The sequence below is a fragment of the Caballeronia arvi genome (assembly GCF_001544695.2).
GTDB lineage: Bacteria > Pseudomonadota > Gammaproteobacteria > Burkholderiales > Burkholderiaceae > Caballeronia > Caballeronia arvi.
On record NZ_FCOM02000021.1, the window covers coordinates 57177 to 114847 of the forward strand.

Here is a 57671-nt window from a genome sequence, read left to right on the forward strand (position 1 = left end):
CGCAAAATCGTTTCGATTTCCTCGAGCATCAGTTCGAGGCCCGTGAAGTCCATCACCATGTGATGACCGAGGAGCTGCATGAGCCAGCGGCCGTTGGGCGCGTCGCGAGCCACGATCATCCGCATGATCGGCGCCCGCCGCACGTCCAGCCGATGACGCCGCGAGTCGAAACGCCGGGCCAGTTGCGCCTCGATTTCGCCCTCCTGCGGCGACAGCGTGACTTCCTCGACGATCAGCCGCGCCTCGCGCCACACCACCTGCACCGGCTCGGGCAGGCCTTCCCAGAGCATGGCGGTGCGCAGAATGTCGTGGCGCGCGATCACCGTTTGCAAGGCGTCGACAAAGCGGTCGACCGGCATCCGCTCGGGCATGGCGAGCATCATGCTTTGCAGATACGGATCGCCCTCGCCGCCCGCCATATGGTGAAAGAGCATCCCTTCGTGCAGCGGGGCAAGTGGATAGATATCCTGAACATTGCGCGCCCCGCCTTCGACTTGCGCCACCACAGCGGCGATGTGCGTCTCGGTGAGCGTCACGAGCGGCAGCATGTCGGGCGTGATCGCTTCGCATCCGGCGGGAATGCCGTTCGGCGGCACTGCCACCGTGCTGCGCGCGCTTTGTACCGCGGCCGCCAGCGCCGCGACGCTCGGCTGGCTGAACAACACGCGCACATCGGCCTGCACGCCTGCTTCGCGCATCCGTTCGATCAGCGTCACCGCCAGCAGCGAATGGCCGCCCAGCTCGAAGAAGTTGTCCTGCCTGCCGATGCGCTCGCGGCCCAGCACGTCGGCCCAGATCGCGGCGATGCGCGTTTCCGTTTCGTCCACCGGCGCTTCATAGTCGCGGCGGATGAACGCGCTGTCGTCCGGCGCCGGCAGCGCGCGCCGGTCCAGCTTGCCGTTCGGCGTGAGCGGCAGCGCCTTGAGCATCACGTAGGCCGCCGGGACCATGTACTCCGGCAGCCCTTGCAGCATATGCGCGCGCAAGGACTGGCCCTGCGGCGCATCCTTCCCTGCGTCCGGCGTGTAATAGGCCACCAGTTGCCTGTCGCCGCCGCTGCCCTCGCGTGCCAGCACCACCGCCTCGCGGACGCCCTCATGCGCCGCCAGCCGCGCCTCGATCTCGCCGAGTTCGATGCGATAACCCCGGATCTTGACCTGATGATCGTTGCGGCCGAGGAACTCCAGATTGCCGTCGGGCAGCCAGCGGGCAAGATCGCCCGTGCGGTACATGCGCGCGCCGGGGGCGTCGCTGAAGGGATCGTCGAGGAAGCGTTCCGCGGTCAGCTCCGCGCGGTTCAGATAGCCGCGCGCGACGCCCGCACCGCCGATATGCACTTCTCCGACGGCGCCGGGAGGCATCGGCTGGCCGTGCGCGTCGAGCAGGTAGATTTTCGTGTTGGCGAGCGGCCGGCCGATCGGCACGTGATCGCCGGCGAATCCGTGCGGCCTGCGCCATGCCGTTGCGCAGACTGTGGTTTCGGTCGGGCCATAGGCATTGAAGAGCTCGACATCGGATTGCACTGCGCGCATCAGCGACACGCCCGGCGACTCGCCACCGACGACCAGCACCCTGAGGCTCGCCAGTTGCGCGAGCGACTTCTGTCCCTGCAGCAGCGCCGGCGCAAGTTGCGCATGTGTGATGGCGTGCCGGCGCATATATTCCAGCAGCGACGTGGCCGCGAGGCAGTCGTCACGCACCGGAAGATAGAGCGCGGCGCCCGCGGCCAGCGTCATGAATAGGTCGGCGACGCTGACATCGAAGCCGGGTGAAACGAACTGAATGACGCGACTGTCCGGGTCCACGCCATAGAGCCCGATCTGCGCCACGGCAAGATTGACGATGTTGCGATGCTCGACCATGACGCCCTTGGGCGTGCCCGTCGATCCGGATGTGTAGATCACATAGGCGAGGTTGCGAGGGCCGAGGCCCGGCACATGCGGATCGTGATCGATCAGCGTGTCGTCGAAGAATGCGGGATCGACGACGCGAAGATCGCCGGTGTGACCTAGCGCTTCGCGTCCGGCGGCATCGGCGATGAGCAGCGCGGGCGCTGCGTCGCGGAGCATGTGCGCGAGCCGCTCGCCGGGATAAGCCGGATCGAGCGGCACGTAAGCAGCGCCCGCCTTGAGAATGGCCAGCACCGCGACCACCAGTTCCGGGCGACGTTCCATGCATAGCGCCACGCGCGCTTCGACACCGACGCCCGATGCAATCAACTGATGCGCGAGGCGGTTGGCGCGTGCATTGAATTGCGCGTAAGTGAGGGACTGGTCTTTGAAAACGAGGGCGATCGCGTCGGGCGTGCGCGCGGCCTGCTGTTCGCACAACTGGTGCACGCATTGTGCGTCGGGGAAAGAAGCAGCCGTGTCGTTCCATGTATCCAGCAGCGCGCGCTCACCGTGCAACAGCAGTGCAAGCGCATGCAATGGCCCGTCAGGCTGCGCAATCGCCTGCTCCAGAAACTGCGTGAACCGTCGTAAATGCGTCGACACCGCTTCGGCGCTATAGAGCGCCGCGCTGGCATCGAATACGAGCTTGATCCCGGCTTTCTCGCCTTCGTCGTGCACGTGCAATGACAAATCGTCGGGCGTGACCGAAAACGTGCGATTCGACGCCACCTGACAGTCCGTGAAGGCGATTGCGCTATTGAAGCCGGGCATCATGTTCACGATCGGCCCGAACAATCGCTGACCTATTTCCAGGCGTTCCAGATCGCGCCGGATATCCTTGATCCGATAACGCTGGTGACGCAATACGCGCAGCGTCTGAGTGGAAACCTGTTTGGCCAGGTCGATCATGCTCGATCGCGGATCGACAGGAATCCGCAGCGGCAGAACATTGGAGGTCATGCCGGGCACGTTCTTCGCTATCCTTCCGACCCGCGCAGTGACGGGCATGCCCAGAATCACTTCATCCGGTTGACCGCTGACGCGCGCCAGAAAAGCCACCATCGTAGCCGTGATGAATTGCGACCACGAGGTGCCGTTCTGTTGCGCGATCTGACGCAGAGAAGCCACCGTTTCCGGCGATAGGCGAGCCGCGGCCTTGACCGTCCTCGCTTCGGGCGATGCGTTCTGCACGTCGCCGGCGAGAATGGGCGGCTCGGCGCAATCCGCCAGATACCCGCTCCAGAATTCCCGGTCCTTCTGAAAAGCGCTGGATGCGCGATACGCTTCGTCGTCTGCGAACAAATCGGTCAACCGGCTCCAGTTACTTGGACCGGGTTCCGACCCGCCTTTCAACGCTGAATAAACTTCCGCGAGTCGCTCGATGAAAAGCAGAAAGGAATAGCCGTCGAATATGAGGTGATGAAACCGTTCGAATAAAAAGAACCGCGCCGGAGCCGTTCGCAGAAGCGTAATGTTGAATAAGGGCCACTGATTGAGATCGATCGCGGTAGCGAGTTCACCTTTGACGAAATCTTCGACCGACTGGAGCGGATCAGCGACGTCGCTAAGATCGATCACGGGAAGCCTGAAATCGACCGTCTCCAATACCTGATACGGCAATCCCTCCGTGCCGCGCAGCCGGACCTGCACGGCATCGGCCTCTCCGATGATCCGCCGCAAAGCCGTCTCCAGCAGTTCGATATCGAGTGGCCCAATGATTTCGGTCAGTTGCGACAGGTTGAAGCGGGGGTCCTTCAAATCGACTTGCTGCCGAAAGAAGATGCCTAACTGGGCGGGCGTGAGGGGAAGTCTGAGCATGGCTTTTACTCGATGAGAAGTATCGACCGGGTGGCGAAACAGACGTTCTTTTAATGAAATACTGCGTGCGAGGGTTATCCAATGGATTCAACCCAGAATAGTGCACTTTCGTGACTTTTTCGGGCCAGGCGCGCGGTTGCAGCATTCGCTGCGGTGTCGAATGGATTCCTAACTATCCATCGCCAGCGATATGCTCTCTTATTCACTCATAGATTTCGCTAGAGCTTCTGCCTGTCTCCCCGATAGACGATTTCGACGTTCTCCGGAGACGGCGTCAGCAACAGCAGCCCCACAAACACGATGATCGGCGTCAGGAACAGGCTCAGAAGGAAACTGCCGAGATAGCCGATATGCGTGCGCCGGCCGCGATAAGCGACAAGCAAACAAAGCACGATATAGACGAAGGTAGGAATGGCTATCATGACAAGCTCCCTTGATCGTCGCTGCAAAGCATCGGCAGCGCGATACCACACCATGAATCAGGGCTTCTTCGCGTCCGGCTGCGCAGCCTGAGTCGACGTCCTGTCGCTGCTCGCGCCGCTGGCGCCAACAGCGCTTGCGGCGCCGGACATGCCCTCGTCGCCCGCCTTCGGGAAAAGCTTCGGAAGATTGCGAAATGGCGGCAGCCGGTTGGACTGAGGATCGATCACCGCGGGCGGCGGAAGATCCGGCTGCTTCGCGATATCGCTTCCGAGAATCAACGGAAGCTGTTCTTTTCCGCTCCCGACCACGACGATCTTCGAGTTATTGGATCGGGATAACTCGACGGTCGCTTCTATGCCGCGCCATGTCAAAAGCTGCGGTGTCAACGCATTGGCCACAATGGCATAGAAAGTCTGAATGCCGATAGCTTCGATTCGCTTGCGCTCCGCTTCGTCTTTCGCCTGCTCGATGAGGAATTGATACGCCAGCGCGTTTTGCTCTTCCGTCAGTTTCCGGTTGATCGAGTCGTTCAGCGTAGCGGGCAGGTCGAGATCACGCACGACGACGCGCTCGAAAATAATGAGCCCGTGTGCAGAGGGCGATCGGCGCATCTTGTCGAGTATGCGCCCTTCGAGATCTTCCACGTTGATGCGATACAGATCATGTGGATCGGATTTGCCGATGATATCGCGCACGGCGCCGAGCGAAATCGGACGCACGACCCGGTCGACGTATTCATAACCCACCTCTTGATGCAGCCGGCCCGCGCTATCGGCCACCGGACGATAGAGCACGGAAATCTGTACCTGAACGCTCAGGCCATCTGTAGCGAGTGCGTGAACGCTTTCGTTGAGCGTCTTGGTTCTGACTTCGTAGGTATAGATCCGATCGAATGGCCATTTGATGTTGAGGCCTTCGTGATAGACGAATTGCGTTTCGGTGCCGTGTCTCAGCAAGCGATAGAGCACGCCGACATGGCCGGCCGGAATGATGATGAAAACAAAGGGGATGAGTGCGAGAACGATTACGCCGACGATCAGCGACACCGCGATGAATCTTTCGCTACGGCTCATCCGGTACCGGACGTGTCTCACCACGCGGCGTTTCGGATGCTCGGAAGGCTCGCCATCGATGGGATCCACTGTGCTCATCTGGCATCAACTCTTGCGGAGAACGATGAATTCCAAAGAGATTTCCACGCCGAAATATGTCTCCGCATAGTAACATCAAGCGCACGACCGGACGACATGAGCATAGAGAAATGCTGGCTACCGCATCCGTTCCCATCCCTCTCGTCGATGCCGCCGCAACGCCCGCACAACTGCGGCGCTTCTTCTCCGCGGCGTATTGCGACACACCGGCGCCGTTGCGCTGGCTCAGCGCCATTCGTCCTTACGTCTGTCCCTACGACAAGCTGCTTCAGTTCATCCCCGATGGCGGAGATGCGCTCGATGTCGGCTGCGGCGCGGGTTCCCTGCTTGCGCTTCTTGCCGCGACGAAGAAGATCCGCCGCGGCGTGGGCTGCGATGTCGCCGAACCGCCGCTCGCATCGGCGCGTGCGGCGGCGCGGCGTCTCGGCGCGGAAGACGTGCTGAGCTTCCAGCATGTCCGGTCCATCGCGCAAGCGCCCGAAGGCCCGTTCGACATCGTCGCGATGGTGGACGTGCTGCATCACGTTGCTCCGCGCGAGCGCGCCGACGTGTTCGCTGCCGCGGCGCGACGCGTCGGGCCGGGCGGCGTTTTCATCTACAAGGATATGACCGCGCGGCCGGGCGGACGACGCCTGGCGCATAACATCGACGACTATGTGTTCACGCGTGAATGGGTGCAGCAGGTGCCCGAAGGCGCGGTCGAAGCATGGGCCATCGATCAACGTCTCGCACTCGTGCATGGGGAATTCATACCGCGTCTGATCTACGGACACGAGCTTCGCGTGTTTCGAAGACTCGATGGCTGAAAACGGGACGCGCGTTCGTTACGAACGCGCGCCAGTGTGCGAGCTATCGCGCGTATCTGGACTACTCTGCGTCCGTAGTTACGATCGGGCTTTCAGCCTTGCGGGTCTTCCTGGCTTCCCGGGTGTCCTTCGCCTTTGAAACCAGATCGCCGACGTGATCCCACAAGTACTTGTCAGTGACCGATTTCGAATAGGAATCGGCCGCCGCGAGCAAGAGCCCTGCGGGTCCAAACAGCATCTTGATGCCGATTCCCGCGGCGACGTGCGCGGCGCCATTGACGACCTTCCCGTCCATCAACAGGCTTGCGCCAGGAACGAAAGCTTCTCCCACGAGCTTGACGCCATTGGTCACGGGACTGCGGCTGCTGACCACGGTGCCCTGTCTGCTTTCGACCGTTTCCGTCTGAGGAGTTGAAGCGACTGCGAGGTTGTCCTTCATGTCTTTGCCCCCAAGGGAACTTAATTGACAACTTCAACAAGACTAGAACAATATACGCAGAAAAATCGGTGACTACCAGCAAAATACCAGCAAAAAGGTGGTGTCGCATGTTCGTGAAAAACTCCGGCGGAATGCATTCCATCGAGGCGTTACAAACGTGTGACATGCCGACAGGGCTAGCGCCGTGACGCGCCCGCGCATGCTTTTATCCGCCTATATCCTCGTGCCTGGCAGTCATTTTGGCGCCATGTGGCGGCATCCCTATAGCGAAACCGACTTTTGCGATCGAGCGCTCTATGAAGGCGTCGCGCGCAGCCTGGATCGCTATGGTTATGACTATGCGTTCGTGCCGGAATCGCTTGCCGCTCCCATGAGCGACGACGGCATCTGGCAAACGATGACGCGCCGCGGAGCGAGCGGCGCGATTCGTCACGATCCCGCTCTGCTCGTCTCGCCGATGATCGGCGTGACACGTCGGCTGAGGTTCACCGTCACCTTGTCGACGACCTTCATGGAGCCCTATCATATCGCCAGAATACTTAGTACACTGAATCATTTCAGCAATGGCCGCATGGCGTGGAATGTCGTGACTTCCGCCGGGGCGAGCAATGCCGTCAACTTTGCGCATCTGGCCGCGTTCGATCACGGCGATCTCTACGAGCGGGCGGAAGAAGTGCTGAGCGTGTGTCACGATCTCTGGCGTTCGTGGGACGAAGACGCGCTCGTCGCCGACAAGCAGTCGGGCATCTACGCGCGGGATGAGAAGATCCGTCAGATCGACCACAAAGGCCGTTACTTCGATGTGCGCGGCCCGCTCACCTTGCCCCGCGGTCCCACGCCCACGCTGATGGCCGCGGGTGTCTCGCCGAAAGGCCGGGATTTCGCGGCGCGCTGGGCGGAAGTCATCTTCGCCATTCAAAGCGAGCCTGCCGCGCTGCGCGAGCTGCGGGACGACGTTCGCGCGCGTGCCGAACGCATGGGACGCTCGCCGCATGACATCCGGCTGATGGCCGCCGTGCAGCCCGTCATCGGCGAGACGCGCGAGATCGCGCAAGCCCGCGCCGCGCATCTCGATACGCTGGTCGCGGCGGATTCCGCCCGAAGTTATCTGACCGCACTGCTGGGCCTCGACCTGTCCGGCGTTCCCGGCGACGCTCCCTTGGTCCCGCTGCTCGAAAGCCAGCGCAAGCGGCCCGCCGTCGATGCCGGCGGCATGGTGGCGTGGCTCGCGAAGCTGCTCGATTCCCGACCGGACGTGCAGGTCGACGAAGCCGCCATCGCGCTGTCCGGAAGCACCGGCACGCCGCGGCTCGTCGGCACGGCAACGGATATCGCGGATCAGTTGCAGGCATTGTTCGAAGACTGCTGCGACGGCTTCGTCATCACGCCGACGCACTTTCCGGGCACCTTCGAGGAATTCGGCCGAGCCGTGATCCCCGAATTGCGCGCGCGTGGACTGGTCGCAGAACATCATCAAGAAAGCTGACTGCATGGACGCGTTGACCGATTCCCTCGGAGACGGCCACGGTGAAGCGCACTGGTCAGCAGACGAGCTGACGACGCTGACCGTATGCGATCTCCTCGAACGTCAGGCGGCGCGCACGCCCGCGACGGCGGCGCTCGTCCAGGGCGCACGGCAGATGACTTATGCCGAACTGAACGTCCGCGCGAACCGCCTGGCGGACCAGCTCGCGTCGCGCGGCCTCGGTCCGGGCGATCTCGTCGCAATCGCGTTGCCGCGTTCGTTCGACATGGTGCAGGCCATTCTCGGCGTGCTCGGTTGCGGGGCTGCGTATCTGCCGCTCGATCCGGCTTATCCGCAAGACCGGCTCGCCTTCATGGCCCGCGATGCCCGGCCCGCGTGCCTCGTCACGAACAGCGCGCTCGTCGCCGAACTTGCAGAGACGGCGCAAGGCATTCCGATCCTGCATCTCGTCGATCTGCCCGGCGACGATCACGTCACGCACGGTGCGGCGCGCGCTCGCATCAGGCCGCGTCCGCAGCCGCTCGATGCGGCCTACGTCATCTACACATCGGGCTCGACGGGCCGGCCCAAAGGCGTGATCGGGCTGCATGCCGGGCTGGTCAACCGCCTTTGCTGGGCCGCCGAAACCTACGCGTTCGCGCCTGGCGAGACGGTACTCGCCAAGAGTTCGATGAGCTTCATCGACGGCGCCACGGAGTTGCTCGCCCCGCTGATCGCGGGCGCGACCGTCGCGCTCACGGATGCCACAGCCGCAAAAGACCCGTCGCTGCTCGCCGCCGATATCGCCCGTTTCGGCATCGGCCGCATCACGGTGGTGCCGAGCCTGCTCGCGGCGCTCATCGATCAGCCCGATCACGAAGCGCTGAACCGCTGTCCGCTATGGATATGCAGCGGCGAAACGCTGCCGCCCGCGCTGGCCCAGCGCTTTGCGGCCGCCGCGCCGCGCGCGCGCCTGGTGAACTTCTATGGATCGTCGGAAGCCAGTGGCGACAGCCTGCATGCCGTCGCGACCATCGGCAACGATGCGCCGATCGGCCAGCCGATCTGGAACACGTCGGCTTACGTGCTCGATGAACGCTTGCGCCGCTGTGCCGCCGGAGAGCCCGGCGAACTTTATATCGCGGGTATGGGGCTGGCGCGGGGCTATCTGGATCAGCCCGGTCTGACGGCAGAGCGCTTTCTCGCCGATCCGTTCGGGCCATCGGGTTCGCGGATGTATCGAACCGGCGACCGGGCGCGGCTGCGCGACGACGGCCACATCGAATATCTCGGCCGCGCGGACAGGCAGGTCAAGCTACGCGGCTTTCGCGTCGAGCCCGGCGAGATCGAAGCGGCGCTGTTCGCGCAGAAAGAGGTCGCGGCGGCCGCCGTGATGCCGCATGAGGATGCACCGGGCGATGCGCGGCTCATCGCCTATATCGTGCCCGCGCCGGGCTATGACGAGGCCGCCCTGCGCGCGGCGCTGGCGCGGCGGATGCCGGACTACATGCTGCCTTCTGCATTCGTCGCCGTGTCCGCGCTGCCGCTCTTGCCCAACGGCAAGCTCGACCGCGCCGCGTTGCCCGAAGCACGGCGCGAAACATTGGGCGGCCGCGCGGGCCGCACGCCGCTCGAGATCGAACTCGCGCGACTGTTCGCCGCCGTCTTGCGGATGGGGAACATCGGCGTGCGCGATGACTTCTTCGCACGCGGCGGCCATTCGCTGCTCGCCGCGCGGCTGGCGAACCAGATACGCTCGGCTTTGCAGATCGATGTCAGCGTCGGCGATGTGTTTCAGGCGCCGACGATCGAACAACTCGCCGCATTGCTCGCAGGCCGCGGCGCGCGGCGTCCGCGACTGTTGGCGGACGCTTCGCCCGAGCGCGATGCCTTATCGGCCGGTCAACAGGGCTTGTGGTTCCTGGCGCGGCTCGGGACGGGCGCGGCCGCCGCCGCATACAACCTGCCCTTTGCCTTCGATCTGACGGGACCGTGCAACGAGTCCGCACTGCGGCTCGCGCTTCGCGATGTCATCGAGAGACACGAGAGCCTGCGCACGCTCTTCCTGTATGGGGAACGCGGCTTGCACACGCATGTGCTCGCGCCCGATGAACTCGATGCACCGCTCGTCATCAGCGACGTGAGCGATGTGACGTCGACCGATCTCGAACGCCATGTCGCCCGCGAAATCCAGACGCCGTTCGATCTCGAACGCGAGATTCCCTTCAGGGCGCGCCTGCTGCGCCGGGCGCCCGATCATGCGGTCCTGGTGTTCGACTTTCATCACATCGCGTTCGACGGGGCTTCGCTCGCGCCGTTCCTGCGCGACGTGTCCGCGGCATATTCCGCCCGCGTGGCCGGCAACGCGCCGCGCTGGACACCGCTGCCGGTGCAGTACGCCGATTATGTGAACTGGCAGCGCGATCTCCTCGGTCACGCCGACGAGACCAACAGCGTCGCGCGGCGCCAGCTCGCCTACTGGCGCGACGCGCTCGCCGGGCTGCCCGACGAAATGCCCTTGCCGCGCGTGCGTGCGCGCACGGCCGATGCGATGAGCCATGCCGAACGCATCGGCGTGCACTTCGACGCGTCGTTTCACCGGCGCGCGGCGCGCTTCGCGCAGGCGCATCACGTCACGCTCTTCATGGTCTTGCAGACCGGCCTCGTGGCCGTGCTGCGGCGCTTCGGCGCGGGCGCGGACGTGGTCATCGGCACGCCGGGAGAAGGCCGTTTCGACGAGCAGCTCAAGGATCTCGTCGGCTACTTCGCGAACAGTCTGGTGCTGCGCGTCGATGCCAGCGGCGATCCGACTTTCCGCGATCTGCTGCATCGGGTGCGCGAGACCGATCTGGCTGCCTATGCCAATCAGGATGTGCCGTTCGCGAGCATCGTCGAAGCGCTGAATCCGGAGCGCTGCGACGCGCGTCATCCGCTTTTTCAGGTGGCGCTCACGCTCGAATACCGCGACGACGCGACGCTCGCGCTCGACGGCGTGACGGTCATGCCCAGAGCCGTCGCGAACGCGGCGGCGAAGTTCGATCTCGCGTTCGAGCTCACCGCGCACGGCGGCGACGATGACGATTACGGCGTCATCGAAGGCAGTCTGGAATTCGCCGCCGACCTGTTCGCGCCGGCGACGGCCCGTCGCATGGCGGCGGCGTTGCAGCGCCTGCTCGATGAGGCCATCGCCGATCCGGATATGGGCGTCGGACGTTATGCCGTGCTCGCGCCAGACGAGCAGGCCGCGATGCTCGCCTTGGGCGTGCCATCGAGACAAGGACACCGCGCGGCGCAGTCGATTCCGCAACGATTCGCCGAGATCGTCGCGCGGCAGCCGCACGCCATCGCGTTGCGTGCGGGCGATCGCGCGCTGACTTATCGCGAGCTCGATCTGATGTCGAATCGCCTCGCCCGCTGCCTCGCGAAACACGGCGTGGCGCGCGAAACGCCCGTCGCGGTCGATATGGCGCGCTCGATGGAACTGATCGTCGCGACGCTTGCCATCGTCAAGGCGGGCGGATGCTATCTGCCGCTTTATCGCGGGCAATCGATGGAGCGCCGGCAACGCATGCTCGCCGACACGCGCACCGTGCTCGTGCTGCACGACGCGAACGCCGCCGAAGACTGGCCCGTGCCCGCGTTGCGTATCGAAAGCGCGCTGCTGGACGAAGGCAACGACAGCGCAGTCGACATCGATATCGCGCCTCAGGCGCTCTTCAACGTGATGTACACGTCGGGTTCGTCGGGACAGCCGAAGGGCATCGAGCTGACGCACACCGGTCTGGTCGATATGGCGCTGGATCTGCCGCACTTCGCTTCGCAGCGCGTGCTGTTCCAGTCGGCGTATGCGTTCGATGCCAGCAGCTACGAAATCTGGGGCGCGCTGCTGCGCGGCGACGAACTCGTGGTCGCCACCTGCGAGCAATTGACGCCGGCCGATCTGCGCCGCGAAATCGCCGACCATGGCGTGCATAACATGCTCCTGACGACGAGCCTCTTCAATCTGCTCGTCACGGAAGATCTGGAATGCCTGAACGGGCTGCGCGTCATCCTCACCGGCGGCGATACGGCATCGGTCGCGAGTTTTCACCGGGTCTTGCAGCGCTTCCCCGACATGATCCTGATGAACTGCTACGGCCCGACCGAAACCAGCGTGTTCGTCTCGGGTTTCCGCGCGACGCTGGAGCGGCGCTTGCAGCATCCCGTGCCGATCGGCAGGCCGCGCGAGACGGCACCGGTCCGCGTGCTCGACGACTTCCTGAACCCGTGCCCGATCGGCGTCGCGGGCGATCTGTACATCGCCGGCAATGCGCTCGCGCGCGGTTACGTCGGACAGGCGGGCCTCACGGCGGAACGCTTCGTCGCCGATCCCTACGGTGCGCCCGGCGCGCGCATGTACCGCACCGGCGATCTGGCGCGCTGGAACGAAGAGGAACAACTGGAATTCATCGGCCGTGCGGACCAGCAGGTGAAGGTCCGCGGACTGCGCGTCGAACTCGGCGAAATCGAGACCGTGCTGTCGGAGCAGCCGTCGATTCGCGCGTGCGCGGTGCTGCCGCAGCAGGACAGCGTCGCCGCGAGCCGGCTCGTGGCCTACGTCGTCGCGGACGCGGGCTACGACGAGAGCCGCGTGCGCGCGGCGCTCAGACAGCGCCTGCCCGACTACATGGTGCCGGTGGGCTTCGTCAGGCTCGACCGCTTGCCGATCACGCGCAACGGCAAGCTCGATCGCCGCGCGCTGCCCGCGTTTCAGGCGCGCACGAACGCGACGCGTCCGCCCGCCACGCCGCGCGAAGCCACGCTGGTCGAACTGTTCGCGAACGTGCTCGGTCTCACATCCGCCAGTGCCGACGACAGCTTCTTCGCGCTCGGCGGCGACAGCATCTTGTCGATTCAACTGGTGAGCCGTGCGCGCCGCGCCGGGCTGGTGCTGACGCCGGCGGAAGTGTTCCGCGAGAAAACACCGGCGGCGCTCGCCATCGTCGCGCGCGATCTGCGCGTCGTCGATCCGTCCGGCGATGCGTCGTGGCCGGGCATGCCGCCGGGCGTGGTCTCGTCCTTGCGCGCCGCCATTCCCGGTCTCACCGATGTCCTGCCGCTCGCGCCGCTTCAGGAAGGGCTGTTGTTCCACGCGATGTACGACACGTCCGCGGCCGACCCATACATCGTGCAACTGGTGCTGGCCTTCGAAGGCCATCTGGATCACGCGCGGCTGCGATACGCCGTCGGCGCGCTGGTGCAGCGGCACGAAGCGCTGAGAGTCAGCTTTCACGGCGTCGATGGCCGGGTCGCGCAGGCGTTGCACGCAACCGTCGAAATATCATGGCGCGATGTCGATCTGCGCCACGCCCCGGACCCGCGCGATGCGCTCGCGTCGTGGCTGAACGAAGACCGCAAGCGCCGCTTCGACGTGACGTCCGCGCCATTGCTGCGCGCGGCGCTCGTGCGGATGGCGCCGGGACGTCAGCGGCTGGTGCTGAGCCTGCATCATATGCTGATCGATGGCTGGTCGATGCCCGTCATCGTCGCCGAGTTGATGCGCCATTACGCGGGCGACGATCTCGGTCCCGCGCCGCCGCTGCGCGAGCAGTTCGTCTGGCTGGCGCAGCAGGATCGCGAAGCCGCGCGCCGCGCGTGGAAGCAGGCGCTGGCCGGTCTCGACGGTCCCACGCGTCTCGTCGCGAACGCGGATACCGGCTCGTCCGCCGTGCAGGAATCCGTCACCGAAAAGCTCGACGCGGAAACGACCGCGCGCCTGAAGGCGTGCGCGCGCGACCGCGGCCTGACGCTCGCCACCTTCGCGCAGGGCGCCTGGGCGATGCTGCTCGGGCACTGGACCGGACAACGGGACATCGTCTTCGGCGTGACGGCAGCCGGACGGCCCGCCGAGCTGCAGGACATCGAACGGCGCGTCGGACTTTTCATCAACACGCTGCCGCTGCGTGTCACGCTGCGCGCCGGCGAAACGGTGGCGCAACTGCTCGGACGCATCCAGCAGGATCAGTCGGCCATGCTGCCGTATCAGCACCTGGGACTGAACGAGGTGCAGGCGCTGGCGGGCCACGGCGAGCTGTTCGACACGCTCGTGGTGTTCGAGAACTATCCCGCCGCGGAGACATCGGTCGAGATCGACGGCGTCGTGCTGCAAGACATGACGATCGACGACACTACGCATTACCCCGTCAGCCTGATGGTGACGCCCGGAGCGGAACTGGAGTTGCGCATCGACCATCGCGCGGAGCGGGTCTCCGGCCACGATGCGCGCCGGCTCCTTGCGATGCTCCTGCGCATGCTGCGCGCGATGGCCGCGCAGCCCGACGGACTCGCCGCACACATCGATCTGATCGCCGACGATGAACGCGATGCCATCCGCCGATGGAACGCGACGGCGCATCCCGTCGCCCGCGACGATATCGCGACGCTCTTCAGCGCGCAGGCCGCGCGCACGCCGGATGCCATCGCGTTGACGCAGGGTTCGGCGCGTCTGACTTACCGCGAGCTAGAGCGCCGCTCGAACGCGCTGGCGCACTATCTGGCCGGTCGCGGCATCGGGCCGGAGCGCATCGTCGCGCTTACGATGAGCCGCACGCCCGACATCGTCGTCGCGATGCTCGGTGTGCTGAAGAGCGGCGCGGCTTATCTGCCCGTCGATCCGCAGTATCCGCAAGCGCGCATCGCGGCGATGCTCGCGGATGCGCGGCCAGCGCTCGTGCTCGATGCGTTGCCGCCGCTCGCGGACTGGCCGGCGGACCGGCTGCAACGTGCCATCGCGCCGGGTCATCCGGCTTATGTCATCTACACCTCCGGCTCCAGCGGTGCGCCCAAAGGCGTCGTGGTCACGCGCGCCGGCCTGCCGGGACTCGTCGATGCGCAGGCGCAGCGGTTCGGCATAACGCCGGCATCGCGGGTGCTTCAGTTCGCGTCGCTTTCGTTCGATGCGGCCGTATCGGAAATCCTCGTCACGCTGCTGCGCGGCGCGCGCCTCGTCCTCGCCGATCCGGCTTTGATGTCGGCGGAACGGATCGCCGCGCTGATCCGCGAAGAGGCCATCAGTTGCGTGACGCTGCCGCCCGCGCTGCTCGCGGTGATGGAACCCGCGTCGATTCCCCCGACGTGCGCGATCGTGACCGCGGGCGAGGCGATTTCGCCGGAGACCGCCGCGCGATGGTCGGACGGACGGCGCCTCCTCAACGCCTATGGACCGACGGAAGTCACCGTCTGCGCGACGATGAGCGACGACCTCGATGGCCCCGCGGCGCCGATCGGCCGGCCGGTCCTGAACGGCCAGATTCATGTGCTCGATGCCTGTCTGAGACCGTGCGCGATCGGCGTGAGCGGCGAAATTTATGTCGCCGGAACGGGGCTCGCGCGCGGTTACCACGCGCGTCCCGATCTGACGGCGGAGCGTTTCGTCGCCAACCCGTTCGGCGCGCCCGGCACGCGCCTTTATCGCACGGGCGATCTCGGGCGCTGGCGTGCCGATGGGCAGCTCGAATTCCTCGGGCGCGCCGATCAGCAGATCAAGCTGCGCGGCTTTCGCATCGAGCCGGGCGAGATCGAGGCGGCGCTCGCGAAGGAAGACGGCGTGCGCGCCTGCGCCGTGGCCGTGCGCGACAGGCGGCTCGTCGCGTATATCGTGCCGGCCGCCGCGTTCGATGCGCGCTCGCTGCGCGCGTCCGTGTCGCGGCGTCTGCCTGAGTACATGGTGCCGGCGTCGATCGTCGAACTGGAGGCGCTACCGCTCACGCCGAACGGCAAGCTCGATCGCCGTGCGCTGCCGTCGCCGGCGCGCGAGGCATCGGCGCCGCGTGTGCCTGCTTCGGACCGCGGAACGCTGATCGCGCGCCTCTTCGCCGAAGTTCTCGAATGCGGCGACGTGCAGCCGGACGACAGCTTCTTCGCGCTCGGCGGAGACAGCATCCTGTCGATCCGCTTCGTGAGCCGCGCGCGCAGCGCCGGCCTCGACCTCAGCCCCGCCGATGTCTTCCGGCACAAGACGCCAGCCGCGCTCGCGCAGATCGCCGGGATCATCGCGGGCACGCGTGGCGCGGCGGCATCGCTGCACGACGATGCGACGGGGCGCGTGCCCGCCACGCCGATCATGCGCTGGCTCGGCGAGCGTGGCGGCCCGATGACGGCGTTCAGCCAGTCGATGCTCGTCGCCTTGCCGGCGGGCGTGGACCGCACGACGCTTGCCCAGGCGTTGCAGGCGGTGATCGCGCGGCACGCGCTTTTGCGGGCTCGCCTCGTCGATGACGAACTCGATGCCGGTTCCGTAACCGTCGATGCGGACACGCTGTTGCACACCATCGACGCGCGACGGCTCACCGATACCGACATCGAGCGCGAAGCCGCCCGTGAGCGCGAACGCGCCGAGAACTGGCTCGCGCCGCAGCACGGACGGCTAGTGCGCGCCGCCTGGTTCGACCGTGGCGACGTCACGGGGCGTCTCCTGCTGACAGTGCATCACTACGTCGTGGATGGCGTGTCGTGGCGCATTCTGCTCGATGATCTCGCGCAGGCTCACGATCTCGCGTCGAACGGACAGCCGCCCGCTTTGCCGCCCGTGCCGACATCCTTCCGACGCTGGGCGCGCCATCTGCACGACGAGGCGCATACGGCACGGCGTGTCGCCGAGGCGCAGCGCTGGCGTCGGATCGTGTCCGCGCCGGACATGTTGCCCGGCACGCGGCCGCTCGAACCGACCGACACTTTCGCGACCGCCCGACGCGTGAGCCTGCGGCTCGATGCGGCCACCACATCGCGCCTGCTCGGCGTCATCCCGGCGCTGTTTCACGGCGGCGTCAACGATGTGCTCATTGCGGGCTACGCGCTCGCCGTGTCCGGCTGGCGCAACGGTGCGCGCTCCGTCCTGCTCGATCTCGAAGGACACGGCCGCGAGCCGGGCGACAGCGGTCTGGACCTGTCGCAGACGGTCGGCTGGTTCACCTGCATGTATCCCGTGCTTATCGACGTCGAAAGCGATGCGGTGCCCGGCGCGCTGGTGAAGCGCGTCAAGGAAACGCTGCGCGCCCTGCCCGACAACGGCATCGGCTACGGGCTGCTCCGCTACCTCAACGCGTCGACCGCCGAAGATTTGCGCGGCGCGCGTGCGCAACTGTCGTTCAATTATCTCGGCCGCTTCGGACGGTCCGGCGGCGCGTGGTCGCCGCTCCACGGCTTGTCGTTCGAAGGCGGCGACGCTCCCGATGCGCCCTTGTCCCATGCGATCGCACTCGATGCGCAAGTGATCGAAGACGACGACGGTCCGCGCCTCCACGCGCACTGGACCTTCGCCGGCGCCCTGTTCGACGACGCCGCCATCCGCGAACTCGCCCAGCGCTGGTTCGACGCGCTGCGCGAGATCGCCACGCTCGAATCCGGCGGGCTCACGCCGTCCGACATTTGCGCCGGTCTCACGCAGTCCGAGATCGATGCAATCGAGGCCGTAACGCCCGGCGTGCAGGACATCCTGCCGCTCTTGCCTTTGCAAGAGGGATTGCTGTTCCATTCGCGGTTCGACGCAGCCGGTCCCGATCCCTACATCGCGCAACTTTCGCTGACGCTCGATGGGCCGCTCGACAGCGCTCGCCTGCGGGCCGCGGCGGATGCGCTGCTCGCGCGTCACGAAGCGTTGCGGACCGGCATCCGGACGATCGGTGGCCGGCCGGTTCAGGTGATCGCCGCCGCGCCCGCTGCGCCGTGGCGTGAGATGGATGTATCGGCCGAGACCGATGTGGCGGCGGCGCTGTCGGCGATTCTGGCGTCGGAGCGCGAACGCCGGTTCGATGTCGAGCGGCCGCCGCTGCTGCGCTTCGTGCTCGTCAGGACCGGCCCGCGACAGCATCGGCTCATCATGAGCAACCATCATCTGCTGCTGGATGGCTGGTCGATGCCCGTCGTCGTGTCCGATCTGATGGCGCTCTATGCCGGCGAAACGCTGAGCCGCAGCCTGCCGTTGCGCGATCAGCACGCATGGCTCGCACGCCAGGACACGGCGGCGGCACGCGCTGCGTGGCGCGATGCGCTGCATGGGCTGGACGGCCCGACGCGGCTCGCCGGCCCCGCATCGGCCGCGCATGCACGGGATGTGCACACGGCGCACATCGATCTGTCCGAAGAACTCAGCGGCAGGCTGTCCGCCCTCGCGCAACGCTACGGCGCGACGCTGAGCACGATCCTTCAGGCGTGCTGGGCCGTGCTGCTCGCAAGGCTCACGGGACGCGACGACATCGCGTTCGGCATTACCGTTTCCGGCCGTCCCGCCGAGTTGCCGGATATCGAGCGGCGCGTGGGCCTCTTCATCAACACGGTGCCGCTGAGAGTCCGACTCGATCCGCGCGAACGCTGGTCTGCTCTCTTTTGCCGCATGCAGGCGAGTCACGCGGATCTGCTGACGCATCAGCACCTCGGCCTGACCGACATCTTGGCGTCGTCGGGCCACGGCGAATTGTTCGACACGCTGCTGATCGTCGAGAACTATCCGATGGCCGCCCGGCACGTCGATAAAGCGTCGGACGGCGTTGCGATCAGCGGCATCGACGGATACGACGGCACGCACTATCCGGTGACGCTCGTCGCGATTCCGGGAAAGCGTCTGGCGCTGCGTCTGGACTATCGCGGCGACGCGCACTCGTCGCCCGCGCCGCCCGCCCTGTTGGACAGGCTCGTCCATCTGCTGGAGCGCGTCGCTGAAACGCCGGAGAACGCGATCGCGAGCGGCGATCTGCTGGCATCGGCGGAAGCGCAACGGCTGCGCGCGTGGAACGACACGATCCGCGCAACGCCCGATCACGACATCGCGAAACTGGTCTCGCAGCAGGCGCGCCGCAAGCCCGATGCCGTCGCCGTCGAGCAGGGCGAGCATCGCTTGACGTATGCCGAAATCGAACGGCGCTCGAATGATCTGGCGCGCATGCTGAATGCGCGAGGCATCGGCGCGGACGATCTGGTCGCGCTGACCTTGCCGCGCACGCCGGAAATCGTCGTCGCGATGCTCGGCGTGCTCAAAAGCGGCGCGGCTTTCCTGCCGATCGATCCGAACTATCCGCAGGCGCGCATCGCGGCCATGCTCGCCGATGCGAAGCCGTCGCTGACCCTCGACCGCCTGCCGGCGCATGACGTCAGCGATCCGTCACGCAACGCGCCCATGCCTTCGACGCGCGGGCACGGTCTCGCCTACGCGATCTACACGTCCGGCTCCACCGGCACGCCGAAGGGCGTCGCCGTGACGCGCGCCGGACTCGCCAACCTGCTCGCGTCGATGCAGGAGCGCATCGGCTTCGCGGCTGGCGACCGCATGCTCGCTGTGACGACGCTCGGCTTCGACATCGCGTGTCTCGAGTTGCTCGGCCCGCTGCTGGCGGGAGCGACGATCGTGCTCGCCGCCGCCGATGACGTGCAGAATCCGCGGCGTCTCGCGCGCCTCGCTCGCGACTCCCGCGCCAGCGTGATGCAGGCGACGCCCACCCTCTGGGACGCGTTGCTCGGCGAAACCAGTGAGCGAACCGCCTTCAGACTGGCGCTCGCAGGCGGCGAAGCGCTGTCCGCGCATCTCGCGAAGCGTCTGCAGGCGCACGCGCGCCGCGTCATCAACGTCTACGGGCCGACGGAAACCACGGTGTGGTCGACGTCGAGTGAACTCGCGGGCGCGGAACCGTCCATCGGACGGCCGCTCTGGAACACGCGCGTCTACGTGCTCGACCGCTGGCTCGGCCGTTGTCCGCCGGACACGGTGGGCGAGCTGTACATCGCGGGGCGCGGGCTCGCGCGCGGGTATATCGGCCGAGCGGATCTGACCGCGGAGCGCTTCATCGCGGACCCTCATGGCGAACCGGGCGACCGCATGTACCGCACCGGCGATCTCGCGCGCTGGTCCGTCGATGGCGAATTGCAATGCCTCGGCCGATCGGATCATCAGGTGAAGATTCGCGGCTTTCGCGTCGAGCCCGGCGAAGTCGAAGCGGCGTTGCGCGCGCAGGAACACGTCCACGACTGTGCCGTCGCGATGATGAACGGGCAACTCATCGCGTATCTCGTCGCCGATACCGGATTCGACGAAGCCGCCGCGCGCGCCGCCCTCGCCCGCAACCTGCCCGGCCACATGATTCCCGCGATATTTACGACGCTCGACCACCTTCCCGTGACGCTGAACGGCAAGCTCGATCGCGCCGCGCTGCCCGCGCCCGAACGCGCGCCGCGCCGCTTCCAGACGCCGCGCACCGCACGCGAAGCGGAACTGGCGCATCTATTTGCGGAAGCGCTCCAGCTCGACACCGTATCGATCGACGATAACTTCTTCGCGCTCGGCGGACACTCGCTGCGCGCGGCACGCCTCGTCAATCGCATCCGCGATCGCATGGGCGCAGATCTCGGCATCCGCGCGCTGTTCGAAGCGCCGACTGTCGCGCTGCTCGGCGAACGGCTGGGTCAGCATCGCGCGTCCGATGCGCTCGCGCCCCTCCTTCCGCTGCAGCACGCGACGGCCACCGCGCCGCTCTTTTGCGTGCATCCCGGCTACGGCCTGAGCTGGTGCTATGCGACGCTGATTCCGCATATCGGCGTCGATGTGCCGTTGTACGGGCTGCAATCGCCGATCCTCAGCGGGGAAACCGCGCCGCCTTCAGTCGCCGGACTCGCCGATCGATATATCGCGCATATCCGCACGATCCAGCCGCGCGGTCCGTATCGCCTGATGGGATGGTCGTTCGGCGGACTCGTCGCGCATCGGATCGCGTCGAGCCTGGAAGCTCAGGGCGAGACCGTCGCGCATGTCGTGCTGCTCGACAGTCATCTGATACGCGATGCGCGGCACGAACCGCCCACGCCACTCACGCATCTTCAAAACGTGCTGGCGATGATCGGCTATCCGCACGGCGACGCATCGCACGACGTGTTGCGATGGGACCGCGTGATGGCGCATATGCGCGCCATCGAAAGTCCGCTCGCGCACATTCCCGAAAGCGCGCTGCCAGCGCTGGTCGACGCCACCGCGTGCCACGCGTCGCTCGCAGCGTCGTTCCGCCCGGCGCCGCTCAGTGCGCCGATAACCTACGTGCGCGCCGCGGCGTTGCCGGGCGCCGACGCTTCGCTACAGCAATGGCGCGCGAGTGCACGCGGCGCGCTCGACGTGATCGACGTGCCGTACGAACACGACCACATGATGCGGGCCGACGCGCTCGCCGTCATCGGGCCGATCATTCGTGATCTCTTTGCCAAACGGGTGAGCCACAGTGAATGAGCTATCGCGGCATCTGGCAGCGCGGCCCCTGACCGGCCGTGCCTTCATGGACAGCTTGCAGGACGGACGCGAGGTCTTCTTCAACGGCGAGCGGATCGACGATATCGCCGTGCATCCGGCCTTTCGCAACAGCGCGCGCTCGCTGGCCCGTCTCTACGATGCGCTGCACGATCCCGCGCACCGGTCCGAGCTGACGTGCGCGACGGACACGGGCAACGACGGCTACACGCATCGTTATTTCCGGCATGCGAGAAGCGCGGACGATCTCGTCGGACAGCAACAGGCCATCGCGGGCTGGGCGCGGCTCACGTATGGCTGGATGGGACGCACGCCGGACTACAAGGCGTCGATCATGAATACGCTCGACATCAACGCCGACTATTACGGCGCGTATGCCGACAACGCGCGGCAATGGCACAAGCTCGCGCAGGAAAACGTGCCGTTCCTGAACCATGCGCTCGCCAATCCGCCGATCGATCGCGCGCAGCCGGACAAGGCACAGGACGTCTACATTCACATCGACGAAGAGACCGACGGCGGTCTCGTGATTTCGGGCGCGAAGGTCGTTGCGACGTCGGCAGCGTTCACGCACTACACGTTTCTGAGCCATCACGCGGGCATCGCGAAGAGCGACAAGAGCCGCGCCGTCATGTTCTTCACGCCGATGAATGCGCCCGGCCTGAAGCTGATCTGCCGCAACTCCTACGAGTATCAGGCGACGCAATGCTCCAGCCCGTTCGACTCGCCGCTCAGCTCGCGCTTCGACGAGAACGACGCCATCCTGATTCTCGATCGCGTGTTCGTTCCGTGGGAAAACGTGCTGAGTCACGGCGTCGATGCGACGCTGCCGGATTTTCCGGTCGCGTCCGGATTCATGCACGGCACGAGCTTTCACGGCTGCACGCGTTTTGCCGTGAAGCTCGACTTTCTCGCGGGGCTGTTGTCGAAGGCGCTGCACGTCACGAGCGGCGACGAGTTCCGCGGCAATCAGGTGATGCTCGGCGAAGTCATCGCGCTGCGTCACATGTTCTGGTCCCTGTCCAACACGATGGCGCGCCAGCCCGATCGCTGGGTTCACGGCGCGGTGCTGCCGAACTTGCATGCGGCGCTTGCCTATCGCACGCTCGCGCCCGATGCCTATGGACGCATCAAGGAGATCGTGCACAAGATCGTCGCGTCCGCGCTGATCTATCTGCCCTCATCCACGCGCGACTTCGACAATCCCGACATCGACCGGTATCTGTCCCGTTACGTGCGCGGCTCGAACGGCATCGGCCACAGGGAGCGCATCAAGCTGATGAAGCTGATGTGGGACGCGGTCGGCACGGAGTTCGCGGGGCGTCACGAACTATACGAACGCAATTACATGGGCAGCCACGAAGAAGTTAAGGTGCATCTGCAAGCGATGGCGTCGGCGGATGGCTCGCTCGCGCAGATGACGGATCTGGTCGACCGGTGCCTGGCCGACTACGATGAGACCGGATGGGTCAATCCTGTCTGGAAAACGCCGTGAACACGAGGACGAGATGAATCCTTTCGACGATGAAACCGGCGAGTTCCTCGTGCTGCGCAATGACGAAGGGCAGCATTCGCTATGGCCGTCGTTCGCGCCGGTGCCCGCGGGATGGGAGAGCGTGTTCGGCGTGGCGGCGCGCGCGGCGTGCGTGGCCTATATCAACGAGAACTGGACCGACATCCGGCCAGCGAGCCTGCGGCGCGACGCGCCGTAGCACGGAGACCGCAAGCACACATGAAATTCATCAAGCTCCTGTTCGCCGAGGCTAAACGCGGCCACGTCCCCCTGCTGCTGGCCTCGACGCTGCCGGGCGTGATGATGTCCGGCGTGATCGCACTGGTCACGACCGTCGCGAACTACGATCAGTCGAAGGGACCGAATATCTATCTGATGGGGTTCTTCATCATCGCCAGCGTCGCGCTGCTGCTGGCGATGAACTATGCGCTGAACGCAACGACCGTCGTCATTTCGAACTTCATCCTGCAGAAGCGTCTGAACATCGCGCGGGCGGTGCGGTCGCTGGACCTGGAGGCGTATGAAAACATCGGCCCCATTCGCGTCGATTACGCCATCGGCCGGGACTTGCAGACCATCGAGGAAGCCGCGCCGACCGTCATCGTGCTGATCTATTTCGTCACGCAGTTATTGTCTTCCGCGCTTTATATCGGCTATCTGTCGCTGATTGCGTTCGCGATTACGCTGCTGTTTCTCAGCGTCGCGACGTTCTTTTATCGCAGCAGCTATGCGTATGCGGAAGCGCTCTCGAAGGAAGCGACGGAACTCGAAAGCGCTTTTCGTTCGAGCTTCGATCATCTATTGCGCGGCTTTCGCGAGATCAAGATGAATGCGCGCCGCGACACCGATCTCTTCGATAACTACATCGTGCAGCGCGCGCTCGCCGTGCAGGATCTGCGCGTGAGTTCGGGGCGCGGCTTCAATCGCGGCCAGACGCTGAGCGATGCGTTCTTCTACGGCCTGCTCGGCTGCATGGTGTTTCTGACGCCCTACTACATCAGCGACACATCGACGCCCGCGAAGATCATTCTCGTCATCGTGTTTTCCGGCGGCGCCATCGCCAGTCTGATTCAGGCATTGCCCGCGGTGTCGCGCGCCGATCTCGCCGTCGACCGGCTCGATGCGCTCGAAGGCGAACTCGATCAGGCGAAACGCGCGGCCGAAGCGGGCGCGGGCGGCAACAAGGCGGAACTGGTGCACGGCATCACGCTGAGCGGCGTGAGCTACCGCTACAAGAATGGGGACGGACAGCAAGGCTTTGCGGTCGGCCCATGCGATCTGTTCATCAAGGCGGGCGAAGTGACCTTCATCGCGGGCGGCAATGGCAGCGGCAAGTCGACGCTGATCAATCTGATCACGCAGCTCTATGCGCAGGATGCGGGCGAAGTGCGCTGGGACGCAACCACCGTCGCCGATGACAACGCGGCGGCGTATCGCCAGCTCTTTTCGGTGATCTTCTCGGACTTCCATCTGTTCGACCGTCTCTATGGACTCGACGCCGCGCATGACGATCTCGCCGACCTGATCCGTGAAATGGATCTGTCGGAGAAGGTCCATTACAAGCAGGGGCGCTTCAGCACGACGGATCTGTCGAGCGGACAACGCAAGCGCCTCGCGATGGTCAGCGCGCTCGCGGAAGGCCGGCCCGTTCTCATCTTCGATGAATGGGCCGCCGATCAGGACCCGCAGTTTCGCCGCTATTACTACGAGAAGTTGCTGCCGCGGCTGAAGGCCGCGGGGAAGACGATCATCGCTGTGAGTCATGACGACCGGTGGTTCAAGGCCGCCGACAAGGTCATCTGGATGGAGGAAGGCAAGGTGCAGCGGGTGTTGACCGCGACGGATGCGTGACGTCGCCCACATCACGCTCGTCGACCCGCAAACGCAACTCACCCACCGATGATATTGCGCTCCGGCCCGTACGGGAAACCGGTGATATTCGTCGCACCCTTTTCACCGACGACGAGAATGTCATGCTCACGATAGCCGCCAGCACCGGGCAAGCCTTGCGGCAGCATGATCATCGGTTCCATCGACACGACCATGCCGGGTTCGAGCACCGTCTCGATGTCCTCGCGCAGTTCGAGTCCCGCCTCGCGCCCGTAGTAGTGCGAGAGCACGCCGAACGAGTGGCCGTAACCGAACGTGCGGTATTGCAGGACGCCGTATTCGGCATAGATCTTGTTGAGCTCGCTGGCGATATCGCAGCAGCGCGCGCCCGGTTTGATGAGCTTCAGCCCCGCTTCATGCACCTCGACATTGATCTTCCACAGGCGAAGATGCGCGTCGGAACAGTGATCGAAGAACATCGTGCGTTCGAGCGCGGTGTAGTACCCGGCGATCATCGAGAAGCAATTCAGGCTCAGGATGTCGCCCTTCTGCACCCTGCGCGTCGTGACGGGGTTATGCGCGCCATCCGTGTTGATGCCGGACTGGAACCACGTCCAGGTGTCCATCAGCTCCGAATCGGGAAACCGCCGCGCGATCTCGCGCACCATCGCCTGCGTCGATGCCAGCGCGACTTCGTGCTCAGGCACGCCTTCATGCACTGCCGCCGCGAGCGCCGCGCCGCCCACGTCGCACACATTCGCGCCGTGTGTGATGACGTCGATCTCTTCGGCCGACTTGATCATGCGCATGCGCATCGTCTGCACGCTGATATCGACGAATTCGACAGACGGCAGCGCCGCCTTCAGCTTCGTCAGCGTTTCAACGGGAAGCTGATCGAATTCCACGCCCACGCGGCCCTTGTTGTCGATCTCCCCTTGCACTGCGCGGAAGAAGTTGTCGCGCTGCCAGTCCGTATAGACGACGTTATAGTCACCGACCGTGCGCCGCCACGGCTGACCGCCATCGATGTTCGCCGAAATCGAGACGACCTTCCCCGGCGTCACGACGAGTCCGTACTTGCGCCCGAACGAGCAATACAGAAAGTCGGCGTAGTAGTTGATGTTGTGATACGAAGTGAACAGCACCGCGTCGATGTTCTCGCGCGCCATCATGTCGCGCAGCTTGCCGTGACGGTTCGCATATTCGGCATCGGAGAACGTGTGCGTGGCCTTGTCGCCGTTCTCGATCCTGATGAGGTTCTCCATTTTCATGCGCTCTTCTCCTTTGAAGATTCGGGTGATGTGAGCGAATGTTAAGGAGCCTCGCGCTTTGGAACGTTTCCGGATTCGACACTGAACGATGCCGTTTTCGACATCGAGGGTTAACGTGATCTAACGGCCGTGCGCCTCGCGAAGACACACGTCGCCTTTGCGTTTCGCGATAGCGGCGCTCGCGGCGGCATAGTCCTCGGAGAACGCCCGTTGCGCGAAGCACGGCGCGGAGGAAGAGAGCAAGGCATCGACCGCCGCGAACTGCTTGTCGAATACCCACGGCCGGCGCGCGAGCGTGCGGTCGTTGAGCCAGTACGGACTCCAGTCCCGCGTGGTCTCGATGATCTCGCGCGCAAATTCCGGCCCGTATTCGAGTCCGCCCTCGATCACGACATCGATATACGACTCGACAAGCGGAAACCTTGCGTCCGGCGCCGGAAGCCCTTCGCCGGGCGCCTTGCCTTCCGCCTTCGGCACATAGACCCAGACCGTTCCCTGCGCCGGTAACTGCTGCCACGACACGGCCTCGATCAGCGCGCGCGGCACCTCGACGCGCACGTATCCTTTCTCGCGCGCATCGAACGCGGACATGTCGTTGCCGGCTACGGGATAGATCACGCCGTTGATCGTCATCGGCCCTTCGCCGTCGAACGGACGTCGCAGGCCGAGCGCCGTGAAGCCCGAGCGCGCGCGGTCGCTCCAGCTCCGCACATAGCCGAAGGCTGCGGAGACGCGCACCGGAATCGCCGCAACCGGCTTGGCGCTCGTCGCATTGCGTGATGGCGTGTTGATGAGCGAACCGTAGCCGAAGATGAACTGCGTCGGCTGATCGGGAATACGCGTGCCCCAGAAGTCGGCGGTCTGCGCGTGCGCCGCGGCGCCGACGAGCGACAGCGCCACAACGAATCCCCGAATCGTTGACATAGTAAGATGTCCGAATCTTATTACCTTGCTCATATGCGCCCCGGAAACCGCGCAGCAAGCGCGCTCCTGAAGCGCGCGCCGATCTTCGCGAAGCCAGCGCCGGTCGGATGCAGCTCGTTGGCCCATTCGTCGGGCGCGAGCGTGCCCTGGGTCTGGACCAGCACCATGTCGTTGGCTGGATCGCTCGCGAGCCGCTGCAACATCGCGTGGAAGTGGACGAGCATCGCCTTCACGATCAGGCTGCCGGGCGCAAGGTCCGGCCAGCCGCGATCGACGAGCGATGGCCGCAGCCACGGTCCCGCGAGATGACAGGCCCCGATGTTGGAAGGAATCGCGAAGTCGTACGCGTGCACGAAGATCGTCGCGCGCGGCGCGAACTGGTCGCGAATGCGGATCAGGTCGAGATAGGCGCTCTCGACCACGCCGAAGATATAGCCGAGACGCTGCACGTCGATGCCGCGCGCGGGATCGTTGCCGACGGCGCTCGCATCGTTGAGCCAGAAACGGAACTGGTCGCCGACCACGTCGTTGCCGCCGCCGGAAAACAGCAAGGCGTCGATGGGTCCGTTGGCCGCATCCCGCAACTGCGCGATGAGGCGGTTGCGCCGGGTCACGCCGAGGATGGTCGTGGTCGCGTCGCTGTAGTGCGCGAGCTTGAGGATCAGCGGAGCGGGCGTGCCGGTGGTCTTCAGCGCCTCCAGCACGTCCGTGGCGTGAAGCGGGTCCGGCAGCGGATAGTCGAACCAGGAATCGCCGTCGCCGAGCAGAATGAGCGGCCTGGATGCGCCGGCCTGGGCCTGAAGCGCCCTTGCCTTGAGCACCTCATGCTGATGCGCCTTCACGCGCGCCATCAAATCCTGCTGGATCTGCTCCTGCCAGCGCTCGTAGAGGTTGTTCGCCGGAACCGTCATGGTGTCTCCGTCTCCGTTGCCTTGCAGAGAGTGCGCCGATGCGCGCGCGTTCAGCGGTCATTGTACTTGCGCGAGCACGCCATATCGTCATCGGATAGCTATACTCGAAGAGCGCGCCCAAGCGTGCGACGATTCCACGGGAGCGAACATTTTGCGCGTCGTCGAGGAGATTCTGCTGGCCATCGCGGTGACCGTCGTCTATCTGCTGCCAGCGATACTGGCGGACCGGTCGAAACGCCGGTCCGTGCTGCTGCTCGCTCTATTCAACGTGCTGTTCGGCTGGACCATCATCGGCTGGTTCGCGGCGCTTTACTGGGCACTCCATCCCGAGAGCGCGAGACAGCTCGCACGCGTCGCAAGGCACAATCGACAGACATCGGCACGGCATACCATCGACGCAATCGTGTCGCGCTCGACGTCCCGGCGCGGGAATTCGGCCAGGCGCGAAACGAAACGTGAAGTGGAACGTGAAGCAGAGCGGAGTCATCGCGACGAATGAGCCGTCGTTCGGATGCCGCCGCGCGAGAGCGCTCGATTGAATCCCGGTGCGATGCCTACTCGACGCGCCGCCGCGTCGAAATGGCCGATGCCGTGGAGATCACGAGATCGGCGAAGCGTTTTTCATCGCGATCCGGCTGCCAGCGCGAGCGCGCCACCGCGATGTTCACCGCGCCGATTCCGCGTCCGCTCACGTTCGTGATGGCCGCGGCCGTCGAAATGTCGCTGACGAAGTATTCGTCTTCCGTATGCGCGTAGCCCTGCTTGCGAATCTGCGCGATGCGTTCCCTGATCTTGCGCGGCTGATACACGGTCGACGCCGTGTAGGGCACGAGATTCGTGCGCGAGAGAATGTCGTCGATTTCGCCGTCCGCGAGCGTCGCGAGAATCGCAAGGCCGGGCGCCGTGCAATAGGCGGGCAGACGCGAGCCGGTGATCACATGGGCGTTGAACACGTTGCGGCTCACGATGCGCAGCACGAACACGATGTGGGTATCGTCGAGCACGGTGAGATTGGTCGCTTCTTCCGTCTCCGATCCGAGTTGCTGAAGATACGGCGTCGCACGGCTCACGAGCTCGTTAGACGTAAGGTAGTGGTAAGTGAAGTCCAGAAGACGCGGCGACAGCTCGTATTTGCGGCTGTCCGGGTCCTTGAAGAGATAGCCCAGCGCGGACAGCGTGTACGTGAACCGCTGCGTCGCGCTCAGGTCGAAGCCGGTAATCGATGAAATTTCCGAGAGCGATAATTGCCGCTTGCTGCCGTCGAAAGCGGTGAGCACTTTCATGGCTTTCTCGACCGACTGCACGTAAAGCGACGACGCGCTCGGGTCCGCCGTTTCGCCTTGCGGCTTCGCCGCGGGAGTCTTGCGCTTGCGCGGGGCTTTGGGCTCGTCGCTCATCGGTCTTGTTGTCGTTCGGTTCGAACCGCGAATTATCTCACTGCGCGTGCACTTTCCCCAGCCGGTCCCATGCGCCCTCGATGTTGCGCGGCAACAGATGCTTCTTGATGCGCTCGCTCGCCGTCAGTTCGAAGGCCGCCACCGCGCGGTAATAGCGCGGCAACTGAAAGCTCGCGAGACGTTCGCGCGCCCAGGCGTGCATCGCTTCCCATTCGACCGGCTCGTCCTTGAACTGGACGTTGAGCAGAATGTCCTGCTCGCCGATCGCGGACGTCACGCCGATCGCAGCGCTCGCGCGAATCGCCGGATGCGCCGCGAAAATGCGCTCGATTTCCCATGCGGACACGTTCTCTCCACGCACGCGCATGCTGTCCGTCTGCCTGCCGATGAAGTACAGATCGCCCTCGGCGTCGCGGCGCGCGCGGTCGCCCGTGTGCAGCTTGCCGTTGCGCAGCGCAGCCCCGGTCGCGTCGGGGTTCTTCAGATACGTCGGCAGAAAGGTGCCGTCCACCTTGCTCGTCAACACCATTTCGCCGGCTTCGCCCTCCTCCACGGGCTGGCCGTCGGCATCGAGCAATTCGATGTCGATCCACGGCAGCGCCCGGCCGATCGAACCCGGCTTGCCGGTGGCGTTCATCGTCGCGAAGCTCGAGCATTCGGTCATGCCGTAGCACTCGCGCAGGCGCACCCTGAGACGATCCTGAATCGGCTCCCACGCCGGCGCACTCACCCCCGCGCCCCAGGCGACGCGCAACGTATGTGACGCTGGCTGCGCGTCTTCGGGCAATTGCATGAGGATGTCGAGCACGCCGCCGAGGTAGTGCAACTGCGTCGCCCCGGCGCGCTCGATCTGCGCCCAGAAATGCGATGCCGAGAATCGCGGCACCGCGCACAGCGTGACGGCCTCGAGAAACGGCAGCAGCAGCATCTGCGCCCCGCCGATATGGCATAACGGCTCCCACAGGAAAAGACGGTCGCCCGCGCGCACGTCGGCGACCTTCAGCGCCGCTTCACTCGCGATGCGCATCATGCGGTGCGTGAAGACGACGCCCTTCGGCGCGCCCGTCGTGCCCGACGTGTAAATGATGCACAGCGGATCGTGCACGCCGATGTCGGGCGTCGTGAAGCGCGCGTTCGTCTCGCTCGCATCGAAGGCGGGCAGACGCACGCGGCGCGATGCGCCACAATCGATCGACGCGGTCACGGCGTCGAAGTCGTCGTCGATCACGAAGAGTTTCGGCTCCGCATGTTGCAGCAGATATTCGAGGCCCGCCGCGCGCAGCTTCGTGTTGACCGGCACCCAGACGAGCCCGCTCAACACGAGCGCGTAGATCAGGTGGATATGCTCCGGGCTGTTGCCGAGCATCACGGCGACGCGGTCGCCCTGCCCGAGTCCGGCATCGGCGAACCAGCGCTGCAACTGCGCGATGTGCCGCGCGGCGTCCTCGCAAGTGATCGCGTGATCGTCGAAATGCACGACGGTGCGCGCGGGCGCCATGCGCAGGCCCGCCGCGAGCAACGGCACGCAATCCAGTTCGTCCTCTGCGTGACGATGAGCGAAATAGTCTGAGTAACGATGCATGTCCGAACCGGTTGAAAGCCCGTGAGTCAGCGCGCGCGGCGCTTGAGCCAGGAAGAAATCGCGACCACGAGGGCGATGAGGATGACGAGCGTGGTCGAGACCGCAGCAAGCGTCGGGGTGATCGCGAGCTGGATGTCGTCCCACATCTGTTTGGGCAGCGTCGAATTGATGCCACCGCTCACGAAGATCGCGATGGTCAGATCGTCGAACGACACGAGGAACGCAAACAGGAACGCGGCGGTCACGCTCGCCATCAGGAGCGGCAGCACGACCGACGTGACGCGCCTCAGCGGAGAAGCGCCCATGACGCGCGCGGCATCGTCCAGACGCCAGTCGAATCGCTGGAAGCCCGCGGCGAGCGTCACCACCACATAGGGAATCGCGAGCACCGTATGACCGATGACGAGGCCGAGATTGGTGCCCGTGAGGCCGAAGCGCCCGAACAGATACAGCAGCCCGACCGCGACGACGATGCGCGGCACGATCAGCGGCGCGACCAGCAGCGCGAACATCGGCTTGCTTGCGCGGCGCGGCATGCGTGTCATCGCGAGCGTCGCGCCGAAGCCCAGCAGCAGCGACAGCAGCGCCGTGCCGAGACCGACTTCGAAGGAGCGGATGACCGCGCTGTGCCACACCGGCGAATCCATGAAGGTGCCGAACCATTTCATGCTGAAGGGCTTCGGCGGGAACGCGATGTAATCGCTCTTCGTGAACGCATACGGGATGACCGACAGCACCGGCGCGACCAGCACCGCCATGATCACGCAGGTGTACAGGCCGAGCGGGCTCGCAGCGCGCGCGGACGGTTCGGCGTGCGTCCTGCGCCTCAGCATGAAGGGCGCGAAGACGTGGCCCGCCGTCAATAGAAGCGCCAGCCTGAAACCGGCCGCACGCGAGCCCCGCGAACGCTCCGTCGTTTCGCCCGTGAGCGACGTGAGGCCGACCATGCGGTCGTACACGAAGAAGATGACGATCGAGCAGACGAGCAGCACCGTCGACAAGGCGCCAGCGAAACGCATGTCGAACAGTTCGAGCACCGAGGAGATGACGAGTTGCGCGATCATCGTTTCCTTCGGCGAGCCGAGTAGCGCAGGCACGATGAAGAAGCCGAGGCTCGAGATGAATACCAGCAGTCCGGCTGCCGCCACGCCCGGCGAAGACAGCGGCAGAAACACCGTGAAGAAGCTCATGCTGCGTTGCGCGCCGAGCGTTTCGGCGGCTTGCGCGAGGCGATCGTCGATGCCGCGCATCACGGGAAGCATGGTCATCACGGCGAGCGGCAGCATCGAATGAACCATGCCGATGAGCACGCCGGTCAGCGACGGGATCGTGCCCGTCGTCTCCTGCACGAGACCCAGCGACAGCGCGATGGTCGAGAGCACGCCGGTTTTCGAGAGCAGCAGCATCCACGCGTAGGTCTTCACGAGATAGCTGGTCCAGAACGGCAGCATGATCCATAGCAGCCAGCGCTCGCGCACGCGTTCCGTGAGACGGCTCAGCATGTACGCGACCGGATAGCCGAGCAGGATCGAGAGCGCCGCCGTCATGAACGAAATCGCGAACGTGATCCACAGCACCTTGGCGTAGACCGGCGTGCGCGCGATGCGCTCGAACTGCGCGAGGCCGATCTGCCCGTCGGCGCTCACTAGCCCGCCTTGCAGGATCTCGCCGACCGGCACGATGAAAAACACCAGCAGGAACAGCAGCGTCGGCACGGCGGGCAGAAAGCGCGCGCAGCGTGCAAGCCGCACGGACCATGCGCGGCGCGAGGCATCCTTCTCGCGATGCGCGTGTAGGGCGATGGTCATGGCGTCTCCTCAGGCGTGCAGCAGGGTCGTGCGATGCGGGTCCCACACGAGACCGACCCTGTCGCCGATGCGCGGGCTGAGGCTGCGCTCGCAGCGTACCGTGAGCTCGCTGCCGTCGTTCATCGAAAGCTGCACGCGCGTGTCGCTGCCGAAGAAAACGACATCCGCGATCGTGCCGTCGACGAAACCGCCCTGCGGCTCGACGAGACGGGGCGCTTCGGGACGCAGCAGCAGCGTATGGCGCGCGGTGGACGCGGCCGATGCGCCCGCGTTCATCGGCAAGGGAATACGTCCGCCCGCCGCCAGCAGAATCGGCTCGCCGCTCGCGCCGCGCGTCTCGTCGAGCGCGCCTTCCAGCAGATTCGAATGGCCGATGAAACCCGCCGCGAAGCGCGTGGCGGGGCGGTCGTACAGGTCGGCCGGCGTGCCGACCTGCTCGATGCGCGCCTGATTCATCAGGCAGATGCGGTCGGAGAGCGTGAGCGCCTCGTCCTGATCGTGCGTCACATAGACGAAGGTCGCGCCCAGCTCCTTATGCAGACGCCGGATCTCGGACTGCATGTGCTCGCGCAGTTTCTTGTCGAGCGCGCCGAGCGGCTCGTCGAGCAGAATCACCGACGGCCGGTACGCGAAACAGCGCGCCAGCGCGATGCGCTGCTGCTGGCCACCCGACAGCTCCTTCGGGAAGCGCTTTGCATATTCGGTCATGCGCACCATCGCGAGCGCGTCGTCGACGGCCGCGCGCACTTCATCGCGTGATTTGCGGCGCATGCGCAACCCGTACGCGACGTTGTCCCACACGCTCATGTGCGGGAAGAGCGCATAGCTCTGAAACACCATGCCGATGCCACGCTTGCCCGGCTCGACATCCGTGACGTCGCGCCCGTCGATCTCGATGCGTCCCGCGCTCGGCGCGACGAGCCCCGAGATCATCTGCAACAGCGTGGTCTTGCCCGAACCCGAGGGACCGAGCAGCGTCAGGAATTCGCCCGCCTGCACGGCGAGATCCGTCGGTTCCAGCGCGACCGCATCGCCGTAGCGCTTCGCAATGCCGATCGCCTCGAGTTTCGAGCTCATCTTGCCGTCCTCAGGAAATGATCCACGAGTTGAACCGCTCGGTGACCTTCTGACGGTTCGCTTCCCACCATTGCGGACTTGGCAGCTTCATGTCCCGGATATTGTCGGGCGCCGTGGGCAGAAGCGTCGCGCGTTCCTTGCTGATGGTCTCGAATGCCTTCTTGTTGGTCGGGCCGTAGGCGAGCGTGCGCGTGAGCAGCGCCTGGCGCTTCGCATCGGCGCAAAAGCGCACGAACTGCTTCGCGGCATCCGCGCGCGGCGTGCCTTTCGGAATGCCCCAGCCTTCGATCGAATACAGGCCCTGATTCCACACGATGGTCACCGGCGCGCCACCATCCTTGGCGGCCTGCGCCCGGCCATTCCACGTCGAGATCATGTCGACGTCGCCGCTCTGGATGGCCTGCATCGCCTGCGCGCCGGAGGTCCACCAGATGTTGATGTGCGGCTTGATCTTGTCGAGGCTCTTGAACGCACGATCCACGTCGAGCGGATAGAGCTTGTCGAGCGGCACACCGTCGGCGAGCAGCGCCTGTTCGAGTGTGTCGAGCGGACTGCGGCGCAGGCAGCGGCGGCCGGGAAATTTCTTCACGTCCCAGAAGTCCGCCCACGATTTCGGCCCGTTGTCCTTGAACTTGTCCGCGCGATAGGCGAGCACCGTCGAGTACACATCAACGCCGAGCCAGTTCGGCGTGATCGCCTCCGGCATGATGTCGGGTAGTCGCTCGCCTTCAGGCCGATCGGTTCAAGCAGGCCTTTCGCTTCGAGATACGGGATGTCGGCCGACAGCGTGAGCGTCGTCACGTCCCACACGTAGTTCTTCGTCTGCACCATCGCCGCGAATTGCGCGACCGGCTGCGATTCGCGCGCGACGCTCACCACCTTGATGCCGGTGGCCTTCTCGAACGGATCATAGAACGCTTCGCGATACGCCGTCGTATAGGGACCGCCGGGGTCCGATACCACGATCTGCTTGTCCTGCGCGCGCGCCGCGAAGGGCATCGCGCCGGCCACGGCGAGCGCGCCCGCGCCTTGAAGAATGCGGCGCCGCGCCGGGTTGAAGTCTTGCGTCATGATTCAGGTCTCCCGCCTGGGGTTGGAAGAAAGCGGCTCGACTTCAGCCCGGCTTATTTGGCGCGTTTCTTGAAGAACTCTTCCATCATTCGAGCCGGCTCGCCCGAGTCGTATGCTTCGCGCTGAATGCGCTCGCCCGCTTCGATGCAGTCGACGAATCCCGGCTCCGTCATCTCGCGGAAACGCTGCTTGTCCAGACGCATCGCGACGGGTGGCTTCCCGGCGAGGTCGGTGGCGATTTCCAGCGCCTTCTCGAACACCTTGTCTTCGTCGACGAGGTGATGCAGCAAGCCGATCCGATAGCACTCGTCCGCCTCCATCAAGCGGCCGGTGAGCGTGAGTTCGATGGTGCGCGACATGCCGAGCATCGCGTTCATGATCCACGGGCCGGTCGTGCTGGCGATGCCCGCGTTGATTTCAGGCTGGCCCATGCGCACGCCCGCGTGACCCACGCGGATATCGCCGAGCAACGCGACCTGGAATGCCGAGCCCGCCGCCGTGCCGTTGAGCGCCATCACGAGCGGCTTCTTCAGGTTGCGCAGCGCCGCGTAGTAGCGCTGCCATTCCTTGACCCACGCGACCGCGCGCTCTCCGTCGAAATCGTGCGCCTCCGACAGGTCCTGCCCCGCCGAGAATGCGCGGTTACCCGCGCCCGTCATGATGATCGCGGCCACTTCCTCGTCGGCATTGAAGCGATCCAGCGCCGCGATGATCTTCTCGCGCATCGGCGTGGTCCACGCGTTCAGGCGCTCGGGACGATTCAGCGTGATGACCGCGACGCGGCCGTGACTTGAAAACAGGACGTCTTCGCTCATGATTTATCGCATCGCAATAGTTAATGGTGAATTGCAATATAGGCGCATCAAAAATTTGGTGCAATAGGGTTTACGCCCTCACGGGCGCCGCTGATGCAAGGTCTGTTCGAGCGGCAAGCGCCACGCCCCGCCGCCTACAATGAAGCAAGCCAATCAGCCGGAGCCGACACGCCATGCGTATTCCTTCGACCGCACGCGCCGCGATGGCCGTGTGCCTCGCGCTCCTCTTGGCCGCGCTGTCCGCTCCGGTCCACGCCGAAAAGCCGGGTGTCAGTTTCTCGACCCTGGAGCCGGGCGCCCCGTTGCCCGCGGGATGGAAGAACCTTCCGGTCGTGCATGGAAAGCCGCTGACGCAATACACGCTCGTCCGCGACGGCCAGACGACCGTCCTGCAAGCGGATGCTGACCGCTCGGCCTCCGCCCTGATGCACGAGGGCGATATCGATCTGGCTCAGACGCCTGTCGTGGCATGGCGCTGGAAAGCGGAGAAAGCCATCGACGGCGCGGACAACCGGACGGGATCGAAGGAAGATGCGCCGGCGCGACTGGTGTTCGTCTTCGACGGCGACAAGAGCAAGCTGTCGCTGTTCGACCGCACCAGCATGGAAGTGGCGAAGCGCATCGGCGGGCAGGATCTGCCTTACGCCACGCTCATGTATGTGTGGTCGACCTCGGCCGCGCCGGATACCGTCATCGCGAATCCGCATACCAAGCGCGTGCAGATGATCGTCGTCTCGGGTCAGGCTGGCGATGCAGGTCAATGGCAAAGCCTGCGCCGCAACATCGCGCAGGACTACGAGCGCGTCTTTCATGAACCGCCCGGACGTATCACGGGCTACGGTCTTCTGACCGATACCGACAATACCGGCGCCACGGCACGCGCGTGGTATGGAGACATCCGGCTGCTGCCCGGACCGTGACAGGACGGCCTTTCGTCTGACCATCGCGGGCGAAACCGGCTTGGATATCCCGCCGCATGACCTATACTCAAAGCGAGCCGCGCGGAAGCCGGCCCCTGACGCGAAAGCGGACGAGAAATCGTTTATTGGGGCGCGGTAGCGGGGCCACGGAAACGCCTGCGTGAAGCGCGGGCGTTTTCTTTTTCCGCCCTATTTCGCCGCAAGCAGATGCGGCAGAAACTGCGGGATATGCGGAAAGAAGATGATCAGCAGCAGGTCGATCACGAGCGCGAGAATGAACGGCAGGATGGCCCGCGTCGCCTTTTCCACCGACACCCCGCCGATGGACGCCGCCGTGAACAGACAGAATCCGATCGGCGGCAAATTGATGCCGATTGCCGAATTGATCAGTACGATCACGCCGAACACGATCGGATCGATGTGCATCTGAATCACGAGCGGCAGAAACACCGGGATCACCACCGCGATGCTCGAGATCGTTTCCAGCACGGTATGCGCCGCGATCAGGAAAAGGTTGATCAGAATGAGCAGAACGATCGCACTCGTCGTGATGGCGAGAAAGCTGTTGGCCACGTGCAGCGGAATCTGCGCTTCGATCAGATAGCGGCCGAGCACGAACGCCAGCCCGAGCAGGAACGACACGCGCGTCGTGTTCACGGACGTCCGCACGAGAATATCCTTGAAGTGCGACAGCTTCAGCGTGCGGAAGATGAACGCGCTAACCAGGGTCACGTACGTGGCGGCGACCACGCCCGCCTCGACCGGCGTGAAGATGCCGCCGAGAATGCCGCCCAGAATGATGATCGGCGTCAGCAGCGCCCAGAACGCCTCTCGGAAGGTCTTCCACAGCCTGCCCGCATCGAACGGCTCGACGGCGCTGTAGCCGTGCCGCACGGCGGTCACGTAGTTCACGATCATGAACGACGCAACGACCAGCAGCATCGGAATGATGCCGGCGATGAACATCGTGCCGACCGAGACATTCGCGGTGTACGCATAGACCAGCATGCTCATCGATACCGGCGAAAGCAGGCCGAGCGATCCCGCCGCCGATTGCAGCGCCACCGCGAACGCACGGTCGTAGCCCTTCTTCACCATGCCGGGGATCATGACCGAACCGATCGCGGCAGTGTCGGCGGTGGCGGAGCCGGAGAGATCGGCGAAGAACATGCTCGCGACGATCGTCACCTGCCCGATGCCGCCGCGCATGAATCCCACCAGCGCCTGCGAAAACTCGATGATGCGCTTCGACACGCCGCCCGAATCCATGATCGCGCCCGTCAGCATGAAGAACGGAATCGCGAGCAGGCCGACGTTGTTGAGATTGGAAAAGAGTTGCTGCGGAATGACGAGCAGCGGCGTGCCGTTGGCCGACAACGCCAGCGTCGCCGCGATGCCGATGCAGATGGCCACCGGAACGCCCAGACCGAGCAGCCCCGCTCCCAAAGCGATTGCCCACATGATGTGATCCTTATCCTAGAGATGTTCGGACACGCCCTCGACCATCGCGGCGTTGGTCTGCGCCTGCGGCGCCAGATGCGAGACGACGATGCGCACCAGCGAATGGAACACGAGCAGGCCGCCGCACACCGGAATCGAGAGATAGGGATAGATCATCGAGATCGGGATCGATGCGGCGGTCTCCGTGCCCATCAGCGCGAGCATGTCCGAACCGAACATGACGAACACCGCCCCGAGCCCGAGAATCGCGCAGTCGGTGAAGTCCTTGAGCAGCGGCGCGAACGCCGCCGGCACGCGATCCGCGAGCACGCGCACTTCAGGATGCGCGCGCAGCTTCACGCCCGCCGCCGCGCCCAGACACGTGAGCCACACGAACAGATAAGACGCGACCTCGTCGGACCACGACAGCGAATCGTGCAGCACGAAGCGGAAGATCACGCCGAGCCCGGCCACGATCACCGCAGCGAGCAACAGGCTGCTGCACACGAACAGATTGATCTTGAGCACGATGTCGTCGATGAACATCAAGCCGCGCGCGAGCTTTTCCATACGGGTCATCTCCGTCGCCTGCGTTGTGCCTTCCCTGTCTTTCCCGTCCATCATTTCGATGCGACCGCCGAGGCCTGCTTGGCCGCGTTCATCTCCTGATAGAGCGCCTGGCCGTCGGGAATCTTCGCGATCAGTTCCTCACGCGCGCCCTTCGTCGCTTCGGCCCACGGCGCCGTATCGACGACCGTGACCTGAATGCCCTTCTGCTTCATGGTCGCGATGGCCGCATCGTATTCGCGCTTGTATTCCTTGAGATCGAAATCCGCCGCGATCTTCGCCGACTCCTGGAACGCCTTCTGATCTTCGGGCGACAGCTTGCTCCACGACGCCTTGCTCATCGCGAGCACGACCGGCAGATAGTTCACGTGCGTCACATAGAAATGCTTGGCGACATCGGAGAACTTGTCCTGCACGAACTGTTCGGGCGACGTATCCGCGCCATCGACGAGACCTTGCGAGAGCGCCAGGAACAACTGGTTGTAGGCGAGCGGCGTCGGGTTCGCGCCGAGCGCCTTGTAGCCCGCGATATAGCCTGGGCTCTGCATCACGCGCACCTTCAGGTCCTTCATGTCCGCGAGCGAAGTGACGGGCCGCTTGGTCGTGAAGAGATTGCGCTCGCCCACCGCGAGCCAGGTGAGCCCGACCATGTTCACGGGCTGCATCATGTCGAGATACTTGCGCCCGACCGGACCCTGCAGCACGCGGTTCGCCTCGTCCATGTTCGAGAAAAGATACGGCATGTCGAAGATCTGCCACTGCTTGATCGTGTTGTCGATCGGCGCCTGCGCGGAAATCATGAGGTCCTGCGTGCCGGTGCGCAGCGCCTGCGTCATCTGCACTTCGCCGCCGAGTTGCGATTGCGGAAAGAGCTCGATCTTCACGTGTCCGTGCGTGCGCTGCGCGACTTCCTTCGCGAAGACCTGCGCGGTGAGCTGATAGTGATTGTCCGGTGCGAGCGTGTGACCGAGCTTCATGACGATCTCGTCCGCGAAGGCGCTCGCCGATGCGGCTACGCACATCGCGGTGACGGCCGCGCTCACCGCCACGCGCAGCATGCGCTGCGCCTTGAAAAGCGAATTCATGTTGTCTCCTTTGCGACATGGACACCGCCTCTCCTGTGCCCTGCTTCATGCGATGCAAGGTCCGGCGGGTTGACGCAAGTATTTGTGATCGCGGCGGCGGTGCGTTAGGACCGCGCTTCGATTTTCTTGGACTTTTTTACGCCCGCGCCGCGCGATCGCGTGCTCGCTGCAAAAAAGTCCAAAAGATCGCTCGAACCGTCCTACCGGTCGCATGGAGCCGCTCTTTAAAGTGACTTCCACACTGATGGTGCGGCACGCAATGACGTCGCACCGTATTTACCCAACCGCTCACCACGATCTCCGACATGGCCAAACGCCCTCATATGGATTGCTACGCAATCGGCGACACCGCCGATTTCGCCAAGACGGTTTCCGAGTACGACATCTATGGTTTTGCCGGCATCGTCGGCGACTTCTATGCGGTGCATCTGAACGAGGAGTATGCGAAGACCACGCGCTTCGAAAAGCGCATCGCGCAGGGATGCCTCTCGGTCGGCTTCCTCTCCACGGTGATGGGCTACATGGCCGCGAAGGCGCCGAGCCCCGGCGCGGTGTCGTATCGCTATGACATCACGTTCAACGCGCCGGTCTTCATCGGCGACACGGTCACTGCGCGTCTCACGCTCGAAGAGAAGGACGAGGAGCGCAACGTATGCGTGTTCGCCGCCGACGTGACGCGTCAGGACGGCGTCGTGGTGGCATCGGGCAAGACGTATCTGAAAGTGCTGTGACCATGCCGACGAATACGGTTCCCGTTCTCGCCGCGCAATACGGCGCGCTGCGCCTCCTGACGCTCAATCGCGCGGACAAGCTCAACGCGTTCACACCCGAGATGCTCGCCGCGCTCGACACCGCGCTCGACGAAGCCATCGCCGACGACGCGACGCGCGTCATCGCCATTACCGGCAGCGGATCGAAGGCGTTCGCCGCGGGCAACGACATCGAACGTCTCGCCGCGCTCGATGGTGTCGCGGCATATCGCGACATGATGGCGGGTCAGCGCGCCGTGCTGCGCCTGCACGAATGCGCGAAGCCGACGATTGCGATGGTCAACGGCTATGCGCTCGGCGGCGGCTTCGAGCTCGCGCTCGCCTGCGACTTCCTGGTGGCGTCGGAGAATGCGAGCTTCGCCTTTCCCGAGATCACGCTCAACACGATGCCCGGCTGGGGCGGCACGCAACTGGCCGTCGCCAAGCTCGGACTCGCGTGTGCAAAACGCTTCGTGCTGAGCGGGCGGCGCTTTTCCGCGCGCGAGTGCGGGCCGGCCGGGTTCATTCACGAAGTGGTCGCGCCCGCCGATCTCTTCGATACAGTGCATGCGCTCGCGACGATGCTCGCCGCCTTCGATCCCTTCGCGGTGGAGATGGCCAAGCGCGCATTGAATCGCGCGAGCGAACTGCCCTTGTCGGCGGGACTCGATCTCGAAGCCGCGCACTACGCGGTCAACTTTTCGAGCGAAGGCGCACGCGCGGGCTTGCGGCAATTCATGGATCGACGGCTCGCGCAACGCACGACCCGAACCGACACGGCTCCGGTATCGCCATGACAACGACGACGACGCATACGCTGCCGCACTGGCTCGGCGAGCAACACACGATGATCCGTGAGGCCGTTCGACGCTTCGCCGAAAAGGAAATCGCGCCGCTTTCCGAAAAGCTCTGGGAGCAGGAAGCATTTCCCTACGACCTCTGGCGCAAGGCCGGCGCGCTCGGCTTCACGGGTCTGCCCTATTCCGAGGAATGGAACGGAGGCGGCGGCGACTGGCTCTCGTTCGTCATCGTGCTTGAGGAACTCGCGCGCGTGGATTGCGCGGTCGCCAATGCGCTGATGGCGAACTCGACGGTCGCGAGCCTGCTGTCGAACTACGGCACGCCCGCGCAGAAGGATCGCTATCTGCGGCCGATCATGACGGGCGCGCAGATCGGCTCGATAGGTTTGTCCGAGCCGGACGCGGGTTCGGATGCGGCGAACATCGGCACCCGCGCGGTGTTCGATGGCGAGCGCTGGATCATCGATGGCGCGAAGACCTTCATCAGCAATTCGGGCACGGAGATCGGCGGGCCGGTCGTCATCGCCGCGGTGACCGGCACGCGCGCCGACGGCCGCAAGGAAATCTCGAACTTCATCGTGCCGTCGGGAACGCCGGGCTATCAGACGGGGCGCAAGCTGCGCAAGATCGGCTGGCGCGCATCGATCACGCACGAACTGTTCTTCGAACGCTGCGCCATTCCCGCCGATCATCTGCTCGGCGAACGCGGCGCGGGGCTGCGGCAGACGCTCGCGCAGATCAGCACTGGGCGCATTCTCATCGGCGCGTTGGCGCTCGGCATCCTGCAAGGCTCGCTGGACCGCTCGATCGACTACATGAAGACGCGCCGCGCATTCGGCCGCGCGATCGCGGAGTTTCAGGGCCTGCAATTCAAGATCGCCGACATGGCGACGCACGCGCACGCCGCGCGGCTGATGCTCTACGACGCCGCCGCACGCAAGGACGCCCGCGAGCCCTTCGATGCGCAGGCCTCGCAGGCAAAGCTTTCGTGTCCGAACAGGCGATGCACGCCGCGCATCAGGCGGTGCAGATTCACGGCGGCTATGGCGTGATGGCCGAATTTCCGGTCGCGCGCGCGTTCGGCGATGCAAAGGTGCTCGAGATCGTCGAAGGCACATCCGAAATACAACGCATGATCATCGCGCGTGCGCTGCTGGCGTGAACGCGCGCTGAGATCAAGGGGGGCTTCATGCTGGAAGGCATCAAGGTTCTGAGTTTCACCCATTTTCTGCAAGGGCCGGCGGCCGTGCAGATGCTGGCCGATGTCGGCGCCGACGTCATCAAGATCGAGCCGCCTGGCGGTGCGTTCGAGCGTAGCTGGACGGGCGCGGATGCGTTCGTCGAAGGCGTGAGCGTGTTCTTCCTGCTCGGCAACCGCAATCAGCGCAGCCTGTCGCTCGACCTGCGCGAGGACGCCGCGCGAGAGATCGTGTGGCGGCTGATCCACGAGGCGGACGTGCTGATCGAGAACTACCGGCCCGGCGTGCTCGACAAGATGGGCTTCGGCTATGCGCAGGTTCACGAGGTCAATCCGCGGCTCGTGTATTGCTCGTGCACGGGATACGGCTCGTCCGGCCCTTATCTGAAACGCCCCGGTCAGGACTTGCTGCTGCAGGCGATGAGCGGCATGACGATGCTCTCGGGTGAAGCGGACTCGCCGCCGACGCCGGTCGGCTCGGCCATCGTCGATCAGCATGCGGCGGTGCTCGCGGCGTTCGGCGTCGTCGCCGCGTTGCAGGCGCGCGAACGGACGGGTGTCGGCACGCGGGTCGAGAGCAATCTGCTCAATGCGGCACTCGATCTGCAGATCGAACCGTTCACGTACTACATGAACAAGGGACCGCTCTGGAAGCGCACGCAGCCGCCGACCGGCAGCCGCTTTCATCCCGCGCCTTATGGCGTGTATCGCACGCGCGACGGCTACATTGCGATGTCGCTCACGCCGACGCAAAAGCTCGCGGGCGCGCTGTCGGTTCCCGAACTGGCCGAATTCACGCATCCGAAGGACAACGTGCGGCGCCGCGAGGACATCAATCGACTCGTCTACGATGCGCTCAAGACGCGCACGACCGAAGAATGGATGCGCACGTTCGAAGAGCACGACATCTGGTTCGCGCCGGTCAACGATTACGAACAGGTCGAACGCGATCCGCAGGTCGAACACAACCAGATGATCATGCATCTCGACCATGACGAAGCCGGACCGGTGCGCCTGCTCGCGCATCCGGTGCGCTACGACGGCGAGGCGCCGCCGCTGCGCCGGCATCCGCCGCGTCAGGGACAACATACCCGCGAAGTGCTCGCGGAACTGGGATACACGCCGGAACAGATCGACGACTACGTCGAACGCGGCATCGCATTGACTTCGAGGAGAAGCGCATGAACGCAAACACGCCGAATCTGCCGGGACTGCTCCGTTTCGACGATGTGGACATCGGCCGCACGCAAACGATCGTCCACACCGTCACGGAAGCCGAAGTGGATGCGTTCGGAAACCTGTCGGGCGACCTGAATCCGCTGCACATGGAAGAAGCGTTCGCGGTACGCTCGCCGTTCGGCCGGCGCGTCGTGCACGGCCTGCTGACGGCGGCGCTAGTGTCCGCCGCGCACACCGAACTGACGGGGCCGGGCTTCGCGTATGTCGGACAGGAGCTGCGTTTTCTCGGTCCCGTTTATATCGGCGATACGGTCACGATCAACGTTTGCGTGGTCGAAAAGAAGCCCGCAAAGCGCATTCTCGTGATGGACACGACGGTGCGCAACCAGCAGGGACGCGTTGTGCTGAGCGGCCTGTCCGCGTTGAAGGAACTCCGCTTCGACCATGCGATCGCCGCGCGCACCGCGGCCGCATGACGCCGCGGATCACGCGATGCATAGTGCAACTGCCAGTTACGGCGCGGGCCCGCGCGAGGCTACACTCGCGAAGATGCCTTTTGCGCCGCAGCGCATACGCCATGAGGAAACCGTTGCGCCGCCGGACCGGAGGAGACAGGTGGATACCGCATGTTGCTGTCACGTTCCTGTGATCAGGATCGACGACTATGAATATGGCGCACACGTCAAGTCGCCCGATTTTCATCTCGCGCCGATCGAAGCGCTGAAATCGACGCTGCCGTATCCGCATCGGCACGACTTCTATCACATGATGTGGGTCATCGCGGGCAGCGGTTCGCATGTGATCGACTCGGTGCGCTATGACGTGCGGCCGCACACGCTCTACTTCATGGCGCCGGGCAGCGTGCACGATCTCGATCTGTCCGCGGATACGCTCGGCTATTCGCTCAGTTTCTCTTCCGAGTTCTTCGCGTTCCGCGTGCAGAACCGGCACTCGGAAACCGACGTGCCCGTGTACGACTTCGAAAAGCTCGATCCGTGCCTCTTTCTGAGCGATGCGCAGGTGCGCGAACTCGCGCGCGTGATGGACGGCATTCGCCAGGAATACCATGAAGAGTCGGTGGGCTACACCGATGCGATCTGGGCCTATCTGCACGTCTTCCTGATCAAGGTCGCGCGCATGTGCGACGCGGCCGCCATGCGCGACGCCGGCGCTTCGCGTAGCGTGCTGCTGTCGCGCCGCTTCAAGAGCCTGCTCGACAAGCACTTCCGTTCGGTAAACGAAGCGTCCGATTACGCGCGTCTGCTCAACGTCACCGAACGCGCCCTCAATGAAGCGACGCGGCAGGCGCTGGGAAGCACCGCGCCCAAGCTCATTCGCGAGCGCGTGATGCTCGAAGCGAAGCGCCTGCTGCTCCACTCGGAAGTGAACATCGCCGAGATCGCCGCGATGCTTTCATTCGACGATCCCGCTTACTTCAGCCGGTGCTTTCGCAAGCACACGGGACGCTCGCCGATCGACTATCGGCGCAGCCTGGAAAAGCTCCATATCTGACGGGCTTTCGGCTTCTATCTCGCTGCAAGCCCTCTTTTTTTCTCGCGTCGACTGATCGCGCATTGCGCGCGTCAGCGTCATCGACGCATACAAGGAGACATCGTGTCCGAATCGAATTCAACGTCATCCGTCACCGACGAACAGAAACTGCTCTTCAGGCGCATTCTCGACCGCACGGCTGCCAAAGTCGCGGCCGACGAACTGACGTTCGGCGTCGAGTTTCCACAGGTCACCGGCCCCGACGGCGAATGGGTCAGGCTGCCCGCATCGCTGTCGGCCGGATACGACGGCGACGCCTGGAGCCACGGCAACTGGTTCTGCGGCTTCTGGGTGGGCTTGTTGCTGACGTCGTATCTTCATACCGGCGAGGCGCGCTTTCTCGAATGGGCGCGCGGGCGCATGCGCCTCGTCGAGCAGCGCGCGCACGATCCGAACACACATGACATCGGCTTCATCTTCGACAGCAGCGCCGTGCCGGGCCATCACGTGACCGGCGATGCGTGGTTCGCGAATATCGCGCTCGAAGCCGCCGACAAGCTGCGGGCACGCCTCGTCACGACGCGCTCCGGCGCGTACATCGCGTCGTGGGGACCGCTGTCGGACCCGCGCGGGCGCAGCGCATCGGCGATCGATACGATGGCGAATCTGTCGCTGCTCTACTGGGCCGCCGATTACGCGGACGACGGCAGCTATCGCCACGCCGCCGACGCCCACGCGGAGATGACCGCGCGCGCCTTCGTGCGCGCCGACGACTCGACGTATCACGCCGTCGAATACGATCTCGCGAGCGGTGCGCGCAAGCGCGGCTACACGTTTCAGGGCGCGTTCGACGAATCGGCATGGAGCCGCGGTCAGGCCTGGGCGATCTACGGCTACGTGAATTCCGCGCGCGAAACGGGCAAGCGGGCGTATCTGGATCTGGCCGAACGGCTCGCCGACTATTATCTGCGCCGGCTCGAAGGACGTCAGGTGCCGCCGTGGGACTTCGACGCGACCGGCCGCGACGCGGAGATCAAGGACACGGCGGCGGCGGCCATCGTCGCATCGGCGCTCATCGAAATGGCGCGCATTCATCCTGACGAGCAGGCCGCTCGCAAGTGGGAACGCCACGGTGGCGCGATGCTCGAAGCGCTCTGCCGCGACGAATTCACGAAGGACGGCCAGCACGGGCTTCTGCATAACTCTTGCTATTCGAAGCCGCATGGGATCGGCGTGGATGGTGCGACGATGTTCGGCGATTTCTTCTTCGTCGAAGCGCTTTGCCGCGTAATTCATCCCGGCCGGCTGAGGCCGCTCGACGATCCGCGCATTCCCCTCGCGTGAAACGTTTCTTATCGATGCGGGGCGCGAGCGCACAGGACTGACAAGTCCGCTCGTGCCCTTCGACGCGCGACTTCGCGCGATTTTCCTTGATCCGCATTCCAAGCCGATATTTAATAGCCTTGCATTCCTCACGTCGTATCGCAAGGCGCTCATCGCGTCCGTTTTTCTCCCCCGCGATGCCTAATTCATTGCTAACTCCCGGCGCCTATATTTCGTTGCAATCCGAAGCACGAACGAAGGGAGCAACAGCGTGGACAACCCATTCGACGACGAACAAGGCACGTTCTGTGTCTTGATCAATCAATTGCGGCAGCGCTCGCTATGGCCCGCTCATCTCGACGTTCCGGACGGCTGGAAAGTGGAGCATCCAGGTAGTTCTCGCATGCAATGCCTGGACTACATCGAAAAGCATTGGATCGATCCGCGGTCCTGATGAACCTCGATCTGGGAGTGGGAAAATGGCAAACCGCATCGTGAAAGTTATCGATCTCGTTCCGGGGCGGAGTGTGCAGCTTCCGTCCATAGAAAATGAAACGCTCGGAAACGGGCAATTCTGGAGTGACAATGTCTGCGCACAGGAACCTATTGTTATCAGACATGCTGTCCGGGATTGGCCCGCGCTCAGGAAATGGGGAACGCCAGGTTATCTCGAAGCATTGACGGACCGTGAAGTCGGCGTATCGGATGCATTCAATGCTTCACCCACCGGCCTCTGGTATCAAAATCTACCGAAGCTGAATCTGGATCAGGCGATCTCGCGTCTGCGCAATGCCGGACCGGACGAGACGCATGCGATCCGCTCGCTGCCGATCCCGCCGGAGTGGAAACCCGATCTCGGCCATTACGATTTTCTCGATGCGAAGCGCGATCAGCCGCCGCGCGTGTATGCGCAAGACCGGCTTTTCATCTACCGGAATGCGTCGACAGAATGGCATTACCATACGACCGACGAAACGCTGACCACACAGCTTCTCGGCACGAAGCGCATCTCCATGTTCAAGCTTTCCAGTGAAGACTGGCAAGCCTATGCCGTGCCGATCAAGTCCAATCTGCACCACATGGATGACGGGGCGCGTTTCTTTCCCGCGGATCGCGCGCTGACGAAATTCGAAGCGACTCTGGAACCCGGCGACGTTCTCTATATTCCGCCGTTCTGGTGGCATGGCGTCGATCCCGCCGATACCGATTTCGGCATCACACTCGCGCATTGTTTCAGAACCCCGCTCAATCGCATCGGCTCGTTGAGCGACCCCGCCGTGAAAGACGTGATCCGGGCACAGCAAAGCGTCATGCTGGCGTTTCGCATGAGAGCGTTCGTCGCGCTCGGTTCTCTTTCCCGGCTCGTTACTTCCTGAAGTTTCTTATTCGAACACGCAAGGATCTGTGCCAGGTGGAACCGCGCGCCAACGCGCGTGCCTTTCTTCCGCGATTCCTGGTGACGATGTCCTTGACCATCGGTTATCGGGGCACGCACGCATGCGTGCTCTCCTCAACGGATTGATGCCATGCTCAGCCTTCCCCTCGCTCCCGCTCAATCGGGCATCTTCTTTCGACAGCAACTCGATCTGCGCGATCCGCGCTTCAACCTCGCGCAACTGACGGAGATCATCGGACCGCTCGATGTCGAGGTGCTTCAGTCCGCTTTGCGTCAGACGATCGACGAAGCGGAGGGCATGCGCGTGCGCCTGCTCGTTACGGACGGCCTGCCGCATCAGGCGGTGCCCGACGAAGCCTCGAATTTCACGCTCCGCATAGTCGATGTCAGCGATGCGCCCGATCCGATGGAAGCGATCGATCGCGACGTGAAGGCAGCGCTCGCCACGGCTTTCGATCTCGGTCACTGGCCGCTCTTCGATGGTCAGCTTTTTCAGGCCGGCCCTACGCGCTTCTTTCTCTTTCAACGCATTCACCATATTGCGTTCGATGGTTATTCTTTCCTGCTTTTCACGCAGCGCCTCGCAGCGGTGTATTCGGCGCTGATCGAGAAACGCGAGCCCGCGCCCTGCGGCTGGGGACGCCTCGCCGATCTGCTCGACAACGACGCCGCCTATCGCGCGTCCAGCGCGTTCGAAAACGATCAGCGCTTCTGGCGCGATTATCTGGAGAATTGCCCCGAGCCCGTGATCCTCGCCGAATGTATGGCGCACGAGCCGATTCAGGCGGGCGCGCATACGCAGGCGATCGCGCACATGCGTCTGTCGCCGGAAACGACCGCTCGCATGCGTCAGATGGCCGAGCGCAATGGCACGACCTGGCCGCAGATCATGACGGCGGTCATGGCCGCGTATGTCGCGCGTCTGAGCGGCCAGCCCGAAGTCGTGCTCGGCCTGCCGGTCACGGCGCGGGTCGGACGACTGGCGAGAAACGTTCCGGGCATGTCGTCCAATGCGCTGCCGCTGCGCGCGGTCGTGGATGAACGCACGACCATCACTGCCCTGCTCGACGCCGTATCGCGGCAAAGCCGCCGCGTGCTGCGTCACCAGCGCTATCGCGTGAAGGACATCCGGCGCGATGTGGGACGCATCGAATCCGACCGGCCGCTCTTCGGTCCCACCGTGAACATCATGCCCGAGTACAGCCGCGCGCTGGATTTCGCCGGGTGCCGGATCGTGTCGAATCGCTCGTTTTACGGCACGCCCGACGATCTCGCGCTGATCGTGCATGACGAGGGCGATGAACTCGGCATCGAACTGATGTTCGATGGCAATCCGTCGCTCTATACGCCCGAAGCCGTCGATGCCCATGCGCGCCGCTTCACGCGTTTGCTCGAACAGACGCTCGACCGGCCCGATGCGCCGCTGCACTCGTTCGAGCTCGTGCTGCCCGAGAGACAGGCCTTGCTGGAACGCTGGAACGACACGGCCTCCCCGTATCCCGAGCATTTGTGCATTCATCAGCGCTTCGAGCAGCAGGTCCGGCTCACGCCCGATGCGATCGCGCTCGTCTGCGATGACGAGTCGCTCACGTTCGCGCAGGTCAACGAACGAGCCAACCGGCTTGCACATCGTCTGATCGCGCTGGGTGTGCGTCCGGAAGATCGCGTGGCGCTGTGCATGGAACGCGGCATCGGCGCGATCGTCGCGCTGTTCGCGATCCTCAAGTCCGGAGGCGCTTATATCCCGCTCGATCCGGCGTATCCGGGCGAGCGCCTGAGCTACATTCTCGGCGATGCCGCGCCGCTCTTGCTCGTCGCCGATGCCGCCGGCCGTCGCGCACTGGGCGACGTGGGCGCGCTCCGCGTGATCGATCCCGATGCATCGCCCGATGACGCCGTCTCGCACGACGATCCACATGTGCCTGGCCTCGCCTCGCATCATCTGGCCTATGCGATCTATACCTCAGGTTCGACGGGCAAGCCCAAGGGCGTGATGGTCGAGCATCGCCATGTGATGAATCTGCATCACGCATTGCACGCGACGGTATTCGCGCATTGCGCCCCGCACGCGAGCGTGACGCTGAACGCCAGCATCGCGTTCGATGCCTCGGTGCAAAACCTCACTGCATTGCTGGGCGGGCATCGGCTGATCATCGTTCCCGCCGATGTGCGCACCGATGCGATGGCGCTCGTCGACTTTCTCGATACCGCCGGCATCGACGTATTCGACTGCACGCCGACGCAGCTCGAATCGCTGTTCTCCGCGGGTCTGCTCGAACAACGGCAGTCGCCGCTGACGGTGCTCGTCGGCGGCGAACCGCTCACGCCGCAGACGTGGAGCCGTCTCGCCCATGCGCAACAGATTCGCGCGTTCAACGTCTATGGCCCGACCGAGTGCACGGTGGATGCGACCGTCGCGGAGATCACGACTCGACAGACGCAGCCTGTCATCGGCAAGCCGCTCGCCAACACGCGCACCTATGTGCTCGATGCGCGGCGTCGCGTCGTGCCGCCGGGTGCGGTGGGCGAACTGTATATCGGTGGAGCGGGCGTGTCGCGCGGCTATCTGAACCGGCCCGAGCTCACTGCGGAGCGCTTCCTCGACGATCCGTTCGTGCCCGGCGCGCGCATGTACCGTACCGGCGACCTCGCGCGCTTTCATCTCGACGGCAACATCGAATTTCTCGGCCGCAACGATCTTCAGATCAAGATTCGCGGCTTCCGTATCGAGCCGGGTGAGATCGAGTCACAGATCGCGAGTCATCCGGCCGTGCGCGATGCCGTGGTCATCGCGCGTGCGCGCACGCCAGGCTCGCAGGATCAGCAGTTGATCGCCTATGTCACCGCCACCGACGAGTTCGGCATCGACGCAAGCGAACTGCGCGAGCATTTGAGCTCGCGCCTGCCGGACTACATGACGCCCGCCGCGTTCGTCACGCTCGATGCGCTGCCGCTCACGCCCAGCGGCAAGCTCGATCGGCGCGCGCTGCCCGATCCGCAAGCCGATGCCTTTGCGCTGCGCCCCTTCGAAGCGCCGCGAGATCAGACCGAAGCCGCGCTCGCGCAACTGTGGGCCGAGTTGCTCGGCATCGAACGAGTCGGCAGGCATGACAACTTCTTCGCGCTCGGCGGGCATTCGCTGCTCGCGGTGACGCTCATCGAGCGGATGCGGCGCATCGGTCTGCAAGCCAGCGTGCGCGATCTTTTCGCCACGCCCGTGCTCAGCGCATTCGCCGACGCGATCGATTACGCCGCGCCGAAAGCCGACATCGTCGTTCCGCCCAATGCCATCACTTCGGATTGCGAATCGATCACGCCAGACATGCTGCCGCTGATCGAACTGACGCAGGCGGATATCGATCGTATCGTCGGACGCATGCCTGGCGGCATCGGCAATGTGCAGGACATTTATGCGCTCGCACCGTTGCAGGAAGGCATTTTGTTTCACCACATGCTGACGACCGAAGGCGATCCGTATCTGCAGACGGCGCGCCTCGCGTTCGACACCCGCGCGCGTCTCGATGCGTGGCTCGACGCATTGCAGCAGGTCGTCGAACGGCATGACATTCTGCGCACCGCTTTCATTCACGAAGGCGTCACCACGCCCGCGCAGGTGGTGCTGCGTCATGCGCCCGTGAAGATCGACGAGATCGAGACCGATCCCCCGCGGGGGTCCGTGATCGACCATCTCGCGCGCCATTTCGATGCGCGCACGCAACGCCTCGACCTTGCCCGTGCGCCGCTGCTGCATATCGCGATCGCGCATGAAGCCGATAGCGAGCGCTGGCTCATGCAACTGAACTGGCATCACCTGATCGGCGATCATGCGACGCTGGAAGTGATGCATGCGGAAATTGGCGCGATCCTCGACGGGCGCGGCCATTCGCTCGGCGCGGCCCAGCCGTTCCGCGATCTCGTCGCACAGGCGCGGCTCGGTGCGAGTCAGGAAGCGCATGAAGCGTTCTTCCGCGACATGCTCGCCGATGTCAGCGAGCCCACGCTGCCCTTCGGCTTCACCGACGTTCACCATGACGGATCTACCGTCGCCGAAGCGCGCGTGACGCTGCCCGCCGCGTTGAACACGCGTCTGCGCACGCAGGCGCGACACATCGGCGTGAGCCTCGCGAGCCTGTGTCATCTCGCATGGGCGCGCGTGCTGAGCGCTGGCAGCGCGCTCGATTCCGATGGACGCATCGTGTTCGGCACTGTGCTGCTCGGGCGCATGCAGGCTGGCGTCGATCAGGCCTTGGGATTGTTGATCAACACGCTGCCGATTCGCCTCGACGTGAACGATGCATCGGTCGCCGACAGCGTGCGTCACACGCATGAACGTCTCGCCGCTTTATTGCAGCATCAGCATGCGCCACTCGCGCTCGCCCAGCGCTGCAGCGGCGTTGCGGCTCCCGCGCCGCTCTTCAACGCGTTGCTGAACTATCGCCACAATCAAGGCTCCGCCGATGAGCATGAGGCCTTCGACGGCATCGAGCTTCTCGGTGCGGAAGAGCGCACGAACTATCCGCTGACGCTCTCCGTCGATGACAACGGCGACAGCCTCGGACTCACGGCGCAGACCGTCACGCCTCTGTCGCCCGAGCAGTTGTGCGGGTATATGGAACAGGCGCTTGCGAGCCTCGCACAAACGCTCGAAGAAGCGCCTCAGACGCCGGTCAATCAACTCGATGTGCTGCCGCCCGACACGCGCAACTTGCTCGTGAAGACGTGGAACGATACGACCGCGTCTTATCCGGCGGATCTGTGCATCCATCAGTTGTTCGAGCAACAGGCACGGCGTGTGCCGGATGCCATCGCACTCGTCTTCGAGGACGAGTCGCTCACGTATGCGCAACTCAATGCGCGCGCCAACCGGCTTGCCCATCATCTGATCGCGCTGGGCGTCTGCCCTGAAGATCGGGTGGCGTTGTGCATGGAGCGAGGCATCGGCCTGATGGTTTCGCTGCTGGCGATACTGAAGGCAGGCGGCGCGTATGTGCCGCTCGATCCGGCTTACTCGGGCGAACGCCTGAGCCATATCCTCATCGACTCGACGCCCCGCCTCCTGATCGCCGATGCAGCTGGCCGCGAAGCGCTCGGCGACACGGGAACGCTCACCGTGCTCGATCCCGATGCACCGCTCGATGACGCGCTTTCGCAGGACGATCCGCAAACGCCTGTCGCTCCGCCGCATCTCGCTTATGTGATCTACACGTCCGGTTCGACCGGCAAGCCCAAGGGCGTGATGGTCGAGCATGCGCAGATCGTCCGTCTGTTCGACGCGACGCAGGACTGGTTCGGTTTCGACGAACGCGATGTCTGGTGCCTGTTCCACTCGTTCGCCTTCGATTTCTCGGTATGGGAAATGTGGGGCGCGCTGCGTTATGGCGGCAAGCTGGTGATCGTGCCGCAGCATGTGGCCCGGTTCGCGCCGGACTTCCTGCGTCTGCTTCAGCAAGAGGGCGTCACCGTTCTTAATCAGACGCCGAGCGCGTTTCGTGCGCTGATTCAGGCGCAGGAGACCAACGACGCGCCCACTGCGCTGCGTTACGTGATCTTCGGTGGCGAGGCGTTGAATCCGTCGATGCTCGAGCCGTGGTACGCGCGTCATTCGGACCAGAAGCCGCGACTCATCAACATGTACGGCATCACCGAGACGACCGTGCATGTGACCTACCGGCCGCTGACGCGCGAGGATTGCGCGGACGGCAACAGTCCGATCGGCGTTCGGATTCCCGATCTGTCGATCTATCTGCTCGATGCGCAACGTCGGCTCGCGCCTGTCGGCGCGGTGGGCGAGTTGTACGTCGGTGGCGCGGGTGTGGCGCGTGGTTATCTCAATCGGCCGGAACTGACCGCAGAGCGCTTTATCGACGATCCCTTCGTTCCCGGCGCGCGTCTTTATCGCACGGGTGATCTCGGACGCTATCGGCCCGATGGCAGTCTGGAGTTCTTCGGGCGCAACGATCATCAGGTGAAGATTCGTGGATTTCGTATCGAGCTTGGTGAGATCGAAGCGCAACTCGCCAGTCATCCGGCGGTGCGTGAGGCTGTGGTCATCGCGCGTGCGCGGCATGAGGGGACGCAGGATCAGCAGCTCATAGCCTATTTCACGCTGGTTTCCGAGGTCGACGCTGGCGATCTTCGTGAGCATTTGAATTCGCGTCTGCCCGATTACATGGTGCCTTCGGCGTTTGTCGTGCTCGATGCGTTGCCTTTGACGCCCAACGGCAAGCTCGATCGTCGTGCGTTGCCTGATCCGCAGTGGCAGGATCTTGCCGCGTATGTCGGGCCGCGGACTTCGCTGGAACATTCTCTTGCGGAATGCTTTGCCAGCGTGCTCGGCCTCGAACGCGTCAGTGTCTTCGATAACTTCTTTGCGCTCGGCGGACATTCGTTGCTCGCTACTCAACTCGTTTCGCGTCTGCGGGATGCGCTTTCCATCGAGCTGCCATTGCGCACTTTGTTCGATGCGCCCAGCGTTGCTTCACTCGCTGAAGCGCTCGATGAATCGTCTCGTCAAGCGAGTACGTTGCCACCTTTGCAAGCTCTGCCGCGTCCCGCGCATTTGCCGCTGTCTTTCGCACAGGAACGTCTGTGGTTCCTCGAACAGCTCAATCCGGGTCAGTCCACCTATAACATTCCGATAGCGGTGCGCTTGAGCGGATCACTCGACGTTCCCGCATTCGAGACCGCTTTGAACGCGCTCGTAGCGCGTCACGAGAGCTTGCGCACGTCCTTCGCGCAACACGACGGTCAGGCTGTGCAATGCATCGCACCGCAATTGCAAATCGCGATGCCGCTCGTCACGCTCGATACTCAAGCCACCGACGTGCACCGTCTCGCGCAACTCGAAGCCACACGCGCCTTCGATCTCGAACATGGGCCGCTGCTTCGCGCACAACTGCTGCGCCTCGCCTCCGATGAACATGTGCTGCTCTTCACGATGCATCACATCATCTCCGATGGCTGGTCCACTGGCGTGCTCGTGCGCGAACTCGGCGCGTGCTATACCGCTGCTCTGCGTGATGAATCCGTCGCGTTAGCGCCGCTGGCCGTGCAATACGCCGACTTCACGCTGTGGCAACGCGACTGGCTCGCTGGCGCTGAACTCGAACGACAAACGCACTACTGGCGCAATCAACTCGCCGATCTCGCGCCGCTGGATTTGCCCACCGATCGTCCACGCCCGGCGCAGATCAGCGGACGCGGTGCGACCTTGCCGTTTGCGCTCAGTCCCGAGTTATGCGGGCGCTTGAACGCGCTGGCGCATCAGGAAGGCGTCACGCCTTTCATGTTGCTGCTCGCGGTGTTCCAGACCTTGCTTGCACGTTTGTCAGGACAGTCGGAAGTGGCAGTGGGCTCGCCCATCGCCAATCGCACGCATGCACAGATCGAGCCGCTCATCGGCCTGTTCGTCAATACGCTGGTGCTGCGTGCCGATCTCTCCGGCTCGCCTTCCTTGCGCACGTTGCTCGCGCAGGTTCGCGACACGACGCTCGCCGCTTATGCGCATCAGGACTTGCCTTTCGAAAAGCTCGTCGAAGCACTTGCGCCGGTTCGTGACACCAGCCGCACAGCACTGTTCCAGGTGATGTTCGTATTGCAGAACGCGCCGATGGAACCACTTGCCTTGCCCGGCCTCACCTTGGAGTTGCTGCCGCCATCGGAAGCCGGAGCCAAGTTCGATATCACGCTGAACCTGACTCATGCGCGAGACCGCTTCGCCGGCAGCATCAGTTACGCGACCGATCTTTTTGATGAACGCACCATCGCGCGTTTCGGTGAACGCTTCACATGCTTGCTCGAACAGGCGCTCGATCAACCCGATGCGCCGCTGCATGGGTTCGAACTCGTGCTGCCCGAAGAGCATGCGTTGCTCGAACGCTGGAACGACACGGCTGCGGCTTATGCCGAGCATCTGTGTATTCATCAGCTTTTCGAACAGCAGGTTCAACGCACGCCCGATGCAATCGCCCTCGTCTTTGAAGACGATTCACTCACCTACGCGCAACTCAACGCACGCGCCAATCGACTTGCGCATCATCTGATCGCACTGGGCGTGCGTCCGGAAGATCGTGTGGCGCTGTGCATGGAGCGTGGCATCGAGATGATTGTCGCGTTGATGGCAATACTGAAGGCAGGTGGTGCTTACGTGCCGCTCGATCCCACGTCCGTCACGGAGCGGCTCACGTACATGCTCGACGACGCACACGTATCGCTGCTCGTCACTCAAGACCAGCTTCTCGATCGCTTCTCCGATATCGCGAAGAACGTGCAAATCGTCTGCGTCGACACCGATGAAAGTCTGATCGACGGCTGTCCCGCCACCGCGCCCTCCGTCGACACGCGTCCGCAGTATCCGGCTTATGTGATCTATACGTCCGGCTCGACCGGCAAGCCAAAGGGTGTCGTCCTGAGTCATCGGAACCTTGGCAATTACCTGAGCGGCGTGCTCGCCAGAATGAACGTGCCCGCGCCGAGCAGGATGGCGCTCGCTTCCACCATCGCCACCGATCTCGGCAATACGATCCTGTTCGGCGCGTTGGTGGCGGGCCACGAACTGCATGTGCTGTCGAACGAGCGCACCACCGATAGTTACCTGTTCGGACAATATATGCGTGAACGGAACATCGACGTTCTGAAGATCGTGCCCGGACATCTGCGGGCGCTCGTGGACATCACGCACGAATCGGCGCCTGCATTGCCGAGGCAACTGCTCGTGCTGGGCGGAGAGGCGACGCGATCCGACTGGATCACGTCCTTGCAGGCACTCAAGCCCGGCATGCGCATCCTCAATCACTATGGACCGACCGAAACGACTGTGGGCGTGCTGACTCATGCGCTGAGCGATGCCGTTGCCTATGGCATATCGATTCCGATCGGACAGCCGCTCGCCAACACGCAGGCCTACGTACTCGACGAATATCTGCGCCCCGTACCGCTGGGCGTGACCGGCGAGCTTTACATCGGCGGTGCTGGACTGGCGGGCGGCTATTTGCGGCGCGCCGCACTCACTGCACAACGGTTCGTCGCCAGTCCATTCGTACCCGGCACCCGCATGTACCGCACCGGCGATCTCGCACGTTATCGCGCCGATGGCAACATCGAGTTCCTCGGCCGTAACGATCATCAGGTCAAGATACGCGGCTTCCGCATCGAACTCGGTGAGATCGAAGCTCAACTCGTCGCGCATCCGGCGGTGCGCGAGGCAGTGCTCATTGCGCGTGCCCGAAGCGAGGAGTCACAAGATCAACAACTCGTCGCCTATGTCACGCTGCTTTCCGAAGTCGATGTCAGCGTATTGCGTGAGCATCTCGCCACGCACCTGCCCGATTACATGGTGCCTTCGGCGTTCGTCACGCTCGATGCCTTGCCTCTGACACCCAACGGCAAGCTCGATCGTCACGCACTGCCCGATCCTCAAGCCGATGCCTTCGCGCTGCGCCCCTTCGAAGCCCCGCAAGGTCAGACCGAGTCCGCACTCGCCGATCTGTGGGCCGGCTTGCTCGGCCTCGAGCGCGTCGGCCGGCAGGACAACTTCTTCTCCCTCGGCGGGCACTCCTTGCTTGCCGTGACGCTCGTCGAACGCATGCGCCGCATCGGCCTGCACGCCAACGTACGCGATCTCTTCGCCACGCCCGTGCTCAGCGCGCTCGCAGCTTCACTGGAGCATGGTGCGATCACGACCGATATCGTCGTGCCTCCCAACGTCATCACGACCGACAGCACCGCGCTCACGCCCGCCATGCTGCCGCTCATCGCAGTGACGCAAAGCGATATCGATCGCATCGTGGCGCAAGTGCCAGGCGGTATCGGCAACGTGCAAGACATCTATGCACTTGCGCCGCTTCAGGAAGGCATCCTGTTCCATCACATGCTGAGCACCGAAGGCGATCCGTATCTGCAAACCGCACGCATCGCCTTCGACAGCCGCGCGCGTTTCGATGCCTGGCTCGATGCCCTTCAACACGTCATCACGCGGCACGATATTCTGCGCACCGCTTTCATCTACGATGGCATCAGCACGCCCGCTCAGGTCGTGCTGCGTGATGCACCCGCAACGATTCACGAGATCGAA

General features: G+C 64.2%; 32 protein-coding genes and 2 pseudogenes (2 of these 34 cut by a window edge). 18 read left to right on the forward strand and 16 right to left on the reverse strand.

Features of this window, described 5'->3' with window-relative positions; translation table 11 throughout:
• The 3 genes from AWB74_RS49025 to AWB74_RS22540 all read right to left on the reverse strand — a co-directional run.
• On the reverse strand, positions 1 to 3710 hold the 5' portion of the coding sequence (locus AWB74_RS49025) for a non-ribosomal peptide synthetase (RefSeq protein ID WP_061148940.1). It extends 3481 nt beyond the left edge of the window; only the first 3710 of its 7191 coding nucleotides appear in the window; its start codon is at positions 3708 to 3710; the stop codon falls past the left edge of the window.
• A 218-nt stretch (positions 3711 to 3928) separates the two neighbouring features.
• Positions 3929 to 4132, reverse strand: coding sequence for a hypothetical protein (locus AWB74_RS22535; protein WP_061148941.1), 204 nt, complete (start codon positions 4130 to 4132; stop codon positions 3929 to 3931).
• A gap of 57 nt (positions 4133 to 4189) precedes the next feature.
• Positions 4190 to 5284 carry a prohibitin family protein gene (locus tag AWB74_RS22540; protein WP_061148942.1) on the reverse strand — a complete coding sequence of 365 codons (1095 nt, stop codon included), beginning with the start codon at positions 5282 to 5284 and terminating at the stop codon, positions 4190 to 4192.
• Between the two features lie 110 nt (positions 5285 to 5394).
• Here AWB74_RS22540 and AWB74_RS22545 point away from each other — a divergent pair, with 110 nt between their 5' ends.
• Positions 5395 to 6090 carry a class I SAM-dependent methyltransferase gene (locus AWB74_RS22545; RefSeq protein WP_061148943.1) on the forward strand — a complete coding sequence of 232 codons (696 nt, stop codon included), beginning with the start codon at positions 5395 to 5397 and terminating at the stop codon, positions 6088 to 6090.
• 61 nt (positions 6091 to 6151) lie between these two features.
• On the opposite strand, the gene AWB74_RS22550 is transcribed toward AWB74_RS22545, so the two are convergent.
• A complete protein-coding gene (locus AWB74_RS22550; RefSeq protein WP_061148944.1) occupies positions 6152 to 6529 on the reverse strand; it encodes a DUF6072 family protein in 378 nt (125 codons plus the stop codon).
• A 199-nt stretch (positions 6530 to 6728) separates the two neighbouring features.
• Between AWB74_RS22550 and AWB74_RS22555 the strand changes: the two genes are divergently transcribed.
• Genes AWB74_RS22555 through AWB74_RS22575 form a run of 5 tightly spaced genes read left to right on the forward strand, consistent with a single transcriptional unit; the run spans position 6729 to position 24616 of the window.
• The gene (locus AWB74_RS22555; RefSeq protein WP_061148973.1) at positions 6729 to 8015 is read left to right on the forward strand and encodes an NtaA/DmoA family FMN-dependent monooxygenase; all 1287 of its coding nucleotides are present in this window, start codon (positions 6729 to 6731) and stop codon (positions 8013 to 8015) included.
• A complete protein-coding gene (locus AWB74_RS22560; RefSeq protein WP_061148945.1) occupies positions 7981 to 21234 on the forward strand; it encodes a non-ribosomal peptide synthetase in 13254 nt (4417 codons plus the stop codon). The genes AWB74_RS22555 and AWB74_RS22560 overlap by 35 nt, the downstream gene beginning before the upstream one ends.
• A complete protein-coding gene (locus tag AWB74_RS22565; protein ID WP_087039150.1) occupies positions 21227 to 22747 on the forward strand; it encodes a 4-hydroxyphenylacetate 3-hydroxylase N-terminal domain-containing protein in 1521 nt (506 codons plus the stop codon). Before AWB74_RS22560 ends, AWB74_RS22565 begins: the two co-directional genes overlap by 8 nt.
• Before the next feature lie 13 nt (positions 22748 to 22760).
• A complete protein-coding gene (locus AWB74_RS22570) occupies positions 22761 to 22964 on the forward strand; it encodes an MbtH family protein (RefSeq protein WP_061148947.1) in 204 nt (67 codons plus the stop codon).
• 20 nt (positions 22965 to 22984) lie between these two features.
• Positions 22985 to 24616 (forward strand): cyclic peptide export ABC transporter, encoded by a 1632-nt coding sequence (locus AWB74_RS22575; protein ID WP_061148948.1) that lies wholly within the window; start codon positions 22985 to 22987, stop codon positions 24614 to 24616.
• A 38-nt stretch (positions 24617 to 24654) separates the two neighbouring features.
• On the opposite strand, the gene AWB74_RS22580 is transcribed toward AWB74_RS22575, so the two are convergent.
• The 3 genes from AWB74_RS22580 to AWB74_RS22590 all read right to left on the reverse strand — a co-directional run bounded on the left by AWB74_RS22580 (position 24655) and on the right by AWB74_RS22590 (position 27701).
• On the reverse strand, positions 24655 to 25866 hold the full coding sequence (locus AWB74_RS22580; protein ID WP_061148949.1) for a M24 family metallopeptidase: 1212 nt from the start codon (positions 25864 to 25866) through the stop codon (positions 24655 to 24657).
• A gap of 120 nt (positions 25867 to 25986) precedes the next feature.
• Entirely contained in the window at positions 25987 to 26790 is an 804-nt protein-coding gene (locus AWB74_RS22585) for a gamma-glutamylcyclotransferase family protein (RefSeq protein WP_061148950.1), read from the reverse strand.
• Between the two features lie 29 nt (positions 26791 to 26819).
• On the reverse strand, positions 26820 to 27701 hold the full coding sequence (locus tag AWB74_RS22590) for a hypothetical protein (RefSeq protein WP_061148951.1): 882 nt from the start codon (positions 27699 to 27701) through the stop codon (positions 26820 to 26822).
• A 151-nt stretch (positions 27702 to 27852) separates the two neighbouring features.
• Here AWB74_RS22590 and AWB74_RS22595 point away from each other — a divergent pair, with 151 nt between their 5' ends.
• Positions 27853 to 28200 carry a superinfection immunity protein gene (locus AWB74_RS22595; protein WP_235024654.1) on the forward strand — a complete coding sequence of 116 codons (348 nt, stop codon included), beginning with the start codon at positions 27853 to 27855 and terminating at the stop codon, positions 28198 to 28200.
• Between the two features lie 55 nt (positions 28201 to 28255).
• Here AWB74_RS22595 and AWB74_RS22600 read toward each other — a convergent pair whose 3' ends face one another.
• From AWB74_RS22600 to AWB74_RS22625, 6 genes and pseudogenes are all read right to left on the reverse strand, one after another.
• Positions 28256 to 29098, reverse strand: a complete 843-nt coding sequence (locus tag AWB74_RS22600) for an IclR family transcriptional regulator (RefSeq protein WP_061148952.1) — start codon at positions 29096 to 29098, stop codon at positions 28256 to 28258.
• A 37-nt stretch (positions 29099 to 29135) separates the two neighbouring features.
• Positions 29136 to 30680, reverse strand: coding sequence for an AMP-binding protein (locus AWB74_RS22605; RefSeq protein WP_061148953.1), 1545 nt, complete (start codon positions 30678 to 30680; stop codon positions 29136 to 29138).
• Positions 30681 to 30706: 26 nt separating this feature from the next.
• On the reverse strand, positions 30707 to 32488 hold the full coding sequence (locus AWB74_RS22610; protein ID WP_061148954.1) for an ABC transporter permease subunit: 1782 nt from the start codon (positions 32486 to 32488) through the stop codon (positions 30707 to 30709).
• A 9-nt stretch (positions 32489 to 32497) separates the two neighbouring features.
• Positions 32498 to 33565, reverse strand: coding sequence for an ABC transporter ATP-binding protein (locus AWB74_RS22615; protein ID WP_061148955.1), 1068 nt, complete (start codon positions 33563 to 33565; stop codon positions 32498 to 32500).
• 10 nt (positions 33566 to 33575) lie between these two features.
• Positions 33576 to 34636: pseudogene (locus tag AWB74_RS22620) on the reverse strand (ABC transporter substrate-binding protein).
• 53 nt (positions 34637 to 34689) lie between these two features.
• Positions 34690 to 35451: an enoyl-CoA hydratase/isomerase family protein gene (locus AWB74_RS22625; protein ID WP_061148956.1), complete on the reverse strand. Its 762-nt coding sequence runs from the start codon at positions 35449 to 35451 to the stop codon at positions 34690 to 34692.
• 173 nt (positions 35452 to 35624) lie between these two features.
• Between AWB74_RS22625 and AWB74_RS22630 the strand changes: the two genes are divergently transcribed.
• Positions 35625 to 36371 (forward strand): DUF3047 domain-containing protein, encoded by a 747-nt coding sequence (locus AWB74_RS22630; RefSeq protein ID WP_061148957.1) that lies wholly within the window; start codon positions 35625 to 35627, stop codon positions 36369 to 36371.
• Between the two features lie 189 nt (positions 36372 to 36560).
• Here AWB74_RS22630 and AWB74_RS22635 read toward each other — a convergent pair whose 3' ends face one another.
• The 3 genes from AWB74_RS22635 to AWB74_RS22645 are packed head-to-tail and all read right to left on the reverse strand — an operon-like array spanning position 36561 to position 39463.
• Entirely contained in the window at positions 36561 to 37832 is a 1272-nt protein-coding gene (locus tag AWB74_RS22635; RefSeq protein WP_061148958.1) for a TRAP transporter large permease, read from the reverse strand.
• A gap of 15 nt (positions 37833 to 37847) precedes the next feature.
• Entirely contained in the window at positions 37848 to 38390 is a 543-nt protein-coding gene (locus AWB74_RS22640) for a TRAP transporter small permease (protein WP_235024655.1), read from the reverse strand.
• Between the two features lie 41 nt (positions 38391 to 38431).
• Positions 38432 to 39463 carry a TRAP transporter substrate-binding protein gene (locus AWB74_RS22645; protein ID WP_061148959.1) on the reverse strand — a complete coding sequence of 344 codons (1032 nt, stop codon included), beginning with the start codon at positions 39461 to 39463 and terminating at the stop codon, positions 38432 to 38434.
• Between the two features lie 305 nt (positions 39464 to 39768).
• Here AWB74_RS22645 and AWB74_RS22650 point away from each other — a divergent pair, with 305 nt between their 5' ends.
• The 10 genes and pseudogenes from AWB74_RS22650 to AWB74_RS22695 form a co-directional block, all read left to right on the forward strand.
• Positions 39769 to 40194, forward strand: coding sequence for a MaoC family dehydratase (locus tag AWB74_RS22650; protein WP_200822016.1), 426 nt, complete (start codon positions 39769 to 39771; stop codon positions 40192 to 40194).
• Positions 40195 to 40196: 2 nt separating this feature from the next.
• On the forward strand, positions 40197 to 41009 hold the full coding sequence (locus AWB74_RS22655; protein ID WP_061148961.1) for an enoyl-CoA hydratase/isomerase family protein: 813 nt from the start codon (positions 40197 to 40199) through the stop codon (positions 41007 to 41009).
• Between the two features lie 50 nt (positions 41010 to 41059).
• Positions 41060 to 42174: pseudogene (locus AWB74_RS22660) on the forward strand (acyl-CoA dehydrogenase family protein).
• A 27-nt stretch (positions 42175 to 42201) separates the two neighbouring features.
• Positions 42202 to 43395, forward strand: coding sequence for a CaiB/BaiF CoA transferase family protein (locus AWB74_RS22665; protein ID WP_061148962.1), 1194 nt, complete (start codon positions 42202 to 42204; stop codon positions 43393 to 43395).
• Positions 43392 to 43865 carry a MaoC family dehydratase gene (locus AWB74_RS22670; protein WP_061148963.1) on the forward strand — a complete coding sequence of 158 codons (474 nt, stop codon included), beginning with the start codon at positions 43392 to 43394 and terminating at the stop codon, positions 43863 to 43865. Before AWB74_RS22665 ends, AWB74_RS22670 begins: the two co-directional genes overlap by 4 nt.
• 139 nt (positions 43866 to 44004) lie before the next feature.
• Positions 44005 to 44901, forward strand: a complete 897-nt coding sequence (locus tag AWB74_RS22675) for a helix-turn-helix domain-containing protein (RefSeq protein ID WP_061148975.1) — start codon at positions 44005 to 44007, stop codon at positions 44899 to 44901.
• Between the two features lie 102 nt (positions 44902 to 45003).
• On the forward strand, positions 45004 to 46224 hold the full coding sequence (locus AWB74_RS22680) for an AGE family epimerase/isomerase (protein ID WP_061148964.1): 1221 nt from the start codon (positions 45004 to 45006) through the stop codon (positions 46222 to 46224).
• A 250-nt stretch (positions 46225 to 46474) separates the two neighbouring features.
• Complete coding sequence (locus AWB74_RS22685) at positions 46475 to 46657, forward strand: MbtH family protein (protein WP_087039152.1); 183 nt, start codon at positions 46475 to 46477, stop codon at positions 46655 to 46657.
• A gap of 25 nt (positions 46658 to 46682) precedes the next feature.
• Positions 46683 to 47579, forward strand: coding sequence for a cupin-like domain-containing protein (locus AWB74_RS22690; protein WP_061148965.1), 897 nt, complete (start codon positions 46683 to 46685; stop codon positions 47577 to 47579).
• Between the two features lie 150 nt (positions 47580 to 47729).
• Positions 47730 to 57671 carry part of the coding region annotated (locus AWB74_RS22695; RefSeq protein WP_061148966.1) for a non-ribosomal peptide synthetase on the forward strand (this coding region is incomplete at its 3' end). 2955 nt of the annotated region lie beyond the right edge of the window, so 9942 of the 12897 annotated nt are shown.

Excerpts from the sequence above, each read along its gene's own strand:
- AWB74_RS22645 (WP_061148959.1), bottom strand. The coding sequence starts at position 39,463 with ATGAATTCGCTTTTCAAGGCGCAGCGCATGCTGCGCGTGGCGGTGAGC.
- AWB74_RS22650 (WP_200822016.1), top strand. The coding sequence starts at position 39,769 with ATGGCCAAACGCCCTCATATGGATTGCTACGCAATCGGCGACACCGCC.
- AWB74_RS22580 (WP_061148949.1), bottom strand. The coding sequence starts at position 25,866 with ATGAAAATGGAGAACCTCATCAGGATCGAGAACGGCGACAAGGCCACG.
- AWB74_RS22630 (WP_061148957.1), top strand. The coding sequence starts at position 35,625 with ATGCGTATTCCTTCGACCGCACGCGCCGCGATGGCCGTGTGCCTCGCG.
- AWB74_RS22605 (WP_061148953.1), bottom strand. The coding sequence starts at position 30,680 with ATGCATCGTTACTCAGACTATTTCGCTCATCGTCACGCAGAGGACGAA.
- AWB74_RS22550 (WP_061148944.1), bottom strand. The coding sequence starts at position 6,529 with ATGAAGGACAACCTCGCAGTCGCTTCAACTCCTCAGACGGAAACGGTC.
- AWB74_RS22625 (WP_061148956.1), bottom strand. The coding sequence starts at position 35,451 with ATGAGCGAAGACGTCCTGTTTTCAAGTCACGGCCGCGTCGCGGTCATC.
- AWB74_RS22585 (WP_061148950.1), bottom strand. The coding sequence starts at position 26,790 with ATGTCAACGATTCGGGGATTCGTTGTGGCGCTGTCGCTCGTCGGCGCC.
- AWB74_RS22540 (WP_061148942.1), bottom strand. The coding sequence starts at position 5,284 with ATGAGCACAGTGGATCCCATCGATGGCGAGCCTTCCGAGCATCCGAAA.
- AWB74_RS22670 (WP_061148963.1), top strand. The coding sequence starts at position 43,392 with ATGAACGCAAACACGCCGAATCTGCCGGGACTGCTCCGTTTCGACGAT.
- AWB74_RS22640 (WP_235024655.1), bottom strand. The coding sequence starts at position 38,390 with ATGACCCGTATGGAAAAGCTCGCGCGCGGCTTGATGTTCATCGACGAC.
- AWB74_RS22590 (WP_061148951.1), bottom strand. The coding sequence starts at position 27,701 with ATGACGGTTCCGGCGAACAACCTCTACGAGCGCTGGCAGGAGCAGATC.
- AWB74_RS22610 (WP_061148954.1), bottom strand. The coding sequence starts at position 32,488 with ATGACCATCGCCCTACACGCGCATCGCGAGAAGGATGCCTCGCGCCGC.
- AWB74_RS22655 (WP_061148961.1), top strand. The coding sequence starts at position 40,197 with ATGCCGACGAATACGGTTCCCGTTCTCGCCGCGCAATACGGCGCGCTG.
- AWB74_RS22575 (WP_061148948.1), top strand. The coding sequence starts at position 22,985 with ATGAAATTCATCAAGCTCCTGTTCGCCGAGGCTAAACGCGGCCACGTC.
- AWB74_RS22690 (WP_061148965.1), top strand. The coding sequence starts at position 46,683 with ATGGCAAACCGCATCGTGAAAGTTATCGATCTCGTTCCGGGGCGGAGT.
- AWB74_RS22555 (WP_061148973.1), top strand. The coding sequence starts at position 6,729 with ATGCTTTTATCCGCCTATATCCTCGTGCCTGGCAGTCATTTTGGCGCC.
- AWB74_RS22635 (WP_061148958.1), bottom strand. The coding sequence starts at position 37,832 with ATGTGGGCAATCGCTTTGGGAGCGGGGCTGCTCGGTCTGGGCGTTCCG.
- AWB74_RS22570 (WP_061148947.1), top strand. The coding sequence starts at position 22,761 with ATGAATCCTTTCGACGATGAAACCGGCGAGTTCCTCGTGCTGCGCAAT.
- AWB74_RS22665 (WP_061148962.1), top strand. The coding sequence starts at position 42,202 with ATGCTGGAAGGCATCAAGGTTCTGAGTTTCACCCATTTTCTGCAAGGG.
- AWB74_RS22545 (WP_061148943.1), top strand. The coding sequence starts at position 5,395 with ATGCTGGCTACCGCATCCGTTCCCATCCCTCTCGTCGATGCCGCCGCA.
- AWB74_RS22600 (WP_061148952.1), bottom strand. The coding sequence starts at position 29,098 with ATGAGCGACGAGCCCAAAGCCCCGCGCAAGCGCAAGACTCCCGCGGCG.
- AWB74_RS22535 (WP_061148941.1), bottom strand. The coding sequence starts at position 4,132 with ATGATAGCCATTCCTACCTTCGTCTATATCGTGCTTTGTTTGCTTGTC.
- AWB74_RS22615 (WP_061148955.1), bottom strand. The coding sequence starts at position 33,565 with ATGAGCTCGAAACTCGAGGCGATCGGCATTGCGAAGCGCTACGGCGAT.